Origin of the sequence: Streptomyces sp. H51 (assembly GCF_035656535.1) — a bacterium.
Classification (GTDB): Bacteria; Actinomycetota; Actinomycetes; order Streptomycetales; family Streptomycetaceae; genus Streptomyces.
Map to the genome: position 1 here is coordinate 1 of NZ_JAYMHD010000073.1, position 54923 is coordinate 54923.

General features: G+C 74.0%; 53 protein-coding genes and 3 pseudogenes (1 of these 56 running past the window's edge). 30 read left to right on the forward strand and 26 right to left on the reverse strand.

Annotation, left to right across the window (positions count from 1 at the left end; genetic code table 11):
* The 3 genes and pseudogenes from VKA29_RS26090 to VKA29_RS26100 form a co-directional block, all read left to right on the forward strand.
* A pseudogene (locus tag VKA29_RS26090) lies at positions 1 to 76 on the forward strand (1-acyl-sn-glycerol-3-phosphate acyltransferase); the annotation flags it as partial.
* Positions 77 to 126: 50 nt separating this feature from the next.
* Positions 127 to 1191 (forward strand): NADH:ubiquinone reductase (Na(+)-transporting) subunit F, encoded by a 1065-nt coding sequence (locus tag VKA29_RS26095; protein ID WP_324788427.1) that lies wholly within the window; start codon positions 127 to 129, stop codon positions 1189 to 1191.
* Positions 1192 to 1196: 5 nt separating this feature from the next.
* On the forward strand, positions 1197 to 1667 hold the full coding sequence (locus VKA29_RS26100; RefSeq protein ID WP_324788428.1) for a heme-binding protein: 471 nt from the start codon (positions 1197 to 1199) through the stop codon (positions 1665 to 1667).
* Between the two features lie 203 nt (positions 1668 to 1870).
* Here the strand turns inward: VKA29_RS26100 and VKA29_RS26105 are convergent, their stop codons facing one another.
* On the reverse strand, positions 1871 to 2677 hold the full coding sequence (locus VKA29_RS26105) for an IclR family transcriptional regulator (protein WP_324788429.1): 807 nt from the start codon (positions 2675 to 2677) through the stop codon (positions 1871 to 1873).
* Positions 2678 to 2746: 69 nt separating this feature from the next.
* On the opposite strand from VKA29_RS26105, the gene VKA29_RS26110 reads away from it, so the two are divergent.
* The 10 genes from VKA29_RS26110 (at position 2747) to VKA29_RS26155 (ending at position 12907) form a co-directional block, all read left to right on the forward strand.
* Positions 2747 to 3583, forward strand: a complete 837-nt coding sequence (locus VKA29_RS26110; protein ID WP_324788430.1) for an IclR family transcriptional regulator — start codon at positions 2747 to 2749, stop codon at positions 3581 to 3583.
* Positions 3580 to 5316, forward strand: coding sequence for a PEP-utilizing enzyme (locus tag VKA29_RS26115; RefSeq protein WP_324788431.1), 1737 nt, complete (start codon positions 3580 to 3582; stop codon positions 5314 to 5316). Before VKA29_RS26110 ends, VKA29_RS26115 begins: the two co-directional genes overlap by 4 nt.
* 334 nt (positions 5317 to 5650) lie before the next feature.
* Positions 5651 to 6601 carry a PEP/pyruvate-binding domain-containing protein gene (locus VKA29_RS26120; protein ID WP_324788432.1) on the forward strand — a complete coding sequence of 317 codons (951 nt, stop codon included), beginning with the start codon at positions 5651 to 5653 and terminating at the stop codon, positions 6599 to 6601.
* Between the two features lie 147 nt (positions 6602 to 6748).
* Entirely contained in the window at positions 6749 to 7543 is a 795-nt protein-coding gene (locus tag VKA29_RS26125) for a 2-keto-4-pentenoate hydratase (RefSeq protein WP_324788433.1), read from the forward strand.
* On the forward strand, positions 7540 to 8484 hold the full coding sequence (locus VKA29_RS26130; RefSeq protein ID WP_324788434.1) for an acetaldehyde dehydrogenase (acetylating): 945 nt from the start codon (positions 7540 to 7542) through the stop codon (positions 8482 to 8484). Before VKA29_RS26125 ends, VKA29_RS26130 begins: the two co-directional genes overlap by 4 nt.
* Positions 8481 to 9542 carry a 4-hydroxy-2-oxovalerate aldolase gene (gene dmpG / locus VKA29_RS26135; RefSeq protein ID WP_324788435.1) on the forward strand — a complete coding sequence of 354 codons (1062 nt, stop codon included), beginning with the start codon at positions 8481 to 8483 and terminating at the stop codon, positions 9540 to 9542. Before VKA29_RS26130 ends, dmpG begins: the two co-directional genes overlap by 4 nt.
* A complete protein-coding gene (locus VKA29_RS26140) occupies positions 9542 to 10351 on the forward strand; it encodes a 4-oxalocrotonate decarboxylase (protein WP_324788436.1) in 810 nt (269 codons plus the stop codon). Before dmpG ends, VKA29_RS26140 begins: the two co-directional genes overlap by 1 nt.
* Positions 10351 to 10551 (forward strand): 2-hydroxymuconate tautomerase, encoded by a 201-nt coding sequence (locus tag VKA29_RS26145; RefSeq protein ID WP_324788437.1) that lies wholly within the window; start codon positions 10351 to 10353, stop codon positions 10549 to 10551. The genes VKA29_RS26140 and VKA29_RS26145 overlap by 1 nt, the downstream gene beginning before the upstream one ends.
* The gene (locus VKA29_RS26150; protein ID WP_324788438.1) at positions 10544 to 11986 is read left to right on the forward strand and encodes an aldehyde dehydrogenase; all 1443 of its coding nucleotides are present in this window, start codon (positions 10544 to 10546) and stop codon (positions 11984 to 11986) included. Before VKA29_RS26145 ends, VKA29_RS26150 begins: the two co-directional genes overlap by 8 nt.
* Before the next feature lie 177 nt (positions 11987 to 12163).
* Entirely contained in the window at positions 12164 to 12907 is a 744-nt protein-coding gene (locus VKA29_RS26155; protein WP_324788439.1) for an SOS response-associated peptidase, read from the forward strand.
* A 25-nt stretch (positions 12908 to 12932) separates the two neighbouring features.
* On the opposite strand, the pseudogene VKA29_RS26160 reads toward VKA29_RS26155, so the two are convergent.
* Positions 12933 to 13475 (reverse strand): annotated as a pseudogene (locus VKA29_RS26160) (LuxR C-terminal-related transcriptional regulator); the annotation flags it as partial.
* Here VKA29_RS26160 and VKA29_RS26165 point away from each other — a divergent pair.
* The 3 genes and pseudogenes from VKA29_RS26165 to VKA29_RS26175 form a co-directional block, all read left to right on the forward strand.
* Positions 13464 to 13664 (forward strand): annotated as a pseudogene (locus tag VKA29_RS26165) (hypothetical protein); the annotation flags it as partial. The pseudogenes VKA29_RS26160 and VKA29_RS26165 overlap by 12 nt on opposite strands.
* A 98-nt stretch (positions 13665 to 13762) precedes the next feature.
* Positions 13763 to 14428: a maltokinase N-terminal cap-like domain-containing protein gene (locus VKA29_RS26170; RefSeq protein WP_324788440.1), complete on the forward strand. Its 666-nt coding sequence runs from the start codon at positions 13763 to 13765 to the stop codon at positions 14426 to 14428.
* A 94-nt stretch (positions 14429 to 14522) separates the two neighbouring features.
* Complete coding sequence (locus VKA29_RS26175) at positions 14523 to 15119, forward strand: hypothetical protein (RefSeq protein WP_324788441.1); 597 nt, start codon at positions 14523 to 14525, stop codon at positions 15117 to 15119.
* A 117-nt stretch (positions 15120 to 15236) separates the two neighbouring features.
* Here VKA29_RS26175 and VKA29_RS26180 read toward each other — a convergent pair whose 3' ends face one another.
* The 4 genes from VKA29_RS26180 to VKA29_RS26195 form a co-directional block, all read right to left on the reverse strand.
* Positions 15237 to 17042, reverse strand: coding sequence for an Ig-like domain repeat protein (locus VKA29_RS26180; protein WP_420718569.1), 1806 nt, complete (start codon positions 17040 to 17042; stop codon positions 15237 to 15239).
* A 231-nt stretch (positions 17043 to 17273) separates the two neighbouring features.
* Complete coding sequence (locus tag VKA29_RS26185) at positions 17274 to 18419, reverse strand: RNA polymerase sigma factor (protein ID WP_324788511.1); 1146 nt, start codon at positions 18417 to 18419, stop codon at positions 17274 to 17276.
* Between the two features lie 5 nt (positions 18420 to 18424).
* Positions 18425 to 18832, reverse strand: coding sequence for a YciI family protein (locus VKA29_RS26190; RefSeq protein WP_324788443.1), 408 nt, complete (start codon positions 18830 to 18832; stop codon positions 18425 to 18427).
* A gap of 163 nt (positions 18833 to 18995) precedes the next feature.
* Positions 18996 to 20489 (reverse strand): long-chain fatty acid--CoA ligase, encoded by a 1494-nt coding sequence (locus VKA29_RS26195; protein ID WP_324788444.1) that lies wholly within the window; start codon positions 20487 to 20489, stop codon positions 18996 to 18998.
* A gap of 155 nt (positions 20490 to 20644) precedes the next feature.
* Between VKA29_RS26195 and VKA29_RS26200 the strand changes: the two genes are divergently transcribed.
* Positions 20645 to 21811 (forward strand): helix-turn-helix domain-containing protein, encoded by a 1167-nt coding sequence (locus VKA29_RS26200; RefSeq protein ID WP_324788445.1) that lies wholly within the window; start codon positions 20645 to 20647, stop codon positions 21809 to 21811.
* A 24-nt stretch (positions 21812 to 21835) separates the two neighbouring features.
* Here VKA29_RS26200 and VKA29_RS26205 read toward each other — a convergent pair whose 3' ends face one another.
* Positions 21836 to 22093, reverse strand: coding sequence for a hypothetical protein (locus tag VKA29_RS26205; RefSeq protein WP_324788446.1), 258 nt, complete (start codon positions 22091 to 22093; stop codon positions 21836 to 21838).
* Between the two features lie 160 nt (positions 22094 to 22253).
* Between VKA29_RS26205 and VKA29_RS26210 the strand changes: the two genes are divergently transcribed.
* Both VKA29_RS26210 and VKA29_RS26215 read left to right on the forward strand, forming a co-directional pair.
* Positions 22254 to 22922, forward strand: coding sequence for a helix-turn-helix transcriptional regulator (locus VKA29_RS26210; RefSeq protein WP_324788447.1), 669 nt, complete (start codon positions 22254 to 22256; stop codon positions 22920 to 22922).
* Between the two features lie 41 nt (positions 22923 to 22963).
* Positions 22964 to 23527, forward strand: coding sequence for a DUF3291 domain-containing protein (locus VKA29_RS26215; protein ID WP_324788448.1), 564 nt, complete (start codon positions 22964 to 22966; stop codon positions 23525 to 23527).
* Between the two features lie 340 nt (positions 23528 to 23867).
* Here the strand turns inward: VKA29_RS26215 and VKA29_RS26220 are convergent, their stop codons facing one another.
* Positions 23868 to 25616, reverse strand: a complete 1749-nt coding sequence (locus tag VKA29_RS26220; protein WP_324788449.1) for a serine/threonine-protein kinase — start codon at positions 25614 to 25616, stop codon at positions 23868 to 23870.
* Between the two features lie 78 nt (positions 25617 to 25694).
* On the opposite strand from VKA29_RS26220, the gene VKA29_RS26225 reads away from it, so the two are divergent.
* The 3 genes from VKA29_RS26225 to VKA29_RS26235 all read left to right on the forward strand — a co-directional run bounded on the left by VKA29_RS26225 (position 25695) and on the right by VKA29_RS26235 (position 27754).
* On the forward strand, positions 25695 to 26189 hold the full coding sequence (locus VKA29_RS26225; protein ID WP_324788450.1) for a MarR family winged helix-turn-helix transcriptional regulator: 495 nt from the start codon (positions 25695 to 25697) through the stop codon (positions 26187 to 26189).
* Positions 26186 to 26653, forward strand: coding sequence for a MarR family transcriptional regulator (locus tag VKA29_RS26230; protein WP_324788451.1), 468 nt, complete (start codon positions 26186 to 26188; stop codon positions 26651 to 26653). The genes VKA29_RS26225 and VKA29_RS26230 overlap by 4 nt, the downstream gene beginning before the upstream one ends.
* A 195-nt stretch (positions 26654 to 26848) precedes the next feature.
* Positions 26849 to 27754: an NAD-dependent protein deacetylase gene (locus tag VKA29_RS26235; protein ID WP_324788452.1), complete on the forward strand. Its 906-nt coding sequence runs from the start codon at positions 26849 to 26851 to the stop codon at positions 27752 to 27754.
* Positions 27755 to 27858: 104 nt separating this feature from the next.
* Here the strand turns inward: VKA29_RS26235 and VKA29_RS26240 are convergent, their stop codons facing one another.
* On the reverse strand, positions 27859 to 28509 hold the full coding sequence (locus VKA29_RS26240; RefSeq protein ID WP_324788453.1) for a hypothetical protein: 651 nt from the start codon (positions 28507 to 28509) through the stop codon (positions 27859 to 27861).
* A 216-nt stretch (positions 28510 to 28725) separates the two neighbouring features.
* Positions 28726 to 29190 carry an SRPBCC family protein gene (locus tag VKA29_RS26245; RefSeq protein WP_324788454.1) on the reverse strand — a complete coding sequence of 155 codons (465 nt, stop codon included), beginning with the start codon at positions 29188 to 29190 and terminating at the stop codon, positions 28726 to 28728.
* 55 nt (positions 29191 to 29245) lie between these two features.
* Between VKA29_RS26245 and VKA29_RS26250 the strand changes: the two genes are divergently transcribed.
* Complete coding sequence (locus tag VKA29_RS26250; RefSeq protein ID WP_324788512.1) at positions 29246 to 29881, forward strand: TetR/AcrR family transcriptional regulator; 636 nt, start codon at positions 29246 to 29248, stop codon at positions 29879 to 29881.
* 195 nt (positions 29882 to 30076) lie between these two features.
* Here the strand turns inward: VKA29_RS26250 and VKA29_RS26255 are convergent, their stop codons facing one another.
* The 4 genes from VKA29_RS26255 to VKA29_RS26270 form a co-directional block, all read right to left on the reverse strand.
* Positions 30077 to 30451, reverse strand: a complete 375-nt coding sequence (locus tag VKA29_RS26255; RefSeq protein WP_324788455.1) for a nuclear transport factor 2 family protein — start codon at positions 30449 to 30451, stop codon at positions 30077 to 30079.
* An 81-nt stretch (positions 30452 to 30532) separates the two neighbouring features.
* Positions 30533 to 31258: an SDR family NAD(P)-dependent oxidoreductase gene (locus tag VKA29_RS26260; RefSeq protein WP_324788456.1), complete on the reverse strand. Its 726-nt coding sequence runs from the start codon at positions 31256 to 31258 to the stop codon at positions 30533 to 30535.
* Complete coding sequence (locus VKA29_RS26265) at positions 31255 to 32079, reverse strand: cytochrome c oxidase assembly protein (protein ID WP_324788457.1); 825 nt, start codon at positions 32077 to 32079, stop codon at positions 31255 to 31257. Before VKA29_RS26265 ends, VKA29_RS26260 begins: the two co-directional genes overlap by 4 nt.
* Positions 32079 to 32645 carry a DUF2243 domain-containing protein gene (locus VKA29_RS26270; protein ID WP_324788458.1) on the reverse strand — a complete coding sequence of 189 codons (567 nt, stop codon included), beginning with the start codon at positions 32643 to 32645 and terminating at the stop codon, positions 32079 to 32081. Before VKA29_RS26270 ends, VKA29_RS26265 begins: the two co-directional genes overlap by 1 nt.
* Positions 32646 to 32942: 297 nt before the next feature.
* Here VKA29_RS26270 and VKA29_RS26275 point away from each other — a divergent pair, with 297 nt between their 5' ends.
* Positions 32943 to 34742, forward strand: coding sequence for a thiamine pyrophosphate-requiring protein (locus VKA29_RS26275; protein WP_324788459.1), 1800 nt, complete (start codon positions 32943 to 32945; stop codon positions 34740 to 34742).
* A 141-nt stretch (positions 34743 to 34883) separates the two neighbouring features.
* Here VKA29_RS26275 and VKA29_RS26280 read toward each other — a convergent pair whose 3' ends face one another.
* Positions 34884 to 36659, reverse strand: coding sequence for a glycoside hydrolase family 15 protein (locus tag VKA29_RS26280; protein ID WP_324788460.1), 1776 nt, complete (start codon positions 36657 to 36659; stop codon positions 34884 to 34886).
* A gap of 97 nt (positions 36660 to 36756) precedes the next feature.
* Positions 36757 to 38094 carry a sigma-70 family RNA polymerase sigma factor gene (locus VKA29_RS26285; protein WP_324788461.1) on the reverse strand — a complete coding sequence of 446 codons (1338 nt, stop codon included), beginning with the start codon at positions 38092 to 38094 and terminating at the stop codon, positions 36757 to 36759.
* A 398-nt stretch (positions 38095 to 38492) separates the two neighbouring features.
* Between VKA29_RS26285 and VKA29_RS26290 the strand changes: the two genes are divergently transcribed.
* Complete coding sequence (locus VKA29_RS26290; RefSeq protein ID WP_324788462.1) at positions 38493 to 40292, forward strand: thiamine pyrophosphate-requiring protein; 1800 nt, start codon at positions 38493 to 38495, stop codon at positions 40290 to 40292.
* Positions 40289 to 41443, forward strand: a complete 1155-nt coding sequence (locus VKA29_RS26295) for an enolase C-terminal domain-like protein (RefSeq protein WP_324788463.1) — start codon at positions 40289 to 40291, stop codon at positions 41441 to 41443. The genes VKA29_RS26290 and VKA29_RS26295 overlap by 4 nt, the downstream gene beginning before the upstream one ends.
* 246 nt (positions 41444 to 41689) lie before the next feature.
* On the opposite strand, the gene fdh is transcribed toward VKA29_RS26295, so the two are convergent.
* The 4 genes from fdh to VKA29_RS26315 all read right to left on the reverse strand — a co-directional run bounded on the left by fdh (position 41690) and on the right by VKA29_RS26315 (position 48141).
* On the reverse strand, positions 41690 to 44950 hold the full coding sequence (gene fdh, locus VKA29_RS26300) for a formate dehydrogenase (protein ID WP_324788464.1): 3261 nt from the start codon (positions 44948 to 44950) through the stop codon (positions 41690 to 41692).
* 217 nt (positions 44951 to 45167) lie between these two features.
* Positions 45168 to 46238, reverse strand: coding sequence for an NrfD/PsrC family molybdoenzyme membrane anchor subunit (gene nrfD, locus VKA29_RS26305; protein WP_324788465.1), 1071 nt, complete (start codon positions 46236 to 46238; stop codon positions 45168 to 45170).
* Positions 46235 to 47236, reverse strand: coding sequence for a 4Fe-4S dicluster domain-containing protein (locus VKA29_RS26310; protein WP_324788466.1), 1002 nt, complete (start codon positions 47234 to 47236; stop codon positions 46235 to 46237). The genes nrfD and VKA29_RS26310 overlap by 4 nt, the downstream gene beginning before the upstream one ends.
* A gap of 500 nt (positions 47237 to 47736) precedes the next feature.
* A complete protein-coding gene (locus VKA29_RS26315; RefSeq protein WP_324788467.1) occupies positions 47737 to 48141 on the reverse strand; it encodes a hypothetical protein in 405 nt (134 codons plus the stop codon).
* 340 nt (positions 48142 to 48481) lie between these two features.
* Here VKA29_RS26315 and VKA29_RS26320 point away from each other — a divergent pair, with 340 nt between their 5' ends.
* Positions 48482 to 48706, forward strand: a complete 225-nt coding sequence (locus VKA29_RS26320; RefSeq protein WP_420718570.1) for a helix-turn-helix domain-containing protein — start codon at positions 48482 to 48484, stop codon at positions 48704 to 48706.
* A gap of 6 nt (positions 48707 to 48712) precedes the next feature.
* Here the strand turns inward: VKA29_RS26320 and VKA29_RS26325 are convergent, their stop codons facing one another.
* The 5 genes from VKA29_RS26325 to VKA29_RS26345 form a co-directional block, all read right to left on the reverse strand.
* Positions 48713 to 49225 (reverse strand): TspO/MBR family protein, encoded by a 513-nt coding sequence (locus VKA29_RS26325; RefSeq protein WP_324788468.1) that lies wholly within the window; start codon positions 49223 to 49225, stop codon positions 48713 to 48715.
* A gap of 75 nt (positions 49226 to 49300) precedes the next feature.
* Positions 49301 to 49882, reverse strand: a complete 582-nt coding sequence (locus VKA29_RS26330; RefSeq protein WP_324788469.1) for a helix-turn-helix domain-containing protein — start codon at positions 49880 to 49882, stop codon at positions 49301 to 49303.
* Positions 49883 to 49909: 27 nt separating this feature from the next.
* Positions 49910 to 50626, reverse strand: coding sequence for an ABC transporter ATP-binding protein (locus VKA29_RS26335; protein WP_324788470.1), 717 nt, complete (start codon positions 50624 to 50626; stop codon positions 49910 to 49912).
* Positions 50623 to 51738, reverse strand: coding sequence for an ABC transporter permease (locus VKA29_RS26340; RefSeq protein WP_324788471.1), 1116 nt, complete (start codon positions 51736 to 51738; stop codon positions 50623 to 50625). Before VKA29_RS26340 ends, VKA29_RS26335 begins: the two co-directional genes overlap by 4 nt.
* A gap of 18 nt (positions 51739 to 51756) precedes the next feature.
* Entirely contained in the window at positions 51757 to 52059 is a 303-nt protein-coding gene (locus VKA29_RS26345) for an antibiotic biosynthesis monooxygenase family protein (protein WP_324788472.1), read from the reverse strand.
* Between the two features lie 381 nt (positions 52060 to 52440).
* Between VKA29_RS26345 and VKA29_RS26350 the strand changes: the two genes are divergently transcribed.
* Positions 52441 to 53211, forward strand: coding sequence for an SDR family NAD(P)-dependent oxidoreductase (locus VKA29_RS26350; RefSeq protein WP_324788473.1), 771 nt, complete (start codon positions 52441 to 52443; stop codon positions 53209 to 53211).
* A 61-nt stretch (positions 53212 to 53272) separates the two neighbouring features.
* Here the strand turns inward: VKA29_RS26350 and VKA29_RS26355 are convergent, their stop codons facing one another.
* Entirely contained in the window at positions 53273 to 53782 is a 510-nt protein-coding gene (locus VKA29_RS26355) for a hypothetical protein (RefSeq protein WP_324788474.1), read from the reverse strand.
* A 257-nt stretch (positions 53783 to 54039) separates the two neighbouring features.
* On the opposite strand from VKA29_RS26355, the gene VKA29_RS26360 reads away from it, so the two are divergent.
* Together VKA29_RS26360 and VKA29_RS26365 are read left to right on the forward strand one after the other, a co-directional pair.
* The gene (locus VKA29_RS26360; protein WP_324788475.1) at positions 54040 to 54354 is read left to right on the forward strand and encodes a hypothetical protein; all 315 of its coding nucleotides are present in this window, start codon (positions 54040 to 54042) and stop codon (positions 54352 to 54354) included.
* A gap of 268 nt (positions 54355 to 54622) precedes the next feature.
* Positions 54623 to 54923, forward strand: partial view of a PHP domain-containing protein gene (locus VKA29_RS26365; RefSeq protein ID WP_324788476.1) — the start only. 1400 nt of this gene lie beyond the right edge of the window; 301 of the gene's 1701 nt are visible here — the first part of the coding sequence; the start codon lies at positions 54623 to 54625; its stop codon lies beyond the right edge, outside the window.

Sequence of the window (54923 nt, forward strand, 5' to 3'; positions counted from 1 at the left end):
CATCGGCAAGGACGAGTACGTCACCGGCAAGGGGCTCAAGGGCCGGCTGATGGCCTGGTTCTTCACCGGCGTCGGCACGCCCGCGTTCAGGCGGGCGCACGGCCTCACTCAGCCCGGAGCTGCCGCATGACCCAGATCCACCGCATCACCGTGGAACCGATCGGGCGCGAGGTCGAGTGCCGCGAGGACCAGACCATCCTGGACGCGTGCCTGCGGGCAGGCGTCTGGCTGCCCCACTCCTGCACCCACGGCACGTGCGCCACCTGCAAGTCGGAGGTGCTCGACGGAGAGGTGGACCACGGTGAGGCGTCCGCCTTCGCCCTGATGGACTTCGAACGCGACGAGGGCAAGGCCCTCACCTGCTGCGCCCGGCCGCGCTCCGACGTGGTGATCGAGGCGGACGTCGACGTGGACGAGGACATCGAGGTCCACCCCGTGACCGACTTCACCGGCACGGTCACGGCGCTGGAGGAGATCGCCCTGGACACCCGCCGGCTGATCGTCGAACTCGACCGCGACCTCGCCTTCAACCCCGGACAGTACCTGCGCTTCACGGTGCCCGGTGGCGACGTGGACCGCACCTACTCGATCGCCTGCCCGCCGTCCCGGCCGCGCACCCTGGAGTTCCACATCCGCCGTACCCCGGGCGGCCGCGCCACCGACGGCTGGATCTTCAGCACCCTCGCCGTCGGCGACCGGATCGACCTGTCCGGCCCCTACGGCCGCTTCGTGCTGCGCACCTCGCGCGAGGAACCCGCGGTGATGGTCGCCGGCGGGACCGGCCTGGCCCCGCTGAAGGCGATGATCCTGCACGCCCTGGAGGACGGCGCCCACGACGGCCACCTCACCCTCTACCAGGGCGCCCGCACCCGGGAGTGGCTCTACGACGTGGAGTTCTTCCGCGCGCTGGAGCAGGCCCACCCCGACCGCTTCCGCTACCGGCCCTGTCTGTCGGAGGAGTCGGCCGAGGGCTTCGCCGACGGCCTCGTCACCGATGTCCTGGCCGCCGACCACGCCTCGCTGCGCGGCCACGTCGGCTACGTATGCGGTCCGCCCGGCATGGTCGAGGCCGCCCTGAAGACGCTGATGAGCAAGAGGCTGTTCCCGCGGGACATCTACCGGGAGGACTTCTTCGACGAGGGCGACCGCACGGGCGGCGCCGCCGTCCGCTCCCCCCTGATCAAGAGGTGACCGCCGTGCCGGACACCCCGGTGCCCGACGCCGCCGCGCCCGATGCCCCCGTGCCCGGCGTCAGGCGGACCGCGACGCTGACGTACGCGGCGGCGCTGCGGGTCCTGGCGGCTGCGGCCGAGGAGGCGGAGCGGCTGCGGGTCGCCGTCTGCGTGGCGGTCGCCGACGGCGCCGGCCACCCGCTGGCCTTCGGCCGGATGGACGGCGCGCCGCTGATGTCCGCTCGGATCGCGCAGGACAAGGCGTACACCGTTGCCGCCTTCAACGGCCTGCCCACGCACCGCTGGTACGACATGATCTCCGGCGAGCCGGCCCTGCTGCACGGCATCGTCCACACCGAACGCCTGGTGATCTTCGGCGGCGGTGTCCCGGTCCGCGCGGACGGCGACCTGCTCGGCGCGGTCGGCGTGTCCGGCGGCACCGCGGAACAGGACAGGGCGATAGCGGAAGCGGGCGCGGCAGCACTGACCGCCTGACCGCCTGACCGGCGTCGGGGCGCGGGCCTGTCGGCGGGCGGCGGTGCGCGGGTCCCGCCCGTCGGCCCGAACGCCGTCCGGGCCGGACATCGCGTCCCCCGTCGGGCAGCGCCGCGCCCGTCCCGCCGGGCGGGCGGTGCACGTGCCGGTGACGGGCCGTCCGCGTGCCTGTCGTCGGACGGGCGCGGGCGTGCCCCGGGTCGTCAGGCGGACTGCGAGCGGGTGGTGGGTTCCGGGCCGCCCGAGCCGCTGCGCCTGGCCGCCAACTGGCGGCCCAGGGCCAGCGCGGCGGTGCGTACGGCCGGGCCCATCCGTTCGATGTCCAACTGGGTGCTCCGGCCCGTCGCCGACAGGGCCGCGAGCGCCCGCCCGTCCACGCCCAGGACGGGCGCCGCGACGCAGACCGTGCCCACGCCGGACTCCTCCCGGTCGTAGGCGATCCCGGTCCTGCGGATGTTCTCCAGTTCCCGCAGCAGCGTCCCCGGGGTGACGACGGTGAACGGGCTGCACGGCGTCAGCCCCGCCCTGATCCGCTCGGCCGGGACCTCGGGCGGCGAGAAGGCCATGATCGCCTTGCCCACCCCGGTGGCGTGGGCGGGCATCCGGCCGCCGACCCGGGAGGGCAGGCCGGGGTAGGCCTTGCTGCCCAGGATCTCGATGTAGAAGACCTCCACGCCGTCGCGCACCGCGAGGTGCACCCTCGCGCGGGTGACCTCGCGCAGGTCCTCCATCAGCGGCAGCGCCGCCTCCCGCAGATCGCGCCGCCGGGGCACCAACTGGCCGAGTTCGAACAGGTGCAGCCCCAGCCGCAGCCCGCGCGGCGTCTGCTCCAGCAGACCGAGCCGGCACAGCTCGACGGCCAGCCGGTGCACGGTCGACTTGGCCAGCCCCGTGCGACGGCCCAGCTCCGAGACGGTCACCGCGGCGTCGTCCGGCGAGAACGCGTCCAGCACGGACACAGCACGGGCCAGGACGGAGGGTGCGGGAGTGTCCCGCTCAGTGGGAAACATCAGTTGCATTCTTGGCGAGATCTGGGCCACAGTCCAGGCACGCGAGGCTCTCAATGAGGAGGTCCCCCTGTGGTTGCGATCACCGATCCGGCTCGGTCCGCCCGCATCCCGGTGCAGAGGCGGACCCAGGGGGAACCGCCGGAAACCGCCGACGGCGCGCTGAGGGACGGCGGGCTGAGGTCGGTGGGCGCGGCCCTCGACGTACTGGAGTGCTTCGCCCTCGAGGAGGAGCTGGGCGTCAGCGATGTCGCCCGGCGCCTGGGGGTGGCCAAGAGCACCGCGCACCGGCTGCTGAGCGCGCTGTGCGCGCGGGGACTGACCGAGAAGGATCCCGCCACCCGCCAGTACCGGCTCGGCATGCACCTGGTCGAGCTGGGCCAGATCGCGCACAGCCGGCTGGAACTGCGCAAGGCCGCCTTCCCGATGCTGGAGGAGCTGCGCGAGGTCAGCGGCTGCACGGTGCACCTGTCGATCCCGGACGGCGTCGACGTGCTCCAGATCGAGCGCCTGGAGAGCATCCGCGCGATCCCGCTGATGGCGCACGTCCGCCGCCGCTGGCCGCTGCACGCCACCAGCTCCGGGAAGGTGATCGCGGCGTTCGACCCCGGCCTGGCGGCGGCCCGCGCGGCGGCCGGCTTCCCGCCCTGCACCGAGCGCACGATCCGCAGCGCCGACGAGTTCGGCCGGGCGCTGGAGCAGGTGCGCCGCACCGGATACGCCACCAACCTCAGCGAGGCCAAGGACGGCGCCGCCTCGGTGGCCGCCCCGGTGCGGGACCGGTCGGGCAGGTCCCGGGCCGCGATCTCCCTGGTCGGCTCGACCGCCGAGATCGCCAGGGACCTCGGCCGCCAGGCCCAGCTGGTGACGGTCGCCGCCCGCAAGGTCGCCCAGTGTCTGGGGGTGTGAGCACGCCCACGCCCTGTCCCGAGGAGATCGCCGGTACGGAGTGCTACCCGGGCTTCCGGCCGGAGTACGCCGAGTCGGCGTACGCCGTGGAGCCGTTCCGCCCCTTCGACGAGCCGGACGGCTCCCGCCTGTGGTTCCTCGACTTCCACTGGCCGCGCGGCCTGACCCCGCTCGGTCTGCTGGTCAACCAGGACGGCTACGGCTGGGGCTCCCAGCTGGCCGCGGAGTGCCTGCCGCTGCCCGGAAGCCGCGGGATCACCCAGCGTCTGGTGGGCACCCACACCTACGCCGCCGCGATCCCGGTGGCCTCCGAGTTCGAGCGCCGGGCCAGGGCCGACCGGCTGCGCGCCGCCCTGAACCGCTTCCTGGAGGAGTTCCCGCGGATCTGGGCCGCCCGGGAGGCGGAGGTCGAGCAGTGGTGGCAGCGGCTGTGGTCGACCGACCCGGCCGGGCTGGACGCGGCGGACCTGGCCGCCCACCTCGACGAGACCCGGCGCTTCCACCGCCGCGCCTTCGAGATCCACTTCGAGGTGATGTACCCGCTGCTGGCCAACCACGTCGCCTTCCGCCGCCTGTGCGACTCCCTGGGCGTGGACCCGGCCCTGGTCGGCGTGCTGCTGCAGGGCGAGCGGACCCGGGTGATGGACACCGACCGGGCGCTGTGCGAGCTGGCGCGGGCCGCCCGGCGCGCGGGCGTGTCCGCCGCCGTGCTCACCGCCGCGCCCGGGGATCGGGTGCTGGCCGGCCTCGTCGCGGCCGGCGGCGCGCGGGCCGCCTGGGTCACCGCGTTCGGCGACTTCCTGCACACGCACGGCCACCGCACCGAGGGCACCTCGGACGTGGCCCTGCCCAGCTGGCTGGAGGACCCCACCCCGGCCCTCAGAGCGATCGCGTCCTTCCTGGACCTGCCCGCCGAGCACGACTTCGACGCCGAACTGGCCCGCGCCCGTCAGCAGCGGGACGCCGCCGCCGACGCGATCCGCGGCTCCCTCGGCGGCCGGGACCGGCGGCTGTTCGACGCCGCCCTCGCCTCCTGCAGGGCGGCGAACCTGCCGAAGTGGCAGGACGACCACAACGTCTCCCTCGACCTGCGGATCGCGCTGCCGCTGCGCCGGGCGGCCCTGGAGACCGCCGCGCGGGCCGGGGCGGACCGTGCCGACGACGCCGTGTTCCTGTTCTGGCCGGAGCTGGCCGCCCTCGCCTCGGGACGCTCCCGGTACGCGGCGGTGCGCGGCCTGGTGGGGGAGCGGCGGGACTTCTTCGAGCGGTGGCGGGCCCGCCGGGCGTCGTTGCCGAAGGTGCTGGGCAGCCTGAGCGACGACGCTCCGCAGGACCCGGTGGTGGCCGAGGTGTTCGGCATCGACCGCACCTTCCTCGGCAACGTCCGGGCGTCGGCCACGCGGACGGTCACCCGGCTCGACGGCGTACCGGCGGCCCGCGGCACCGCCCGGGGCAGGGCGCGGGTGCTCACCGACGCGGAGGGGCTGTCCCGGCTGCGGCCGGGGGACGTCCTGGTGTGCGAGTCGACGTCGCCCAACTGGACGCCGGCCTTCGCGGTGATCGCGGCATGCGTGTGCGACTCGGGCGGGATCCTCTCCCACGCCGCGATCGTCGGCCGGGAGTACGGCGTGCCCACCGTCACGGCGCTCGGCTCGGCCACCCACGCCATCCGCGACGGCGACGAGGTGGAGGTCGACGGCACCCACGGCACGGTACGGGTGCTGCGGCCATGAGGGCGTCGGCACCCGGGCGCGGACACGCGGCGGGGACGGAGCTCCGGCCGTGTGCGGCCGTGCCCGCCGGGCCGCCGCGGCGACGAGAGGGAATCCGACGAGCGGTGCGACGAGCAGTCCGACGGACGCTCCGACGAGCAGCCCGACGGACACTCGGGCGGGCAGTCCCACGGACGCTCCGGCGGGCAGTCCGACGGACCCCCGTGCCCCGTGCGCGTGCCGCGACCCGCACGACGGCACGTCGGCCCGCGTCCGCGTCGGCGACGCCGCCCCGGCCGTGCGTGCCTGCCGGCAGGTCACCGTCGGAGCGGGTCCGGGAGAGGAGGGTTCCCCGATGACGGGACATCGGCTCGTGGTGTCGCCGGGCGACCTGTCCGGAGCCGACGGCGCCGCCGTCACCGGGGTCAAGCTGGCACGTCTGGCGCGGCTGGCGGAGGCCGGGCTGCGGGTGCCGGGCGGATTCGCGGTCACCGTTCACGCGTTCCGGCGCCACCTGGCGGACTCCGGTCTGGCCGGCGTCCTGCCCGCTCACCTGGCCGCCCTGCCCGGCCCGCTGGACCACGCCGCACTCGCCGCCGCCTCGGCCGCGCTGCGCCGGCTGGTGCGCGACACCCCGGTCGCGGGGCCGCTGCGCGCCGAGATCGGCCGGGCCCACGCCAGGCACTGCCACGGTCCCGTCGCCGTGCGCAGTTCCGCGGTGGCCGAGGACGGCGCCGACCACAGCTTCGCCGGCATGTTCGACAGCTTCCTCGGCGTGCGGTCGCCCGACGAGGTGGTGACCGCGGTCCAGGGCTGCTGGGCGAGCCTGTTCACCCACCGGTCCCTCGCCTACCGGATGCACGCCGGACTGCCGGTCGACGCGCTCGCCATGGGCGTGGGCGTGATGGAGATGGTGCCCGCCCGGGTCTCCGGAGTGGCCTTCTCGATGCACCCGGTGACCGGGCGCCGGGACCGGACGGTCGTAGAAGCCGCGCCCGGCGTCGGCGGCGCCGTCGACGCCGGGCCGGAGCCCGAACGGCTGGAGGTCGCGCGCCCCGGCGTGCGCGTGCTGCGGCGCGAGTACGGCGGCGCCGGCCGTCCCCTGCTGTCGGACCAGGACCTCCGCCACGTGGTCGAAGCCGTGCAGCGCGCCGAGGACGTCCTCGGCCACCCCGTCGACGTCGAATGGGCCCTCGACCCCCAGGGCCGGGTGTGGCTGCTCCAGGCCCGCCCGGTGACGGGCGCCGCCCCGGACGGCGGCGAGGACGCCGTCTGGGATCCGGCCGCCTACCTCGACGGTCTGTGACATACGCCACTTTTCCGGCTGTTCCGGACCAAGGAACACGACAGGCGCCCGGCGCCGGACCTGCCTAGCGTCACTGCCAGGCGTACCGACGCGGCACACCCCGCCCGCCGGGCCGCATCCGAGTGCCGAACTGGAAGAAGGTCCCACGTGGAAGTGGTGTCCCGGGCCGAGGCGGCCGGGCTCCTGGCCGAGGCGTATGCCTCGCGCAAGCCCGTCGAGCCGCTCAGCGAAACGTACGACGGCATGACCCTGGAGGACTCCTACGAGATCCAGGTGCTCCAGATCCAGGCCCGTCAGGCCGCCGGGGCCCGGATCCGGGGACACAAGGTGGGCCTGACCTCCCTGGCGATGCAGCGTCAGATGGGCGTCGACCAGCCCGACTACGGCCACCTGCTCGACGACATGTTCCATCTGGAGCACCAGCCGATCCCCACCTCCGCCTATCTCCAGCCGCGCGTCGAGCCGGAGATCGCGTTCGTGCTCAAACGCCCGCTGCGCGGCCCCGGCGTCACGGCGGCGGAGGCGGCCGCGGCCGTCGACTTCGTGCTGCCCGCCCTGGAGGTCATCGACAGCCGGATCAGGGACTGGAAGATCGGCATCCTGGACACCATCGCCGACAACGCCTCCTCCGGCGGAGTGGTGCTCGGCAGCCGCCCCACCCCCCTGCACCAGGTCGATCTGCGGCTGTCCGGCTGCCTGCTGCACCGCAACGGCGAACCGGTGGCCACCGGCGCCGGCGGCGCCGTGCTCGGCTCCCCCCTGAACTCGCTGGTGTGGCTGGCCGACACCCTCGGCGCGCGGGGCGTCGTGCTGCAGCCCGGCCAGGTCATCCTGCCCGGCTCGGTGACCGCGGCGGTCGCCGTGTCCCCGGGCGACTCGTTCACCGCTACGTTCGCCGGCCTCGGCTCGGTGACCGCGTGCTTCGCGAAGGAGAACTCATGAGCGGCGACGGAAAGCGGCGCGCCACCGCCGCCATCGTCGGCCCCGGCAACATCGGCACCGACCTGATGTTCAAGCTGCTGCGGCACAGCGACATCCTCCGGCCGCGGTTCATGGTCGGCGTCGACCCCACCTCCGACGGCCTGGCCCGCGCCAGGCGGATGGGCCTGGAGGCCAGCCACGAGGGCGTGGACTGGCTGCTGCGCCAGGACCCGCTGCCCGATGTCGTCTTCGAGGCGACCAGCGCCTCCGCCCACAAGGCCAACGCCCCCCGCTACGCCGAGGCGGGCATCGTCGCCGTGGACCTCACCCCGGCCGCCGTCGGCCCGTTCGTCTGCCCGCCGGTCAACCTCGACCTCAACCTCGACGCGGCCAACGTCAACATGATCACCTGCGGCGGCCAGGCCACCGTACCGATCGTGTCCGCGGTGTCCTCCGTGGTGCCCGTGGAGTACGCCGAGATCGTCGCCTCGATCGCCTCCCGCTCCGCCGGGCCCGGCACCCGCGCCAACATCGACGAGTTCACCGAGACCACCTCCACCGCGATCGAGAAGGTGGGCGGCGCCGGGCGCGGCAAGGCCATCATCATCCTCAACCCCGTCGAGCCGCCGATGGTCATGCGCGACACGGTGTTCTGCGCGATACCCGCCGAGGCCGCCGAGCCCGGTCCGCTGCAGGACAAGGTCTCCGAGTCCATCCACGCCATGGTCGCCGCCGTTCAGGAGTACGTGCCCGGCTACACGCTGCGCGCCGAGCCGCAGTACGACCCGGCGCGGACCCAGTGGCGCGGGATGGCCCGGGTCGCGGTGTTCCTGGAGGTCCGCGGGCGCGGCGACTACCTGCCCGACTACGCCGGAAACCTCGACATCATCACGGCCTCGGCCGCCCGGGTGGGCGAACTGCTGGCCGCCGCCCGCCTCGCCGAGCAAGGAGTGACGGCATGAGCACCCCACCCGAGAACTCGCGCGACCTGCGCATCACCGACTCGACCCTGCGGGACGGCTCGCACGCGATGAGCCACCAGTTCACCGAGGGCCAGGTGCGGGCGATCGTGCACGCGCTGGACACCAGCGGTGTCGAGGTCATCGAGGTCGCGCACGGCGACGGCCTCGGCGGGTCCAGCTTCAACTACGGCTTCTCCCTGGAGGACGAGTTCGACCTGATCGCGGCGGCCGTGGACGAGGCCGAGCGGGCCCGGATCGCGGTGCTGATGCTGCCCGGCCTGGGCACCGTCGAGCACCTCAAGCGGGCGCAGTCGGTGGGCGCGTCGGTGGCCCGGATCGCCACCCACTGCACCGAGGCGGACGTGTCCGTGCAGCACTTCGGCGCGGCCCGGGACCTCGGCATGGAGACCGTCGGCTTCCTGATGCTGTCCCACCGCATCGGCCCGGAGCAGCTCGCCAGGCAGGCCCGGATCATGGTCGACGCCGGCGCCCAGTGCGTCTACGTCGTCGACTCCGCCGGCGCGCTGGTGCTGTCCGACGCGCAGGCCCGCGTGAAGGCGCTGCTCGACGAGATCGGCGACCAGGCGCAGGTCGGCTTCCACGGCCACCAGAACCTCTCCCTCGGCGTCGCCAACTCCGTCCTCGCCTACCAGGCGGGCGCCCGGCAGATCGACGGCGCGCTGTGCGCCCTCGGCGCCGGCGCGGGCAACGCGCCGACCGAGGTGCTGGCCGCCACCTTCGACCGGATGGGCATCCACGCCGGCATCGACGTCCAGGGCGTGATGTCCGCCGCGCAGGACGTGGTCAGGCCGGTCATCCCCCGGCTGCCGTGGATGGACCGCTCCGCGATCGTGCAGGGCCACGCCGGGGTGTACTCCTCGTTCCTGCTGCACGCCGAACGGGCCGCCGAGCGCTACGGCGTCCCCGCGCACGAGATCCTGGAGCGGGTCGGGCAGGCCGGATACGTCGGCGGCCAGGAGGACATGATCATCGACATCGCCCTGCAGCTCGCGGAGGAACGCGATCTCGGCGACCTCGCCGCCCAGGGGGTGCGCTGATGACCACGACCTGGGACGTCGACCGGGCCGCACGGGTGCTGCTCGGCTGCGAGGACGACCGCACCGACCGTCCGCCGATCACCGACGAGTGGCCGGAGCTCGACCTGGCCACCGCCTACCGGATCCAGGACGAGACGCTGCGCCGTCGGCTGGACCGCGGCGAGCGGCTGGTCGGCGTCAAGCTGGGCCTGACCAGTCGCGCCAAGCAGAAGCGGATGGGCGTCGACTCGCCGCTCACCGCGTGGCTGACCGACGCCATGGTGCTGCCCGCGGGTGAGGCCGTGCCGCAGCACCGGCTGATCCACCCGCGGGTGGAGCCGGAGATCGTCTTCGTGATGAGGGACCGCCTCGCCGGACCCGGCGTGACGGCGGCGCAGGCGATGTCCGCGGTGGGTACGGTGTTCGGCGGCGCCGAGGTCATCGACAGCCGTTACCGCGACTTCCGGTTCACCCTGCCGGACGTGGTCGCCGACAACGCCTCCTCCGGCGCCTACGTCACCGGACCGGTCGGCCTCGACCCGCGCTCCCTGGACCTGGCCATGGAGGCGGTCCTGGTGGAGGTCGACGGCCGCATCGTCGACTCCGCCACCGGCGCCGCCGTACAGGGCCACCCCGCCGAGGCGCTCGCCCTGGCCGCGAACGACCTCGGACGCCGGGGACTGGCCATCGAGCCCGGCTGGGTGGTGCTGACCGGCGGGATGACCGACGCGGTGTTCGCGCCGCCCGGCGCGAGCATCGCCTGCCACTTCACCCACCTCGGCTCGGTGTTCCTCAACGGCGGGCCGGCCGCCGGGGAGGGGGAGGGCTGATGCCGCTGGTCGAGGTCACCCTCACCGAGGGCCGTACCCCCGAGCAGGTGCGCGCGCTGATCAGCGAAGTCACCGCCGCCGTGGTGCGGGCGGTGGGCGCGCCGAAGCAGAACGTCCGGGTGGTGGTGCGGGAGATACCCAGGACGCACTTCGCCGCAGGAGACGTGACGATCGCAGAAAGAGAGCCGACCCATGGCTGACAAGGAGTTCTTCGGGCACGTGATCGACGGGGTGGAGGGGGAGTCGCTGGACGGCGCCCGCTTCGACACCGTGGACCCGTGGACCCGTGCGGCCTGGGCCGAGGTGCCCCTGGGCGGCGCGGCGGACGCCGGCCGCGCGGTGGCCGCGGCGCGCCGCGCCTTCGACGAGGGGCCGTGGCCGCGGATGGGGTTCGCCGAGCGGGGCCGGATCCTGCACCGGCTGGCGGACCTGATGGAGGAGCACACCGACGAGCTGGCGATGGCCGACACCCGCGACATGGGCAAGCCGCTGGTCCAGGCCCGGCACGACGTGGCCCGCTCGGCGCAGAACTTCCGCTTCTTCGCCGACCACGCGCGCCTGTCGACCGGCGAGACGCTGCCGATGGACTCCGGCCACCACAGCTACACCCGGTTCGAGGCGGCGGGCGTGGTCGCGGCCATCGCGCCGTGGAACTTCCCGCTGATGCTGGAGACCTGGAAGGTCGCCCCGGCCCTGGCCTGGGGCAACACCGTGGTCCTCAAGCCCGCCGAGGACACCCCGGTCTCCGCCACCCTGCTGGCCCGGCTGGCCCTCCAGGCCGGGATGCCGCCGGGCGTGCTCAACGTGGTCCACGGCTACGGCCCCGACTCGGCCGGGCAGGCCCTCACCGAGGACCCCCGCGTCGACCGGATCACCTTCACCGGCGAGTCCGGCACCGGCCGCGTCATCGCCCGCGCCGCGGCCGCCAACCTCACCCCGGTCAGCCTCGAACTCGGCGGCAAGGGCGCCAACATCGTCTTCGCCGACGCCGACCTGGACAACGCGGTCGACTGGTCGATCCAGGCGATCTTCCGCAACGCGGGCCAGGTCTGCCTGGCCGGCAGCCGGCTCTACGTGCAGCGGGAGATCTACGACGAGTTCCTGTCCCGCTTCACCGCCGCCGCCGAGGCGCTGGTGATCGGCGACCCGAAGGACGAGGCGACCCAGTTCGGCCCGCTCGCCTCACAGGAGCACTTCACGAAGGTCCGCGGCTACGTGGAGTCGGTCGACGAGCAGGGCGGCAAGATGCTCACCGGCGGCCTCGGCGACGGCTGGGTGGTCAAGCCGACCGTGCTGGTCGACCTGCCGCTGGACTCCCGGCACGTCTGCGAGGAGATCTTCGGCCCGGTGGTCGTCGTCCACCCCTTCGACACCGAGGCGGAGGCGGTGCACCTCGCCAACGACACCCCCTACGGCCTCAACGCCATGCTGTTCACCGAGAACCTGCACCGCGCGCACCGGGTCTCCGCCGCCCTCACGGCGGGCACCGTATGGGTGAACTGCTTCTTCGTCCGCGACCTGCGCGCCCCCTTCGGCGGCGTCGGCGACTCCGGCGTCGGCCGCGAGGGCGGCAACTTCAGCCGCGAGTTCTTCACCGAACCCAAGGCGGTCGTCATGCAGATCACCCAGGACTGACCGCCGGACCGGGGGACCGTCCGGGCGGCTGCCTCCACGCTGCGGGGGAGAGCAGCCGCCCGGGCCCGCGCCGGCACGAGCCCGTTCCGAGCCCCCGTGGACGGGCCGGCCGGTCCCCACGGCGCGGGACCCGGCGCGGCGTGGTGACCGGGCCGGTCACGGTGGCAGAGTGGCCGCATGTGCGGTCGATACGTGTCCACTCGCAGCCCGCAGGAACTGGCCCCGCTCTTCGGGGTGACCGACTGGCGCGCCGACGAGACGCTCGCGCCGAACTGGAACGTCGCCCCGACAGACGACGTGTGGGCCGTCCTGGAACGCACACCGAGGGACACGGACCGGACGGCCGCGCCGGAGCGGGAACTGCGGCCGCTGCGCTGGGGCCTGGTGCCGTCCTGGGCCGAGGACGTGAGGATCGGCGCCCGCCTGATCAACGCGCGGATGGAGACCGTGCACCAGAAACCCGCCTTCCGCCGCGCCTTCGCCCGCCGCCGCTGCCTGCTGCCCGCCGACGGCTTCTACGAGTGGGAGCAGGCCGAGGACCCCCGCACCGGCAGGCCGCGCAAGCAGCCCTACTTCATCCACCCCGAGGACGGACAGGTGATGGCGCTCGCCGGCCTGTACGAGTACTGGCGCGACCCGGCCGTCGGGCACGACGACGACTCCGCCGCCTGGCTGATGACCTGCACGATCATCACCACCGAGGCCACCGACGAGGCCGGCCGCGTCCACCCCCGCATGCCGCTCGCCCTCACCCCCGGCCACTACGGCGCCTGGCTCGACCCCGCCCACCAGGACCCCGACGAGCTGCGGGCCCTGCTGGACCGTCCGGCGGGCGGCCACCTGAACGCCCGCCCGGTCTCCACCGCGGTCAACAACGTCCACAACAACGGCCCGCACCTCCTCGACGAACTCGCGGACTGACCCGGCCCGGCGGCCCTCCGGCCGTTCAGGGCAGGCGGCGGGCGCCGTCCAGACAGTGCGGCACCGCGGCCACGCGCCGGTCCGCCTGGTCGGCCGGCGACAGGTCGAGCTCGGCGAAGATGGAGCGGATGTGCTTGCGCGCCGCCCCGTCGGTGACGACGAGCCGCCGCGCGACGGCGCCGTTGCCGAGGCCCTCCGCCATCAGCGCGAGGACCTCCCGCTCGCGCGGGCTGAGCCGTTCCAGCCGGTGGTCCTGACGGGAGCGGGTGAACAGCTGGACGGCCACCTCCGGGTCGATCGCCGTGCCGCCGGACGCCACCCGGTGCCGCGCGTCGAGGAACTCCTCCACCCGGCCGACCCGCTCCTCCAGCAGGTAGCCCAGGCCGCTCACCCCGCCGGTGAGCAGCTCGGTGGCGAAGGTCTGCTCGACGTACGCGGACAGCACCAGCACCGCGAGGCCGGGCATGCGGCGCCGGGCCCCGACGGCGGCGCGGATGCCCTCGTCGGTGTTGCTGGGCGGCATGCGGACGTCGAGCACGGCGATGTCGGGCCGGTGCTCGTCGATGGCCTGCTCCCCTCCGCCCTGCCCCTCGCCCTCCTCGGCCAGGGCTTCCTCGGCCGCCCGTGGCCGGCCGGCCCGGCCTGGCTGCTGCCGGCCACGGCGGCGACGATGGCGGCGACCTCGTTCCTGACCGTGGAGCTGCCCACCCGGCGGGCCCTGCGCGCGGATCCGGCGGAGGTGGTCCGGGCGGTGTGACACCCGGAGCCCCGGGCGGCGGAATTGCGGCGCCCGCCCGCCACGCGGATGCGAAAGTACGGGTGTCCGTGTCCGATCGAGGGAAGAGAACCTCCCGCATGGCCGTCATCCATCACACCGTCCTCAAGCCGACCAAGCTGGAACTGCTCACCTCCTGGCTGCCCTCCCGCCCGTGGTACCGCGGCGGCGCGGGCGGACCGGAGCTGGCGAAGGCCGGCGGTTTCCGGCTGGACGACCCGGAGGGCGAGGTCGGCATCGAGTTCCTGGTGACCACCGACACCTCCGGCCCCGACCCGGTCTCCTACCTGGTCCCGCTCACCTATCGGGGCGCCCCGCTCGACGGGGCGGAGCACGCCCTCGTCGGCACCATGGAGCACGGCGTGCTGGGGCGGCGCTGGGCCTACGACGCCTGCCACGACCCCGTGGCGGTCGCCCGGTCGGCGGCCCTGCTCGCGGGGCGGGCGCAGGCCCAGGACCAGAACGTCAGCGACGCCGTCGACCGGGAGGTCGTGGTCTCCCGCACCGGCGAGGGCCCCGCCTCTGCCGCCACGGACTTCGCCGCCTTCACCACCGCCGACACGGAGGAGTCCACCCGCCTGACCACCCCGCGCGGCGCGACCCTCCACCTGCACCGGGTCCTCCGGCCCGCCCCGGACGGTCCGTCGCCCGCCCCGCACGGAGCGATCGGCCACGTCACCGGCACCTGGCGGACGCCGGACGGCTCCCGTGTCCGGGGGATGTTCGCGGCGCTGTACCCGGCCTGACGGCGAGTCGCCCTGACGGCGAGTCGCCTGACGGACCGGCGATGTCAGGGACCCGTCATAAGGTGACGCCCGACATCATGAAGGGGGTGGTCCCGTGGGCTTCTCGGGACATGTGGTCTTCGCCCGGAGCGAGCGTCCGCTGCCGCAGGCACCGGTGTTCGACGACGTCCGGGCCCGGTTGCGGGACTTCGTGGAGGAGTGCGCGCCGCGACCGGGCGGCTGGCGGACCCTCCGGATCGACCATGGTGTGTGGGAGGACGGCCGGCTGCCTGCCCTGGTCGCCTGGACCGGTGCGCCGGCCTGCGTCGCCGAGGTCTCCGACAGCGACACCGCCCTCGTCACCGGGCTGTCCGCCGACGGGCGGCGCTGGCAGGCATGGCTCAACCTGGACAACGTCGCCGCGCTCCTCGCCGAGGAACCCGAGGACCTGGACGACATGAGCCTGTGGGCAGGGACACCGGAGTTCGACGAGGCCGTGCGGCGCAAGCGGGCGGAGCTGGACGCGGAGGTCGCGGGCGACGCCGCGGGCGCCCTCGCCTGGGCCGCCGCGGCCGGCGTCGGGGCCGGGGCGGGACAGCACCGGACAGAGGAGATCCTGCGCTCGAACGAGACGTTCGTGGAGGACCTTTTCGACGCCCTGCTGGACGGGCTGGGCTTCCCGGAGGTCACCTCGCCTTCTCCCCGGGGGTAGGGCCTGTCCGCCGGATCGTGCCGGAGACGCCGGTTCGTGCGGGACGGGTGACGGCGGGCCCGGCGGCCTTCGCCCGCTCCGCCGGGTGTGTCCGGCGGAGCGGGGGAGGGGACCGGGTTACCGCTTGACGTACACGGTCGCCGACGCCGTCGACCCCTCGTGCAGGTCGTCGCCCGGCCAGCTGACCGTGTAGGTCGCGTCGCCCCGGGTGCGCGGCAGGTCGTCGACGGTGAACGTGCCGTCGGCCGCGACGGTCACCGAGGACAGGGCACCCGTGCCGAGCCGGTCCGTCCGCGTGACCTTGAGCACCGCCCGGTCGGGCAGCGCCTTGCCCTGTGCGGTGAACGTGCCGGTGATCCGGACGCCGGTGCTCAGCGAGCCTTCCGCGGGCGCCGTCAGCGCGATCGAGGTGGGCGCCTTGCCGACGGACACGGTGGTGGTGACGTCCTCGGCGGGGCGGTGGGTCAGATCACCGAGGAAGGAGACGGTGTACGTGGCGTCGCCGACGAGGCCGGGCTCGTCGAGCACGGTGAAGGTGCCGTCGTCCTTGACGGTGGCGGTGCCGAGGGCGTGGCTGCCGTCGGCGTCGGTCCGGGTCGCGGCGACCTTCAGCGGCTCGGCGGGGGCGGGACCGTCGTACGCGAGCTTGCCGCGCACGGCGAGCGGTTCGCCCGCCACGGCCTGGGCCGGGCTGTGGGTGAGGGCGTCGGTGAAGCGGACGTCGTACTGCACGGCCGGGGGCTGGATGACGTGCAGCCAGAACTGGTTGCCGGCCGCGTTGGTGGTCACGGCGAACAGCCGGGAGCCGTCGGCGGACCACTCCAGGCCGCGCGGAGCGACCCGGTCGCCGTCGAGGCTGCCCTCGAAGGCGAACTCCAGCGGGGCCGTGGAGTCGTTCGGGTCGGCGGGCTGCACGAGCAGGTCGGGCGTGGAACCGGTGGCCGCCGCGCCGCGCGCGAGGTACTTGCCGTCGCCGCTGAACGCGACGGCGGAGGCGGTGGCGCCGGACGGAAGGGCCGGATAGCCGACGGGCGCGTCCGACAGGTCGCCGGTGTTCAGCAGCCGGGTGCCGGCCGAGGCGTCGGCGACGGCGACCTCGCCGCCGTCCGGGGACACGGCGATGTCCTTCAGGTTCAGCGCGCCCTTGCCGTCGGCGTCGGCGAAGCGCCGACCGGCGGTGCGCACGAGGGTCTGGCCGCTCGCGTCGTACACCGCCAGGAACGGGTCGGCCGCCTGCGCGTTGAGCGGCTGCCCCATCAGCATGCGGTCGCCCGCCCCGGCCTCCAGTTGCAGCTTGCCGTAGTCCTGCCAGCCGGTGCGGGGCGCGGTGTTGCTGTCGGGGAGGTAGGAGTCCAGGTAGGTGAGCGTCGCGTCGCACTGCGCGGCGGAGGACGTGTACGGAGTGGTGAAGTACAGCTTGCCGCCGGAGAAGGCGAGGCTGCGGCCGCAGGTGTCGGTGGAGACGTACAGTCCGCCGATGAGCTGGTACGTGGTGGTGTCGTACCGCATGATCTTCTCGCGTTCACCGGCGTAGAGCGTGGAGCCGTCGTCGCTCAGCGCCAGTCCGGAGACGTGCTGCTGGGTGCTGATCGTGGTGATCCGCTCGCCCTGGAAGGTGTAGACGGCGATGACGCCGTAGTTGTAGTAGCTGCCCATGTTGCTGTCGGCGACGTACACGCGCTGGTGGGCGGAGTCGACCGCGAGCGCCGAGTACGAGGTGATGGGCAGCTTGGCCACCGCGTCGGAGGCGGCGGCGTGCGCCGCGGGCGCGGCGGCGAGGGTCAGTCCGGCCCCGGCGAGCTGGGCGGCGAGCAGTACGGCCGCAAGACGTCCGGGACGGTGTGCGCTCTTCAATTGGGCCCCCCACAGGCTGGATCGGGTGCTCACGGGGTCCGTGATGCACCTGTAGCGGCCATCGAACATGCGCGCCGATCCGCCATCAAGGGGGCACGCGGCGCCGTCGGGCACGGCCGGTCATGACCGTCGGGGAACCTGACGCCCCCGGACTACCGCCGCACGGCCCGGCACCGCCCCGTCGTGCCACGCCCCGCCGCCCCGCCGCCCCGCCGCGCGGCGGGACCCGGCAGGGCGGGCGGGCCGCGGGAGTGATGCCGGTGGCCGCGGGCCGGGGGCCCGTCCTCCGCGGACGGCCGGTCAGTCGCGGAGTCGCGCGTTGAGCCGTGCGGCCTGCCGGGTGAGGTGGTCGCGCTCGGGGAGGTTGGGCGCCGCCCGGGCGGCTTCCGCGTAGAGCCGCGCCGCGGTCCTCAGGTCACCGTCGCGTTCGTGCAGGTACGCCGCGACGGCGGTGTGCCGGGGCAGGGCGGGGTCGAGGTCCGCGAGGGCGGCCAGACCGGCCCGCGGGCCGTCGGCCTCGCCGACCGCGACGGCCCGGTTGAGGCGGGCCACCGGGTTTTCGGTGAGCCGCACCAGTTCGTCGTACCACTCGACGATCTGCACCCAGTCGGTCTCCTCGGCCGCCCGGGCGTCGGCGTGCAGGGCGGCGACGGCGGCCTGGGCCTGGAACTCGCCCAGCCGGTCGCGGGCGAGGGCGGCCTGGAGCACGTCGACGCCTTCGGCGATCAGACGGGTGTCCCACAGCCCGCGGTCCTGCTCGGCGAGGGGGACGAGCCTGCCGCCGGGGCCGGTCCGCGCCCGGCGCCGTGCGTGGTGCAGCAGCATGAGCGCGAGCAGGCCCGCCACCTCCTCGTGACGGGTCATGGCCGCGAGCCGGCGGGTGAGCCGGATCGCCTCGGCGGCGAGGTCGACGTCGCCGGAGTAGCCCTCGTTGAAGACCAGGTAGAGCACGCGCAGCACGGTCGCCACGTCACCCGGCTGATCCAGGCGGACGCCCGCGACGGTCCGCTTGGCCCTGCTGATGCGCTGGGCCATGGTCGCCTCCGGCACGAGGTAGGCCCGGGCGATCTGCCGTGTGGTCAGACCGCCCACCGCGCGCAGCGTCAGCGCGACCGCCGAGGCCGGCGTCAGGGAGGGGTGCGCGCACAGGAAGTACAGCTGGAGCGTGTCGTCCCGCGCCGCACCCGGTCCGGGCGCCGGCTCGCTCTCGGCGAGCGCCTCGCGCCGCCGCCGGGAGGTGTCGGCGCGGACGGCGTCCAGGAACTTCCGCCAGGCCACGGCGACCAGCCAGCCCTTGTGGTCCCGCGGCGGATCGTCCGGCCACACGCGCACCGCTTCGACCAGCGCCTCCTGCACGGCGTCCTCGGCCGCCGCGAAGTCGGCTCCGCGGCGGACGAGGACGCCGATCACGGCAGGGGCGAGGGTCCGCAGCAGGGCCTCGTCCACCGAGGTCACTCCGTGATGGTCTCGGGCGCGGTCAGGAACGGACGCAGTTCGAGCCACTCGTGGATCGGCTTCCCGCCCGCGCCGGGAGCCGCGGACAGCTCGCCGGCCAGCTCCAGCGCCCGCTCGTAGCTGTCGACGTCGATCACCATCCAGCCGGCGATCAGGTCCTTGGTCTCGGCGAACGGGCCGTCGGTGACCGGCGGGCGCCCCTCGCCGTCGTAGCGGACGAAGGTGCCCTCCGGGGAGAGCGCCTGCCCGTCGACGAACTCCCCGGTGCCTTCCAGGCGGGCCGCGAAGTCCTGCATGTACTGGATGTGCGCCGAGACCTCCTCCGGCGTCCACTGGTCCATCGGCACGTCGTTGACCGCCGCCGGCGCGCCGCGGTAGTGCTTGAGCAACAGGTACTTGGCCATGGTGTTCTCCTCGGTGCGCTACGGCCCATTGTGGCCGTGTTCACCCAGGGGACGCAGCCGCACCCGCGATCTCGACATCCCTCCGCGAAATTTTTTCCCGGATTTCCGGCGCACCTGCTCGCTCCCGGATTCCAGGCGCGCCGGCGCCCCGCGATCAGGGCCGTCAGGAGAGCCGGGCGGTGATCTCCCGCTTGAGGATCTTGCCGCTCGGGCCCATCGGCAGCGCGTCCATCAGCCACACCTGGCGCGGGTACTTGTACGCGGCCACCCGCTCGCGCACGAACTCCTGCAGCCCCGCGGCCGTCTCCTCGGCGCCCGCGCGCAGCACGACCGCCGCCGCCACCTCCTCGCCCAGCCTGTCGTCGGGGACGCCCACGACGGCGGCGAGGGCGACCGCCGGGTGCTCGTGCAGCACCTCCTCGATCTCACGCGGGTAGACGTTGTAGCCGCCGCGGATGATGAGGTCCTTCTTGCGGTCGACGATGTAGAGGTAGCCGTCCTCGTCCTGGCGCGCCAGGTCGCCGGTGCGCAGCCAGCCGTCGGGCACCGCGGCCGCGGTCTCCTCCGGACGGTTCCAGTACTCCTTCATCACGTTCGGCCCGCGGACGGCCAGTTCGCCGACCGTGCCGGGGGCGACGTCCTGGCCGGCGTCGTCGACCAGCCGGACCTCGACGTCCCGGATGGGGGTGCCGATGGATCCCGGCTTGCGGGGGCGGTCGAGATGGTTGAAGGAGACGACCGGGCTGGTCTCGGACATGCCGAAGCCCTCGAGGATGGCGCAGCCGAAGCGGCGCTCGAAGGCGTGCAGCAGCTCCACCGGCAGGGACGCGCCGCCCGAGACGCACATCCGCAGGCTGGAGACGTCGGCCTCGGCGCCGGCCGGGTGCTGGAGCAGGGCCGCGTACATCGTGGGCACGCCCTCGAACACGGTCGCCCCGTCGCGGACGATGGCCTCGATCACGGTCGCCGGGTCGAAGCGCGGGATGAGCGTGAGCGAGGCGCCGCCGAACACGGCGGTGTTCATCGTGCAGGTCTGGCCGAAGATGTGGAACAGCGGCAGACAGCCCACGATGACGTCCTCGGGCGTGAGGTGCTGCACGTCGGTGACGTTGACCTCGGTGTTGTGGCGCAGCCCCGCGTGGGTGAGCGCGGCGCCCTTGGGGCGGCCGGTGGTGCCGGAGGTGTACAGCAGGACGGCGATGTCGTCGCCGGCCACCGCGGCGACCTCGTGCAGCGGCTCCAGCGGTGCCAGTTCCGCGGCGAAGGCGGCGGGTTCCACGGCGATGTGCCGCACCCCGGCGGCGGCCGCGCCCCGCGCCCCCTCGCCCGGAGCCGCGTGCCACTCGAACAGCAGCACGGCGCCCGAGTCCCGCAGGTGGTACTCGGTCTCCCGGGCCTTCAGCAGCGGGTTCATCGGCACCACGATGCCCCCGGCGCGCAGGATGCCGTAGTAGAGCACCACGAACTCCGGCACGTTCGGCAGCATGAGGGCGACCCGGTCTCCCGCCCGCAGGCCCTCGGTCCGCAGCAGCGCCGCGGCCTGCGCGCTCAGCCGGTCCAGTTCGGCGTAGTCGGTGGTCGCCGTCCCCAGGCGCAGCGCCGGCCGCTCGGGCTGCCGACGCGCCGTCTCCACCAGGAATTCCGCCAGATTGGCCATGATGCCTCCTTGCATCCCGCTCGCGGCTGACGGGTCCCGCCGTCACCGCTGCCGGAATGTTCACGCCCGGAGCCCGACGGGTCCATGGCGGTGCGGACAGCTCCCGCCCCGCCGGATTGTTCCCGGAGACAATCACCAGGCCGTACGCTGCGGGTATGGGACTCTCGGACGTGGCCGCGGCGTTGCGTGACCGGCTGCCGGAAATGGGCGGGGACATGGCGCGGCGCATCCGTTCCGAGGTCGAGTCCTACACCGACGAGACCCTGATCCCGTTCGCCTCGCTGCACGAGTCCTGCACGGCCAACGCCGACATGGTGCTCGGCCATCTCGCCTTTCGCACGGACCCCGACGTGCGCTCGGCCTGGGAGACCGGCCGGCTGCGCGCCGAGCAGGGCGTCCCGCTGGCGGACACCCTGCACGCCTTCCGGGTCGGCTTCGAGTACCTCTGGTCGCGGATGATCGACGAGGCCCGGCGGCACCCCGAGGTCACCGACGCGCAGCTGGTCGCGGGCTCGTCGGACATCTGGGCGCTGTCCGGACGCTACGCCGAGGCGGTGGCCGCCTCCTACCGGGAGACCAGCGCGGAACTGGCGCTGCGCCGCGAGGCGCGCCGCTCGGCACTGGTCGAGGCACTGTTCACCGGCGCTCTGGCGGAGCGCACCACGCCGTGGGAGGCCGCCGGGCAGCTCGGCCTGAGCGAACGCGGACCCTACGCGGTGGTGGCCGCGGCCGTTCCGGATCCCGGCCAGGAGCCGCTGCCCGGGATCGAGGGCGCGTTGCGCGAGGCCCGGGTGCCCTCCGCCTGGCGCCTGCTGCCCGACGCCCAGATCGGCGTGGTCTCACTGACGCACCCCGGCGCCGAGACGGTGGGCCTGCGCCTGCTGCGGCGGCACCGCGCCCGCGTGGGGGTCAGCCCCCTCTTCGACTCGCTGCGCGACACACCGCAGGCGCTGCGTTTCGCCCGGCTCGCCCTGAACCGGGTGCCGGGCGACGGTCCGGGCGTGGCCCGCTTCGACGACCGCCCCCTCGCGATGCTGGTCACCGCGGCCCCGGCGGAGGCGAAGCGTCTGGTGGAGGTCGTCCTGGGCCCGGTGCTGGCCCTGCCCGCCGCGGAGCGCGCGCGGCTGCTGGAGACCCTGGGGCAGTGGTTCGCCGCGGGCGGCGCCGCGGCCGAGGCGGCGAAGGGGCTCTACGTCCATCCCAACACCGTGCGCTACCGGCTCCGCCGCATCGAGGAACTGACCGGACGGTCGCTGTCCGACCCGGCCGCCCTCGCCGACCTGGGCACCGCCCTGCACGCCCTGCGCCTGCTGCCGGAGTGACCGACCCGCCGCCGGTCCCGCCCCCTACGACGGAACGTCGTCCCCCTCGCTGTGGTCGCGGACCCGGTTCCTGTGGGCGTTCGAGCCTTCCCGTCCGGGCGAGATCCTGAGCACTGCCCCGCCGTCGATCTGCTCCAGGCCGGTGATCACGTAGGGGGACCCGGTGTGCACCGCGATGCGGATGCTGCCGTTGCCGAACTCCGTCACCCGCAGGGTCCGCCCGCCGGACAGCGGGATGTCCCGCTTGTCGATCTCCACCGGTCGCTCGTCTGCCGCAGCCATGCCCCGACTCCTCGTCCGCCACGCCGGATCACTGCCCACACGGTACTGATCACGCGCCTCGAAGAAGAGGTGTACGGGCCGATTCCCGCGCCGTTCCGTCACCGCGTGGGCCTGGCCTGACCCTTCTATCTCCAACCTGGGTTGTTCCTAGAATGGCCGGGTGGAGGACATCGAAGCGATCGCGGCGCTGCAGGATCCGGTACGGCGCCGTCTGTACGAGTACGTGGTGGCGCAGGGGCGCGAGGTCGGCCGTAACGAGGCCGCGGAGGCCGCCGGGGTGGCGCGCACACTGGCCGCGCACCACCTGGACCGGCTGGCGGAGGCGGGCCTGCTGGAGAGCGGCAGCCGCCGCCTGACGGGCCGTTCGGGGCCCGGGGCGGGGCGTCCCGCGAAGGTGTACACGCGGGCGCGGGGCGAGCGGACGGTGTCGCTGCCCGCCCGCGACTACCGCACCGCCGCGGAACTCCTCGCCGAGGCCGCCGAGGAGGCCGGACTGGACGCCGGACTGTGCGCGGCCGCGCGCCGCCGGGGCGAGGCCCTGCGCGGCGCGGCGCCCTGCGGCGGGCTCGACGAGGCCGCGGAGATGCTGGCCGCCCGGGGCTACGAACCGTACCTGGCGGGCGCCGAGGAGGCGGCCGGGGCGGCCTGGCGCGTGGTCCGGATGCGCAACTGCCCCTTCCACGCCGTCGCCGAACGCTTCCCGCCGCTCGTGTGCGGCATGAATCTCGCACTGCTGGAGGGGCTGCTCGGCACGGACGGTCCCGTGCGCGCCCGGATGGACGCCCGGCCGGGGGAGTGCTGCGTGGTGGTCGAGGATTCTAAAAACTAAGTTGATTGACATAGAAATGGGCGTCGTGCTGGGATGAGGTCATGACCGCATCCGTGCCCGCCGCCCACCTCGCCCAGCTCAACGTCGCCACGCTCCGCCACCCCCTCGACGACCCGCGCACGGCGCCGTTCGTCGAGCTGCTCGACCCGGTCAACGCCGCCGCCGAGGGCGCGCCCGGCTTCGTGTGGCGGCTCGTGGAGGAAGGGGCGGCCGACGCCACCGGCCTGCGCCCGGCGGGGGAGAACGTCATCGTCAACCTGACGGTGTGGGAGTCCCCGGAGGTCCTGTGGGACTTCAGCTACCGCAGCGGGCACCTGGAGGTGATGCGGCGGCGCCGCGAGTGGTTCGAGCGGCACGCCGAGGCGCACCTGGCGCTGTGGTGGGTTCCGGCCGGTCACCTCCCGACCGTCGGTGAGGCCCTGGAACGGCTGGACCACCTGCGGGCACACGGGCCGTCCCCGCGCGCGTTCACCTTCGCCTCCTCGTACACCGCCGCCGAGGCCGCCCAGCACCTCGAACCGGTGCCGTCGGCGCGGCCCGAGCGGACGGCCGGCAGTGCGCCGCCGGCCCGGGCCGCGCGGCCCGGGGACGCGGCTGCCGTGTGACGGAGCGGGCCGTCGGGACGTGGGCCGGGCCTTCACCGGGCCCGTCCGCCCCGCCGATCCTCGGCGTCGTCCAGCCCGGCTGCGTGAACGACGCCGAGGACCGTCCCCGGCGGCCTGCGCCGGGATGCCTGCCACGGTCGCGGCGGGCTCGGCGGCCTTCCGTGTGCGGCGCGGCTTGGCCTCGGCGTTCCCTTCGGCCGCCACGTCTTCGTCGTCGGCGGCGAAGCCCCCGGCCACCGGTGTCGACACGGGTGAGGGGCGCAGGGGCTCGGCAACGGGCCGAGTCCGGGTCCCCCGGTGCCCGGCGAAGCCGGCCTGCCCGACGTGCGGTCGGCGGCGGTCAGCCCTCCGCGGGTACCACCCGCCTCACCTTGCCGTCGGTGTCGGCCTCGAGGTAGCCGGAGCCGTAGGTGCCCGACAGGTAGACGGCCATGCCGGCCGGGTCGCCGAACGTGGTGTCGGGCTGCCTCACGAGCAGGTAGCGCGACTGCGGATCCTCGACGTTCAGCTTCTTCTCCGCCTGCGCGAAGAGCGCCGGGACCCGGTCCCAGTCGAAGTCGTCGAGACTGACGGGCTGGGTTCCGCCGGTCAGGGTGCCGGAGATGATGTCCTTCGTCACGCCCTGGCCGGGACGGTAGGTGTAGGAGTCGTAGCGCGTCCTGCTGCCGTTGACCATCATCCGGGCGCTGGCGAAGTCGGGGTAGACGGTGAAGTCGCCGAACATGGTCCGGCCGGTGGCCTTCTTGAGCGCCTTGACGGCGCTCCGGATTCCGTCGGGGGTGAGCAGGCCGTCGCCCTGGTTGTCCGGTGCCCCGTCGGCGGCGGGTGCGGCGGTGGTGGTGGGCGAGGCGGTCGTGTCCGACGCGGTCCCGCCCGACGCTGAGGCCGTGGCGGACGCGCCGGCCGAGGCGCCGGCCTTGGCGTCGCCGGAGTCCCCGCCCAGCGGGACCAGCCACCAGACCAGTGCCACGGTGCCCGCGAGGGAGGCGCCCAGCGTGCTCAGCAGGACGGCCCGGCCGGAGCCGCGCCGTCCGTCCGTCCGCATGGGCGCCGTCGCTTTCTGCGGCGGGACCGTGGCCGCGGGCCCGAACGGGGCGGGCGGCGGACCGAAGCCCGCGGAGGCCGACGCGTGCGCGGGCGCGGTGGGCCGCCCGGCGCCGAGCGGGCCGGACGGCGGGTGCGGGGGGTAGGAGGTGGGCTGGCCGAGCGGCGGTGCTCCTGCGGGGACACCCGGCCGGGGGGCTCCCGTTTCCGCCGCCGCCAGCATCCGGTCCAGGGTGGCGGCGTCCGGCCGTGCCGACGGATCCCGCACGAGCACGCTCGTGAGCACGTCCTGCAGGGCGCCCGCCCGCACCGGCGGCGGCACGTCCTCGTGCAGGACCGCGGCGAGCGTGGCGATGGTGGTGCCGCGGCGCAGCGGGTGGTGTCCCTCCACGGCCGTGTACAGCATCATGGCCAGCGACCACAGGTCGGACGCGGCCCCGCCCTCCTGCCCGGTGATGCGTTCCGGCGCCATGAAGTCCGGGGTGCCGATGATGGACCCGGTCGCGGTGAGCGAGGTGTTCTCACGGATCGCCGCGATGCCGAAGTCGGTGAGCACGGGACGGCCGTCGGGGCGCAGCAGGACGTTGGCGGGCTTGACGTCCCGGTGCTGGATACCGGCGTCGTGCGCGGCGGTCAGCGCGGCCAGCACGCCCCGGCCGATCCGGGCCGCCTCCTCGGGCGGCATCGGTCCCCGGGCCAGCCGGTCGGCCAGTGAGCCGCCGGTGACGAGTTCCATCACGATCCACGGATAGGTGCCGTCGCCGCCGTCGACGATGTGGTGGATCGTCACGACGTTCGGATGGTCGATCCTGGCCAGTGCCCGTGCCTCGCGCAGGACCCGCTCGCGCAGCATGCGCGCGGCCTCGGGGTCGTACTCGGCGAGGTCCTGGTCGGGCGGACGGACCTCCTTGATCGCCACCTGCCGGTGCAGCACCAGGTCCCTGGCCCGCCAGACCATCCCCATCCCGCCGCCACCGAGGCGGGCCTCCAGTTCGAAGCGCCCGTCGACGACCCGCCGCTCGGTGCCTCTGTCTGCCTCACTCATGCGCGGGAGCTTAGTTGTCGTGACCGACACAGCCAGAACATAGTAGCCATGGCTATAGTCGCCATGTAATCTAATGGCATGAGCAAGGGTTCGCCGGGTTCCACACCCGGTTTCCTGGTGTGGCGGCTCGCCAACAAGTGGCGCGTCGCGGTCGATCGCGCGGTGGCTCCGCTGGGCCTCACCCACGCGCAGTACTCGGTGGTCGCCTCGCTGTACGGCATGCAGCGCACGGGTGAGCGGCCCAGCCAGCGCCGACTCGCCGACCACACCGGCCTGGAGGCGCTGTACGTCTCGAAGCTGGCGCGGGCCCTGGAGACGGCGGGTCTGATCGAGCGCACCCGCGATCCCCGCGACCCGCGCGCCGTGCAGCTCGCCCTCACCGAGCAGGGCCGGGCCGTCACGCGGCAGGCCATCGAGGCGGTCCAGGGACTGCACCAGCGACTGCTGGAGCCGCTCGGCGGCCCCGACGCCGCGCGCACCCGCACGTTCACCGATGAACTGACGACCCTGCTCGACGTGCCTCTCGCACCCTCCGCACCGAACGACGAGCGAACCCAGGGGGCAACACCATGACCGCCACCGCCACCGCCACCGCCACCGCACCCGCACCCGTCGCCGAGGCCCGCACCCTCGGCCTGGCCCACTACGCCGCCCGCGGCGTCCTGGAGTGCGTCCTGACCCGGCACGGCATCACCTTCCAGCAGCAGGTCACCCTGCGCGCCGCCGTCACCGCCGACGCCCCGCGGACGCGGGACGACCTCGTCACCCAGGTTCGGGCCTCCCTCAAGGCCGACCCCGCCGACATCCGCGTCACCGTGGACGAACTGCTGTCCAGGGGCCTGCTGGTCGAGGACGGCGCCCACCTCCGCCCCACGGACGCGGGACGCGAACTGCTCTCCGCCGTCGGCGCGGAGACCGCCCCCGTCACCGCCCGCATCTGGGGCGGCATACCCGCCGACGACCTGGCCGCCGCCGGCCGCGTCCTCGCCCTGGTCACCGAGCGAGCCGACGCGGAACTCGCGGCGCTGACCGCCTGACCCCACCGGTGAGGACCGCCGCACGCCAGGGTGGGATCGCGCCGGGCGTGCGGCGCGCCGCCACGTCTGTTCCGGAGGACCGCGGCGCCGTCCGCGCCGTCTCCTGTGGCGCGCCGGTGCGGTGGGGGCGGTCCGGCGCACGGGGGACAGGGCTGCCGGCGCGGCATCGGTCGCGGTGTTCCGTACCCTGACGGCATGCGCATGCGCCCCACATTGAGCTGGACCCCTGCCGAGGACCTGCCGCCGGGCACCACGGACCTGGGGCCGGTCGCCGACGCGCTCGGCGCCGGCGGTGTTCTGGTACTCAGCGGGGCGGGCATCTCCACGGAATCGGGCATCCCCGACTACCGGGGCGAGGGCGGGAGCCTGAGCCGGCACACCCCGATGACCTACCAGGAGTTCACCGGCAGCGCCCGCGCCCGACGCCGGTACTGGGCGCGCAGCCATCTCGGCCGGCGCACCTTCGGCCGTGCCCGTCCCAACGCGGGGCACCGGGCGACGGCCGCGTTCGGCCGGCACGGGCTGCTCTCGGGCGTGATCACCCAGAACGTCGACGGACTCCACCAGGCTGCGGGCAGCGAGGACGTCGTGGAACTGCACGGAAGCCTGGACCGCGTCGTCTGCCTCTCCTGCGGCGCCCGCAGTCCCCGCGCCGAACTCGCCCGGCGGCTGGAGGAGGTCAATCCGGGGTTCGATCCGGTGGCGGCCGGGATCAACCCGGACGGCGACGCCGACCTCACCGACGAACAGGTCGGAGACTTCCGGGTGGTGCCCTGCACGGTGTGCGGCGGCGTCCTCAAGCCGGACGTGGTGTTCTTCGGTGAGGCCGTTCCGCCGGGGCGGGTCGAGCACTGCCGCGCGCTGGTCCGCGAAGCGGCCTCCCTGCTGGTACTGGGCTCCTCGCTGACGGTGATGTCGGGACTGCGGTTCGTCCGTCAGGCGGCCGAGGCGGGCAAACCGGTGCTGATCGTCAACCGGGACGTGACCCGGGGCGACCGGCACGCCGTCACCCGCGTCGCACTCCCGCTGGGGGCGGCCCTCACCGCCGTGGCGGGCCGGCTGGGCATCCCCGTCGACGGCGAGACGGCGCCCCGGGCCTGAGCCGCATCGGGACGCCGTCCGCCGTCACCGTCCGCCGTCACCGTCCGCCATGGACGGCGAGTTCACGTCGAAGGCGGTGGCCACGCGCTCGACCCCGTCCCTCGTCAGGCCTTCGGCCCGGCGTCCGGCGACCAGGTCCGTGTACGGGCGCCTGTCTCGGCGTATTCGACGCGGTCGACCGCGTGCGCGACCGACAGGTCCGAGCGGGCCACGACGCCGTGCTTGCTCCACAGCACCGCCTGAGCCTCCCGCAGCCCGGGAGTCGAGGGGCGGCGTGGTGCGGTGGGCGGGGATGTGGCTGAGGTGGGGTCAGGTGCGGGGCTGGGCGTGCACCAGGGCCTGGAACGGGATGGCGCGGCGCGCCATCCGGTCCTGGTGGATGGCCAGGTGGGAGGTGAACTCGCTGGTGAGGCCGACGAACCGGTGGCGCGGTGAGGTGTGCGGGGTGGCCGACCGTCCGTCCCGGTGGACGCGCACCGCCCGATGCCGGCCGGCGGATCCTGGGCGAGCCGCCGCAGTCGGCGCCCGGAACCGGTCACCGGCAGCGTCCGTCCGGCCAATGCCGGCGCGGGCAGGGGCAGTTCGCTGTCCTTGGAGTCGGGGAAGCGCTCGGACAGGTCCAGTTCCCAGCCGACGCACACCGCGATGGTGCCGACGGCGGCCTCACCGGCGTCGATGCCGCTGATCCGGCTGCCGCCCGCGCCCATGTCGGCGAGCAGGTCGTCGAGGTCCGGGAGGGGCTTCGTGATCGGCATGGTGCGGCGCTCCTTCGGAGGCGTGGGCGGAGACCTGGGTGCAGGCCCTGGTGGAGGCGGCCACGCTGGGGACCTGCCTTGTGACACGCTTCGTTCCCGGGGGTGCGACAGGTGCGCGGTCGCACGCCGGGCCAGGGTCGAACGGCCCCGCCTCCGCGGTACGCGGCAACCGTGCTGATGGCCGGCGGGAGCCGATGCCGGTGCGGGAGCCGGGGGTCAGGAGCCGGCGGCGGACGCGTGGCGGGCCAGTTCGGTGGCCAGGCGCCGCATGACCGTGCGGTTGGCGCGTCGCATCGTGGCCCGGACGACGGGCGCCAGCAGACGGTCGCCGAGCGGGGCGAGAACCCAGGCGTACGTGAACGAGACCCTGCTGCCGCCGGTCTCGAGCGGCTCGATGGTGTACGTGCCGTTGGCCAGCCGCCGGCCGGCCGCGCTGACGTTCCGTTCGACGATGCGCCGTGGTGCGTCGGCCGCGACGACCTCGATGGCGATGTCGGTCCTCAGACCTCCCAGGGCGGCGGTGACCGTGGCGCACGATCCGACGCCGCGCCCGGGGCCGCTGTAGCGCCAGTTGGACAGATAGTGGTTCGTGAACCGCTCGTGGTGAGCCATGACATCGAGGAAGTCGTAGACCTGCTCGGGCGTCTGCGGAACGTCGATCGACACGGTGACAGACTTCATGTACCACACGGTACACAGTCCATGTACCACTTGGTACGCTCGCGACGTGGCGAACATGGACGGCCCGCGGCCCGAGGACGAAACCCCCGACGCCGGTGCCGACGCCGACGCAGGCGTCGGCGCTGCCGCCACGGACGGCGATCGGCGGGCCCGGATCGTGGACGCGGCCGTCGCCCACGTCGCGGCGCACGGCATGGCCGACCTGAGCCTGCGCCGTCTCGGCGCCGCGATCGGCGTCAGCCATCGCATGCTGATCCACTACTTCGGCACCAAGGAACAGCTCCTCGTCGAGATCGTCCGGGCGTCGGAGCGGCATCAGCGCGAGCTGCTGTCCCGGCTCCGCTCGCAGCCCGGCCTCCCGCCCGCCGACGCCGCGCGACTTCTCTGGCGGCAGTTGACGGACCCTCGACTGGCCAATCAGGAACGGCTCTTCTTCGAGCTCCTCGGGCGTGCGCTGCGGGGCCGCCCCGAGGCCGCCCCGGTCCTGGACGGGCTTGTCGCGGACTGGCTGGAGCCGCTAGTCGCCGCCGAGGTCGCCGCCGGCGCGGACCCCGTCGCGGCCCGCAACCGCGCGCGGCTGGGCCTCGCCACCGTCCGCGGACTGCTGCTCGACCTGCTCGCCACCGGCGACCGTGCAGGCGTCGACGCGGCGATGGAGGAATTCCTCCGGCTGTACTACGGCGCGGAGTGACGGGCCGGCCGCAGCGCCGCGCGTCGCGCTGACCCCTGCCGTCTCGCTCGGCGGGCCGCGGTCCTGCCCCGCCTGCCAGCCGCGGCCCGCCCGGCAGACCGCTGCTCCGCCGCTGCTTGCCACCCGGCTCGGCGCCCGGCCAGGGCTGGACAGCTTTACGTAATGCACCTTGCCGGGGAAGGCTCGGCCCTGTCGTCACGGGGACGGGTGGATGTCTCCCGCGAAGACGATGATCTGGTCGATGAGGCTGCGCCGCAGGTGAACGACATCGGTTCCCGCCAGCCGCGGGCCCCCGTCCGGTGTGGTGAAGACCCATTGGTACCGAGCCCACTCGTCGGGCATGTCGACCCCGGAGCAGCGGACCATCGTGCCCACTCCGGCCGGGTGGCGCCGGATGTCCAGCACGAACCGCTCGACTGCCTCGATTCCCTCCCTTCGCCCCAGTGGCCCCCAGAAGACCACGTCAGAGGTCAGTGCCTGGGAGAGCAGAGACGTGACATAGGCGTCCTGGGAAGCGTTGAAGGCCGAGATGAAGGTGTCGATCGCCGACTGAGCGGTTTCTGCCTGCATGCGCCAGTCATACCAGCCCCGCCGCGGAACCAGGCCCTCCGCGTCTCCCCCGCGGGAGGACCCTCGGCCTCCGCGCGGCGGTCACAGCGTGGTGCCCGTCTCCTCGGCCAGGGTCCGCAGCAGGAGGTCCTGGAACGCCTCGTCGTGGACGGCGCGGTGCGGCTGCTGCCGCTGCCGGTGGTACCAGTACCCGCCGCTGGTCAGCGCGGCGGGGTCGTCGCTCGACACGAGCCACTCCTGCGTCCGGTGGCCCAGCTCCAGATCGTCCGGTGCGCTCGGCCCGCCCATCTTCGTCGGCACCCACCCGGGATCCACGGCGTTGCTCAGCACCCCGGGACGCAGCCGGGCCACCGCGGCCGCGAGCGTCGTGACGAACAGCTTGCTGTCGGCGTACGAGCCCGCGCTCCGGCCGAGCCAGTCGACGCCGACGAGCGAGGTCCGCCCGCCGAAACGGGAGCCGCTGCTCAGATACACCAGCCGGCGCGGCCCGCGCAGCAGGGCCGTGAGCAGGTACGGCGCGACGATGTTCACCGGCATGACCGCGGGTCCGCTCCACACACCGGCATTGTGGATCACCGCGTCCAGCGGCCCGGCGTCATTCAGTTCGGCCGCGACGCGCCGTACGGCGGCGCGCTCCGTGAAGTCGCCCACGACGATGCGCGCCCCGCGGCCGACGAGTCCCCCGAGGCTCGCCGCTCGCTCCTGGTCGCGGGCGTGCACCACGACGTCATGGCCCGCGGACAGCAGCGTGTCCGCCGCGGCACGTCCCAGACCGTCCGCGGAGCCGGTCACCAGGATCCCGCTCATGAGCGCACCGCCTTCCGCACGTCAGAGGCCGGCAGGGCCGCCGTGGGGCGGCGTTCGGGCCGCCAGGTGGCCACCAGCGCGGCCGCCAGCAGCAGTTCGGCGATGTCCCCGCCGTAGTACATGATCTCGGCGCCTTGCCGCACCTGGTCGACGGGGGCGTGGATGTCGACGAAGAACCCGCCGTACACGGCCTGGGAGATCAAGGCGTGCGCGGCGATCGCCACGCCCAGGCAGACCAGGCGGGCACGGACGCCGGGCCGGGCGGGTGCGGGATCGGGACCGGCGATGGCGTGGGCGAACAGGCAACCGGAGGCGAGGAAGTGGGCGTTCATCAACCGGTGCCCGGCGGGGTGGGCCATGGCGGTGTCGTACAGCGGCGTGAAGTACAGCAGACCGAGGGTGCCGGTGCTCAGCGCCAGTGCCACCGCCGGGTGGGCCGCCAGCCGCGCGGGACGGCTGTGCAGCACCGCCGTCACCCGGCGCGCCCGGCGCGGCGGCAGCGTGCGCAGCAGGAGGGTGACCGGGGCGGCCAGCACGAGGGCCGGCGGCGCGTACATGCCGATGAGCATGTGCTGGGCCATGTGCGCGCGGAAGTCGGAGTGCGCGGCGGGTGCCATCGGAGGCAGCAGCGCGACGGCGAGCAGCGCCAGCCCGGTCAGGAAGGACGCCGACCGCCGGGTGCTCCAGCCCCGGGCGGGGTTGCGGCGCCGGGCCCGGCGGACGGCGAGCAGGTAGCCGCCGGCCGCGGCGAGCAGGACCAGCGCGGTCGGCACCGCCCCCGGCAGGCCGGTGCCGCTCCCGCCGTGGTGGTGCGTGTCCATCAGGCCCGGCCTCCGGTCCGCCCGGCGCCGCGGGGGGCTTCGGGGTCGAAGGGCCGGCCACTGCGCCGGAGCAGGTGGCCGCCGACCAGGAGCAGGCCGCCGAGAACGAGGAAGGCCGCGTCCCACCACGCCTGGCGGGAGCCGGGGTGGACGTGGTGGATGCCCAGGGCCTGGTGGTCCAGCAGTCCCTCGGCCAGGTTGAACAGGCCCCAGCCGGCCAGGATCCAGCCCCACAGGACCCGTGAGGCCCACACCGCCCGCCGGTCGTGGGTGACCCGGGAGTAGAGCACGGCCAGGCCCACCAGGACGGCGATCCAGCAGACCGCGTGGAAGATGCCGTCCCACACGGTGTTCATCTCCAGACCGGAGACCGATTCCGGGTCGTAGTACTTCACTCCGATGTGGTCGTGGTCGGTGCTGGAGAGCATGTGGTGCCATCGCAGGATCTGGTGCAGCAGGATGCCGTCGACGAACCCGCCGAGGCCCACTCCGAGGACGATGCCGGGCAGTCGCAGGCTGCCCGGCACCGCCGTGTGCGCCCCGGTTGTGCCCGTGGTGGTGGCCATCACCGGTTCTCCGTCCTGTCGGCCGTGCGCGTCCTGCCTTCCGGACACGGTTTCCCGCCCGCTCCGCCTTCGTCACCGACGCGCGCGGTACTTCCGTCGTTCCGCCCAGGCGCCGCCCGCCGCACCGCGGCAGCCGGCGCGTGACCGGCATCCCGCGGTTCCTCCGGCAGGCCGGCAGGCCGGCAGGCCGACAGGCGTCGGCGCAGGTGTGGCCGGAGCGCGGGAAGGGGTTTACCGGCCGGTGCCGGAGGCACCCCGGGGGCCGCACTGTTCCCACCGTTCGCTCAGGAGAAGTCCATGACCGAAGTGGCCGACTACGTACTGCAACGCCTGACCGAGTGGGGTGTCGAGCGCGTGTACGGATATCCGGGCGACGGCATCAACCCACTGCTGGGTGCCTTCGACCGGGCCAAGGGGGAGCCGGAGTTCATCCAGGTCAGGCACGAGGAGATGGCCGCGTTCATGGCGTGCGCGCACGCCAAGTTCACCGGCGAGGTGGGCTGCTGCACCGCCACCTCGGGCCCCGGCGCGATCCACCTGCTCAACGGCCTGTACGACGCCAAGCTCGATCACCAGCCGGTGGTCGCCGTGCTGGGGCAGCAGAAGCGGCTCAGTCTGGGCGCGCACTACCAGCAGGAGGTGGATCTGGAGCGGCTGTTCGCGGACGTGTCCGAGTTCTGCCAGATGATCGTGCACCCGGCGCAGGCACGGCACGTCATCGACCGGGCGTTCAAGACCGCGCTCACCACCCGCGGCGTCGCGACGATCATCATCCCGGAGGACGTGCAGGAGGAGGACGCCCAGCCCTCGCCGCCGAAGAAGCACGGCTCGGTGTTCTCCAGCGTGGGCTGGAGCCGCCCGCGGGTGCTGCCGGACCCCGAGGAGGTGCGCAGGGCCGCGGACATCCTCAACGCGGGCGACAGGGTGGCCATGCTCGTCGGGCAGGGCGCCGCGGGCGCCGAGGCAGAAGTCATCGAGGTGGCCGAACTGCTCGGCGCCGGCGTCGCCAAGGCCCTGCTCGGCCGCGAGGTACTGCCCGACGACCTGCCGTTCGTCACCGGTCCCATCGGCCTGCTCGGCAGCAAGCCGAGCGACGACATGATGCGGGGCTGCGACACCCTGCTGATGGTCGGCAGCAGCTTCCCGTACTCGGAGTGGCTGCCCGACGAAGGCCAGGCGCGCGGCGTCGAGATCGACATCGACGGGCGCATGATCGGCATCCGCTACCCGATGGAGGCGCATCTCGTCGCGGACGCCAAGGAGGCCCTGAAGGCTCTCATCCCCCTGCTGCGGCGCAAGGCGGACCGCTCGTGGCGGGAGAAGATCGAAAAGGGCGTCCGTGAGTGGGACGACCTGTGCGAGCGGTGGGCCGCCCAGCACTTCGGCCACACCATCAATCCCCAGGCCGTCGCCTCCGAGCTGTCGTCCAGGCTGCCGGACGGCGCGATCCTGACCGCGGACTCGGGCTCGGGCACCAACTGGTGGGCCCGCAACGTCAAGATGCGCCAGGGCATGCGTGCCTCGCTCTCCGGCACCCTCGCCACCATGGGCCCGGGCACGCCGTACGCCATCGCCGCGCGGTTCGCCTACCCGGACCGCCCCGTCATCGCGTTCGTGGGCGACGGCGCGTTCCAGATGAACGGCATGAACGAGATGATCACCGTCAAGCGGTACCTCGACCGCCTCGCCGGGCCTCCGCCACTGGTCTTCTGCGTGTTCAACAACCATGACCTCAACCAGGTCACCTGGGAGCAGCGGGCCATGGCCGGGGACCCGAAGTACCCCGGATCGCAGACCATCCCCGACATCCCGTACGCGGCCTACGCCCAGCTGATCGGACTCAAGGGCATCGTGTGCGACGACCCCAAGAAGATCGGTGCCGCCTGGGACGAGGCCCTGGCGTCCGCGGTGCCTGTCGTGCTCGAGTTCAAGGTCGATCCGGAGATCGCGCCGATCCCGCCGCACATCATGACCGAGCAGGGCAAGAAGACCGCCAAGGCGGTGCTGCACGACCCGGAGAAGGCCGGGATCACCGCCAAGGGCGTACGGCAGAAGATCACCCAGTACGCCGAGCACCTGCCGGGCCGGGGGCGCTGACGAACGGGAGCCGCGTCACGTCCCGCCAGGCGCAGGCGCAGGAGCGGCGCCTGGCGGCACGTGACGCGGGCACGCGTGTGACGCGGGCACGCGGCACGTGACGCGGGCGCTCAAGAGCCGGAAACGTGGTCGCCGCGTTCGTCACGGCTCGGTCGACGCCCCGCCGAGGCGCACCGCGCACTCCAGCAGCAGGGCGTGCACGAAGGCCTGGGGCAGGTTGCCCCGCAGCTGGCGCTGACGTACGTCGTACTCCTCCGCGAACAGCCCCGGCGGCCCGCAGGCCGCCCGGGTGCGTTCGAACCAGCGGACGGCGCCGACCGGGTCGCCGAGCCGGTGGGCGGCCAGCGCCATGTGGAACCCGCACAGCAGGAAGGCGCCCTCGGCCTCGCCGAGCGGTTCCCCGGGATGGCCGAAGCGGTACAGGTATCCGTCCTCGGCCAGCCGGTCCTCGATCCGGTCGCGGGTGCGCGCGGCGCTCGGGTCGCCGGCGTCCGCGCATCCCCGCGCCAGCGGCACGAGCAGCGCCGCCTCGGGCCCGTCGTCGTCCGCGGCCCGCCGCCAGTACCCGTCCGGGTGCAGGCAGCGTCGGCGGGTCTCGGCCAGGACGGTGTCGGCGATCCCGGCGCAGCGCCGGCCCGCCCCGCCGGGCAGGACGTCGGCGATCCGGCGCAGTCCGCACACCACGCTGAGCCGCGAATGCGTCCAGAACCGGTTCTCCAGCTCCCACAGTCCGGCGTCGGGTTCCGGCCAGCGGCGTTCCACGGCGTCGACGGCGATCCGCGCCGCGGCCTCCGCGTCCGCGGTGAGCCGGTCGTGGCGCGCGGCGGCCGCGAACAGCTGCAACGCCTCGCCGAAGGTGTCGAGCTGGAACTGCGTGGTAGCCCGGTTGCCGATCCGGTCGCTGCCGCCCGGGTAGCCGGGCAGCGACAGCGCGCGTTCCTCGGGCATCGGCTCCCCGGAGACGGTGTAGGCGGGCCGCACCCGGTCGCCGTCGGCGAGGAGGCGGTCGGCGGTGAACCGTACGGCGCGGTCGAGGAGTTCGTGCGGCCCGTGCGCGGCGACCGCGAGGCCCGCGTAGCACTGGTCCCGCAGCCAGGCGTAGCGGTAGTCGTAGTTGCGCCCGGTGTTGGCCCGCTCCGGCAGGGAGGTGGTGGCGGCCGCGACCATGCCGCCGGCGGAACTGGTCAGCCCGTGCAGGACGGCGTACGCGTGCGCCGCGTCGCGCGGGGCGGCGAGGGCGGAGCAGTCCGGTACGGCGCGCCGCCACTCCCGCTCGGTGGTCCGCCACAGTTCCGCCGGGTCGAGGCGGTGCCGGCCGGGGCCGGTGGACAGCTCCAGCACGAGGTCGTGCTCCTGCCCCCGGCGCAGCCGGAACTCGCCGCGCAGTCCGGTGTCCGGATGCCACGACGCGCCAGGGGCACCGAGGAGCCGCAGCCGCAGCCCCCCGCCGGAGGCGGTCCACGCGTCCCCCTCCAGCCGGGGGTCCCGCATCCGGTGGGCGCCGAAGCCCGGACGCGGTTCCAGTTCCAGCCGCAGCAGTGCCTCGCCCCGTACGACCCGCATCCGGCGCAGCAGGACGAGACGGTCGGCCGAGGCCGGCATCGCCAGGGCGTCGCGGCACTCGATCACGGAGTCGGCGCTCACCCACCGGCTCACGTGGATGAGGGTGCCTTCCTCGTAGGCGCCGCCCCACACGTGCCAGCGGTCCGCGGGCCCCACCGTGAAGTGCCCGGCGCCGCCGATCAGTGCCGAGAACACCGCGTCACCGTGCCAGCGTGGCGCGCACAGCCACACGATCCTGCCCTGTGGATCCACCACCGCCCCGCGCTCGCCGTCGGCGATGACGGCGTACTCCCGCAGGACATGCGGCAGGCAGGCCCGGTGGGGCGCCGCCGGCCTGTGCGATCTGTCTTTCATGACACCTCACCCGGAGGGCTCTGCGGCGGGCGGTGCGACGGCGTCGTGCCGGTCGTCCGGCTGCCGACCGCCCCGGCGCCGTCGGTTCCGCGACCGGTCACCTTCTGCGGCTCCGGAGCTGTCTCCGCGGGCACCCGGCGGCGGGCGGGGGCCGCGCGGCCTGCCGGGGCGTGCGGCCTCGCCGGGGCGTGCGGCCTCGCCGGGCCGTGCGGAGTGCGGGGCCGCGGCGGCCAGCCGTGCCCCCGCCGTTCGCCGCACGGCCCCGACCCGGGTCCGGCGGTCGCCGCGGGAGCCCGCCTCCCCGCCCCTTCCCGGGCGGGCGCGCGGCGACACCGCGCGGAAGCCGGCGGATCGCCGCGCCGGGCGGTCCCGGCGGCCCGGCGCGACGCGTGTCCGACGGACACCGGTACGGCGCCCGGAGGCGGCCCGCCCGCCGCCCGGACGGTCCGGGCCCGGCTCCGTGCGGGCCGCGGGTCCGGCTGCCGCGCGTGCCGGCCCGGCGGGCCCGGCGGGACACGCGGGACGCGCCGACTCCGCCCCGCGGCCCGGGCGGCGGGGCGGGGACGCCCCCCCGGGCGGGCCGGCCGCTGCCCGGCCGCGGCGCCCGCTCGCCGTCCACGGTCGGCGGCTCGGCCGCCGACAGGGCCTCCCGCAGCCGTTCGAGACAGCGCCGCAGGATGCGCGAGACCTGCATCTGCGAGACACCGATGACGTCCGCGATCTGCTGCTGGGTCTGTTCCCGGTAGAAGCGCAGGTAGAGCACTCGGCGGTCCCGCTCCGGCAACCGCTTCACCAGGGCCGTCACCGCCAGGGTGTCGAGGACCCGGCCGAGGGCCGCGTCCTCCGCGCCGATCAGGCAGGCGAGCGGGGAGTCCTGGTCGTGCGCCGCCGGTTCGTCCAGGGAACGCGGACGGCACTCGTGCACCGCACGCAGCGCGGACAGCACGCGATGGGGCTCGAGCCCGGTGTGCTCGGCTATCTGCTCAGGGGTGGGCGGGCGGCCGCCGAGGCGCTGCTCGAGCTCCTCGACCGCCTGGAAGACCTGGCGGCTCGCCTCGTGCAGCGGGCGGGGCAGCCGTACGGCCGCGGTACGGTCGCGCAGGTGCCGCCGCAGCTCACCGGTCACCTTCGGCAGCGCGTACGACAGGAAGGCGTGCCCGAGCGCCGGGTCGTATCCGTCGACGGCCTTGACCAGCCCGAGCGAGGCGACCTGGACCAGGTCGTCGAGGTCCTCCCCGCGGTGCCGGTAGCGGCGCGCCACCCGGCGGGCCAGCGGGAGCAGCAGGACCAGGACCTGGTCCCGCAGGGCGGCGCGCCGGGGCCCCGGAGGCTGTTCCGCCAGCTCGCGCATCAGCACGTCGAACCGCTCGGAGGACGGTTCCGCCGCGGCGGTGGCGTCGCGGGGCCGGAGCGGGCCGGCGGCTGAGGAAGACATGGGACTCCGCGGAGGTCGGGCCGGCTGGCGGGCGACGGCGGTTGCCGTCGCGCACCGCCGCCCGGGAGGCGGCGGCGACCGGCGGTCTCAGGTGACGCTGCTGTTGTCGTGCCGGGGCGTGGCCGGCCGGGACCCTCGGGGAGCCGGGCTGTCCACCCGGTCCCTGCAAGTCACCCGTTACGCATGCCATGAAACACACCGTGATCCGGGGCCGCGAGGAGTCGGCCGCCAACGGGGTGACGGGGGGCGCCCGACCCGGGCCGGGACGGCGGTCCCGGCGCCGACACGGCGGGGCACGTCCCGGTCCAGCGGAGTGGCGGACCGCGCCGCACCGTTTACGCGTCCGGGCCGCGGGTCACCCACTGGTCACATCACAGCTGCGTCCGAGGCAGTACGTCATGACGCTGGTCGCCGACTTCGTGCTGCAGCGCCTGCGGGAGTGGGGCGTGCACAGGGTGTACGGCTATCCCGGCGACGGGATCAACGCGCTGCTCGGCGCCTTCGACCGGGCGCAGGGGGAGCCCGAGTTCATCCAGGCCCGGCACGAGGAGATGGCGGCCTTCATGGCCTGCGCCCACGCCAAGTTCACCGGCGAAGTCGGCTGCTGCGTCGCCACGTCGGGGCCCGGAGCGGTGCATCTGCTCAACGGCCTGTACGACGCCAAGCTGGACCATCAGCCCGTCGTCGCCGTGGTCGGCCAGCAGAAGCGGCTGTCGCTCGGCGCGCACTACCAGCAGGAGATCGCCCTTCAGCAACTGTTCGCGGACGTGTCCGAGTTCTGCCAGACCGTCTCGCACCCGGCGCAGGTCCGGCACGTCGTCGACCGGGCGTTCAAGACCGCGCTCACCACCCGCGGCGTCGCCACCGTCATCGTCCCCAGCGACGTGCAGGAGGAGGACGCCCAGCCCTCGCCGCCGAAGAAGCACGGGTCGGTGTTCTCCAGCGTCGGCTGGAGCCGCCCGATCCTGCTGCCCGACGAGGCGGAGCTGCGCAGGGCGGCCGGCGTCCTGAACGCCGGCCGCAAGGTCGCCATGATCATCGGCCAGGGGGCCGCCCACGCGCAGGAGGAGGTCGTCGAGGCGGCCGAACTGCTCGGCGCCGGCGTGGCGAAGGCGCTGCTGGGCCGGGAGGTGCTGCCCGACGACCTCCCGTTCGTCACCGGACCCATCGGGCTGCTCGGCAGCAAGGCCAGCGACGACATGATCCGCGGCTGCGACACCCTCTTCATGATCGGCAGCAGTTTCCCGTACTCGGAGTGGCTGCCCGACGAGGGCCAGGCCCACGGTGTGGAGATCGACATCGACGGGCGGATGATCGGGATCCGCTACCCGATGGACGCCCACCTCGTCGGGGACGCCAAGGAGACCCTCAGGGCCCTGCTGCCGCTGCTGCGCCGCAAGGAGGACCGCGGCTGGCGGAAGAAGATCGAGAAGGACGTCGCCGAGTGGAACACGATCTGCCGGAAACGGGCCGACCAGCACTTCGGCAAGACGATCAACCCGGAGGCGGTGGCCGCGGAACTCTCGCCCCGGCTGCCGGACGACGTCATCCTGACCGCCGACTCCGGTTCCGGCACCAACTGGTGGGCGCGCCACCTGAAACTGCGCCGGGGGATGCAGGCGTCGCTGTCGGGGACGCTGGCCACCATGGGGCCGGGCACCCCGTACGCCATCGCCGCCCGTTTCGCCTACCCCGACCGGCCGGTCATCGCCTTCATCGGGGACGGCGCCTTCCAGATGAACGGCATGAACGAGATGATCACCGTCAAGCGGTACCTGGACCGGCTGTCCGGCCCGGCGCCGTTCGTCTTCTGCGTCTTCAACAACCAGGACCTCAACCAGGTCACCTGGGAACAGCGCGCCATGGCCGGCGACCCCAAGTTCCCCGGCTCCCAGGCCATCCCGGACATCCCGTACGCCCGGTACGCCGAACTCATCGGCCTCAAGGGCGTGTACTGCGACAAGCCGAGGAAGATCGGCAAGGCGTGGGACGAGGCGCTGTCCAGTGACCGGCCGGTGGTGCTGGAGTTCAAGGTCGATCCGGAGATCGCGCCGATCCCGCCGCACATCATGACCACCCAGGCCAAGAAGGCCGCCAAGGCGGCCGTGCGGGACCCGGAGGGTGTGGGCATCGCGGCGAAGGGCGTACGCCAGAAGATCACCGAGGCGGTGGCGCACGTGCCGGGGCGGTCTTCGTGACCGGTGCGGCGTCCGCCGGAGCGGCGGGACTGGAGGAGTGCCGTATCGACGCGGTCGACGTGCACGCCTTCGAGGTGCCCACCGACGGCCCCGACGGCAGGGAACAGGACGGCACGCTGGAGTGGGAAGCCACGACCATGGTCCTGGTCCGGGTGCACGCCGCAGGCACCACCGGAATCGGCTACACCTACGGCGACGTGTCGGTCGCCTCCTTCGTGGTCTCGCAGCTCGCCCCGCTGATCGAGGCAGAGCACGTCACCGCGCCGCCGCTGCTGTGGCACCGCATGGGGACGGCGATCCGCAACGCGGGCCGGCCCGGTGTCGGGGCCATGGCCCGCTCGGCGGTCGACGTGGCGCTGTGGGACCTCAAGGCGAGACTGCTGGGCCTGCCGCTGATCCGGCTCCTGCCCGCCTACCACGACCGGGTGCCGGTCTACGGCAGCGGCGGATTCACCAACTACCCGCTCGACCGGCTCACCGAGCAGCTCGCCGGATGGGTCGGCCAGGGCATTCCCCGGGTGAAGCTCAAGACTTCGCGCGATCCGGGGCGTGACCCGAAGCGGCTGACGGCCGTCCGCAGGGCGATCGGCGACGAGCCGGAGATCCTCACGGACGCCAACGGCGCGCTCGAACGCAAGGAGGCGCTGTACTGGGCGCGCAGGTTCCACGACGAATGGGACGTGCGATGGCTGGAGGAGCCCGTCAGCTCGGCCGACCTGGAAGGGCTGCGCATGCTGCGCGACCGGGGCCCGGAGCGCCTGGAGATCGCGGCGGGCGAGTACGCCTTCACGACGCGGGACTTCGTCGGTCTCCTGGAGCCCCCCGCGGTGGACTGCCTGCAGGCCGACGTGACCCGCTGCGGAGGCGTCACGGCGGTGCTGGAGGTGGCCGGCCTGGCGGCGGCCCGCCACCTCGACCTGTCCGCCCACTGCGCCCCGGCGCTCTCCGCCCACGTCTTCTGCGCGGTACGCCGGCTGCGGCACCTGGAGTACTTCCACGACCACGTCCGCGTCGAGCGACTGCTGTTCGACGGCACCCTGGCGCCCGAGGGCGGCGCCCTGCGGCCCGACCCCGGACGGCCCGGCCTCGGACTGGAGGTCAAGTGGGCCGACGCGGAGCCCTACCGCGTGTACGGAGCGCGCCCCGCCTGACCCGGCCACGACGGGGAACCGGCCGACACCCGCCCGCGACAGGGCGGCCGGCCGGTCGCGCGGCCGTTCGAGCCGCCGCGCTGCCCGCCCACCGCGCTGCCCGCCCCGCGGCTGGACGCCGGTCTCCCTGACACCGGTCACCGGTCGCCGGTCGCCGGTCTGCCGGACACTGGTCGCCGGTCGCCGGTCGCCGGCTCGGCGTCCGCACTTCGGCGACCGGGGTTGTCGGCCCGTCGGCGGCCGGGGTCAGGGCTCCGTGCCGGTGCGGTCGTCGATGCCGGCCCGTACCCGGTAGCCCTTGACCAGTTCCACGGCGGCCGGGCCCCTGGGCCGGCGTCCCGGCCGGATGTCGACGGCGAACGCCTTGGTCTCCTGGATGTGGGTGTTGGGGTCGAGGGAGACGTGCATCAGCTCGTTGGCCGCGTCCCCGGTGCTGTAGCCGTTCGGCCCCCAGTGGTAGGGCAGTCCCACCTGGTGCAGCGTGCGTCCGTGCACGGTCAGGGGCGGCACACGGTCGGTGACCAGCACCCGCGCCTCGATCACCCCGCGGGCACTGACGATCGTCGCCCAGCCGGTGTGCGCCAGACCGCGCTCGGCGGCGAGTCCGGGGGAGACCTCGCAGAAGAACTCCGGCTGCAGCTCCGCCAGGTACGGCTGCCAGCGCGACATGCCGCCCGCGGTGTGGTGCTCGGTCAGCCGGTAGGTGGTCGCCACGAACGGGAACACCTCCGAGCCGGGCGCGTCGCCGCTGGGCTGGTAGCGGTTGTCCGGGTGGGGCGGCAGCAACTGCCGCACCGGGTTGCGCTGCCGGCCGTACAGCAGGTTGGGGAAGGGCGAGTCCTGCGGCTCGTAATGGGTGGGCAGGGGACCGTCGGTGAGGCCGGACGGCACGTACAGCCACGCCTTGCCGTCGGCCTGCATGACGAACGGGTCGGTGCCGGACAGGGCCTCGGGCCCGGTGGCGCCGGCCGGCGGCCGGTACCCGGGGGACGTGTCCTTCCTGAAGTCCGGGATGTCGTGGCCGGTCCACTCGCCCCGCTCCGCGTCCCACCACACCAGCGCCTTGCGTTCGCTCCACGGCCTGCCGTCCGGGTCGGCGGAGGCACGGTTGTAGAGGATGCGGCGGTTGGCGGGCCAGGCCCAGCCCCACTCGCCCGCGACCCAGTTCTGCTGCCCGCCGGGCTTGCGGCGCGCGGCCTGGTTGACGCCGTCGGCGTGGACGCCGCAGTAGATCCAGCAGCCGCAGGCCGTGGAGCCGTCGTCGCGCAACTGCTCGTACGAGGCCAGCGGGTCGCCCTCGGCGTCGTGGCCGTTGATCTCCGCGAGGACGGCCTCGGCGTCCGGCTCGGCGTGCTCGCCCGTCGTCGGGTAGTCCCAGGTGAGGTCCAGCACGGGCCGGTCCATGGGGTCGGTGGACGCGGCGAGCTTCTGCCGGACCAGCCGTCCGAGGTGGTAGGTGAACCACAGGTCGCTGCGCGCCTCGCCGGGCGGTTCCACGGCCCGGTGGTGCCACTGCAGCAGCCGCTGGGTGTTGGTGAAGCTGCCGTCCTTCTCGGTGTGCGCGGCGGCCGGCAGGAAGAACACCTCGGTGGCGATGTCCTCGGTGCGCAGCTCACCCGTCTCGATCTCGGGACCGTCCTTCCACCAGGTGGCCGACTCGATGAGGGAGAAGTCCCGTACGACGAGCCAGTCCAGGTTGGCCATGCCCAGGCGCTGCAGCTTGCCGTTGGCGGAGCCGACCGCCGGGTTCTCGCCCATGAGGAAGTAGCCCTTGCAGGTGCCGTCCAGCTGGGCCATCACCGTCTCGTAGGTGGAGTGGGAGCCGGTCAGCCGCGGCAGGTAGTCGAAACAGAAGTCGTTCTCCGCGGTCGCGGCCTCTCCCCAGTAGGCCTTGAGCAGGCTGACGAGGTACGACCGCATGTTGCCCCAGTAGCCCTTGCGGGCCGCCTCGGCCCGTACGAACGTGTCCAGGTCCTGCTGCTGGTGGGCGTGCGGCATCGGGATGTAGCCGGGCAGCAGGTTGAACAGGGTGGGGATGTCCGTCGAGCCCTGGATGGAGGCGTGCCCCCGCAGGGCGAGGATGCCGCCGCCCGGCCTGCCGATGTTGCCGAGCAGGCTCTGCAGGACGGACGCCGCGCGGATGTACTGGACGCCCACGGTGTGCTGCGTCCACCCGACCGCGTAGGCGAAGGCGGTGGTGCGGTCCCGGCCGGAGTTCTCCGTGACCAGCTCGCACACCTGCCGGAACAGATCCCGCGGCACACCGCAGATCTCCTCGACCGCCTCGGGCGTGTAGCGGGCGTAGTGCCGCTTGAGCACCTGGAAGACGCAGCGCGGGTGGGTGAGCGTCTCGTCCCGTTCGGGTTCGCCCTCGCCGATGTCCGCGCCGCCCGACCCGTGGGCCTCGCCGCGCGCCGCCTCCGCCACCGAATTGCCGCCGCGGGTGCGCTCGTCGTACCCCTGGTCCCGTTCGCCGGACGCCGCCTGGACCTGCGTGCCCGCGTACTGCCAGCTGCTGTTGTCGTAGCTGCGGGTGTCGGGGTCGAGGCCGGAGAAGACGCCGTCGAGGTCCTCCGGGTCGCGGAAGTCCTCGCGCAGGACGACGGGCCCGTTGGTGTACGCCACCACGTAGTCGCGGAAGTACTTGTCGCTGCGCAGGACGTGGTTGATGATCCCGCCGAGGAAGGCGATGTCGCTGCCCGCCCGCAGCGGCACGTGCACGTCGGCCAGCGCGCTGGTGCGGGTGAAACGCGGGTCCACGTGGATCACCTTCGCTCCGCGGGCCTTGGCCTCCATCACCCACTGGAACCCGACCGGATGGCACTCGGCCATGTTCGAGCCCTGGATGACGATGCAGTCGGAGTGCTGCAGGTCCTGCTGGAAGGTGGTCGCGCCGCCGCGTCCGAACGAGGTCCCCAGACCGGGAACCGTGGAGGAGTGTCAAACCCGCGCCTGGTTCTCGATCTGCACCGCTCCCAGGGCGGTGAACAACTTCTTGATCAGGTAGTTCTCCTCGTTGTCGAGCGTGGCCCCGCCCAGGCTCGCGATGCCGAGCGTGCGCCGGGTGCGGGCCGCGTCGACCTCCCACTGCCAGCCGGCCCGGCGCGTCTCGACGACCCGGTCGGCGATCATCTCCATCGCCGTGTCCAGGTCCAGGCGCTGCCAGCGGGTGCCGTGCGGGCGTCGGTACAGCACGTGGTGCTCGCGGGCGTCTCCGGTGGTCAGCTGGAGGCTGGCCGAACCCTTGGGGCACAGGCGGCCGCGGGAGATGGGGGAGTCCGGGTCGCCCTCGATCTGGGTGACGCGGCCGTCCTCGACGTAGACGTTCTGGCCGCAGCCCACCGCGCAGTAGGGGCAGATCGACTTCACCACGCGGTCGGCGGTGGCGACGCGAGCGGTCGGGCGGGCGCTCGCCGCGCTCTTGGCGGCGGCCCCGCGGCCCAGCGGGTCCGTCCCCTTGAGCTGGCGGTAGACAGGCCAGGAGTCGATCCATGTGCGGACGCCCATGACGTCTCACCTTTCGGTGGTGCCCTTCGACGAGGAACGGTGGAGTACCCGGGCGGCCGGACCCGAAACCGGGGCCCTCGCGCACGGCTGGTGGCCCGTCCGGATCCCCGGGCACTCCCGGCGGCGGTGTGTCCGCTCGCGGGCGCCCACACCTCCGGCCGGCCGTTCACCCCGCACGGCTCCGGCCTGATCCACGTCCCCGGCCACCACGAAGGGCTCAGCCGTCGCCGCCGGACCGTGCCCGCGCCTCCAGCCGCGCCCGCTGCGGTACGACGGTGTACCTGGGGTCCTCGGCGGAGGCCACGCCGGCGTGGAACACGCCGAACCGCAGGAGCGCCGAACCGGTCAGCAGGGCCGCACCCGCGCCCGCGGCGAGCACCCGCGCCCGGCCGCCGGTGCGGTCGCGGCGGCCCGCGTACGACGCCAGCACGGCGCCGCCCGTCGTCAGCGCCTCCGCACACCGCAGCAGCCGGCGCGGCGCGCCCTGCTCGAAGGGCTCGGCCACCGGCCCCATGCGCCGCTTCATCAACCGGAACGAGCCCAGCTCCAGCGCGGCGCCCAGTACGGCCAGGCGGCGCGCCGGCCCGGTCTCCCGCACGGGCGCGCAGGCCAGGGCCAGCCCGGCCCCCGCGGTGGCGGCCGAGCCGGCGAAGACGAACGGCATCTCGCGGTGACCCTCGTGCCACGACGGCACCGCCGTGTCGGAGATCAGCACGGCGGTGTAGGTGGCGACCGCCGGGCCGAGCACGGCGGCGCCCCCGGTGGCGGCGGTTCCGGCGGCCCTGACCACCCGGTGGCGGCCCGCGACATCGACGGCAGCGGCGGCCATGGTGAGCGGTGCGTAGGCCGCCAGCAGCCAGGACCCCAGGTTCATCGGCGAGGTGGGCTTGAAGATCCGGAGCATGTTGACGAAGCGGGCGGGACGGCCCAGGTCGTGCACCAGCGCCGCCAGCGACAGGGACATGGCGCCCGCCGCTCCGAGCTTCGCCGCCCGGGCCGTTCGGGGGCGGCCCGTCAGCTGCCCCCCGGCGGCCAGCAGCGACGACGCCCCGGCGAGTCCGCCGAGAAAGAGATAGCCCGCGATGTCGAGGGCCTTCCACGTCGGCTTGTTCAGGATCGGCTTGCCGTAGTACGAGGAGAACTCGGCGTCCGGCACCATGGCCCGCTCGCCGCGCCCGCGCCCGCGCCCGCGCCGCCGCCGACGGCGCCCGGCCTGCGGCCCCGTGACGGCGTCACGTCCGGGAACAGCGCCCTGGACCCCCTCGCGGGTGACGTCGGATCCGGTCATCGCGGCCTCCTGACGAAGCTGACGGCGGCCAGGGCGGCCAGCGACGCGGCGGCGGCCGCCGCGTGCCGCCACATGGCGGGCAGGGAGCGGGTGGTGACGACCGGGTCCGGCGGCAGGCCGTAGACCTCCGGCTCGTCGAGGAGCAGGAAGAACGCGCCGTCGCCACCGACGCCGTCGGCCGGGTCCTCGCCGTACAGGCGCGCGTCCGCAACCCCGGCCGCGTGCAGTTGCGCGACCCGGGATGCCGCTCGCTCCCGCAGTTCGTCCAGCGGGCCGAACTGGATGGAGTCGGTGGGGCAGGCCTTCGCGCAGGCCGGTTCCATACCGACGCCGAGGCGGTCGTAGCACAGGGTGCACTTCCAGACGCGTCCGTCCTCGGGGCGCTGGTCGATGACGCCGTACGGGCACGCGGGGACGCAGTAGCCGCAGCCGTTGCACACGTCCTCCTGCACGACGACCGTGCCGAACTCGGTGCGGAACAGCGAACCGGTCGGGCACACGTCGAGGCAGGCCGCGTGGGTGCAGTGCTTGCACACGTCGGAGGACATCAGCCAGCGAAGCTCGGTGCGCCCGTCCGGAGCCACGGGAGAGGAGGCGGAGGTGCCCAGCTCCCCGGCGGCCGCGAAGACGTCGACGGCCTCGTGGCCGGCGCCGGGTTCCGGCCCGCCCAGCGGTTTGCGCTGCTCGATGAAGGCCACGTGCCGCCAGGTACTGGCGCCGAGGCCCTGGGTGTTGTCGTAGGACATGCCGGTCAGTTCCAGGCCGTCCTCGGGGATCGCGTTCCACTCCTTGCACGCCACCTCGCACGCCTTGCAGCCGATGCACACGGAGGTGTCGGTGAAGAAGCCCACGCGGGGCGGGGCGTCGGCGTACCCGGCCGCGTGTGCCACCGCGGGCTGCGGGCCGGAGAGCAGGTCGTCGCCGCGGGCCGGTCCCGCGCCGGTCCCGCCCGCCGGCGTGCCGGTCCCGTCCGCCGGTACGGCCGTGTCGTCCGTCATGCCCGGACCTCCTCGCTCAGACTGGTCGGCCTCTTCCGCCCGGCCGGGGCCGGCCCGGACGACCTCGATGCGGCGCCGCCGCTCGTCGGAGGCGGGCAGCTCCACCCGCTTCGCGACGTACCACCGGCTCGGCGCGTCGCGGACACGGTGCCCGCGCAACCAGCGCCACGCCTCCGTGCCGTGTGCCCGGGGTCGCGGCGCGTCACGCACGGGAATCCGGTCCACCCCGGTCGGCGGCAGCAGGGTGCGCGCCTGCCGGTACCCGGCGCCGGCGTGCTGCCGCCCATGTGCTCCCGCCGTCTCGTACGGCCTGCCCGTGGTCCGCTGCGACCGGCGGGGCCAGGTGGGCCGGGTCCGGGAGGGCGCGCTCGCCGCCCGGGGGCCGGTGCTGCCGGAGTGCATGGTGGACGGGACGCCGCGCCGGACCGGCCGGAGTTCCACTGTGCGGCGACGCACGCCAGCTCTCGGACGCCTCGCCGCGGGCTCCGTCCGGCAGCGGATCACCGCGACGGCGGGCGCCCGGTCCGGTTCCGCCTGAGCCGCTCGTTGTGCCAGGCGACGGCGCGTCGGATCTCCGGCTCGTGCAGCCCTGTCCGGCAGCCGAGCTGCTCGGTCGTGAGGACCGGCGGGCCGGAGGTCAGAGCGCGGGTGATCTTCGCAGCCCAGAGTTCCTCCTGGACGAAGGGCCGGTCCCGGTAGGTCCGGCTCAGGGCGTCGAAGTGCGCGTCGCAGCAGGCCGTCAGGCGGCGCAAGCCGTCGAACCAGTCGTCGGCCGGGTGCACGGCGGAGGAGTCGGGGACGTACCCGGTCACCGCCTCACTGCCGGGGAACGTGGCGGCGCACAGGTCGCACAGCTCCAGGCGGATCGTCCGAGCGGCCCCGGCGGCCTTCCTGCGCTTCCACATCGGTGCTCCCTGGGGGTGGGTGGGCCGGACGGTCCGCTGACGCGGCTCGTTCCGCGTCCCTTCCGCGCCGTCTCCGAGTCTTCTCCGAGTCTTCTCCGAACGTCTTGAGGTCACGGGTTCCCCGCCGGCACCCGGTCTTGAACACCCGGGCGGGTGAGCGCCGTGTCCCGCGGGGCCGGGTCGTCGTCTCTTCTGTGCGCCGCCGGGTGCGCCGACCCGAGCACGCCTGCCGCCGCCCGCCCGGGCGGGCGGGCGGCTCGTCGAGGAGGGAAGAGCGACGGGCGGTTTCTCGTACGGACAGCCGGCGGCGGACATCAAGGCGGACTCCTTCCAGCGCTCCCTGCGCGACCTGGCCGACCCCTCGCCGGCCCAGCACGGCATCCGCTCCGTGGCCGCCCGGTGGGGGTTTCCCCGTCCCGCCGAGTTCACCCGCACCTTCCGGGCGGCCACCGGGCTGTCGCCCAGCGAGTACCGGGAGACCGCGCGGGCCGTCCGGGTGGGGGCCCCGGCCGGTGTCCCACCGGGCGGACATGGCGGTTCCGCGACGGGACAGGCGGCCGGGTGACCGCCCTCAGCCCCGGGCCCGGTTGCGGTAGGCGAGGTCGGCATTCAGCGCCGTGGCGAAGACGCACCAGGCCGCGTACGGCAGGAGGGCCCGTGCGGCCGGCCGGTCCGCGGCGGCCGTACGGCGGATCAGGTGAACGTTGCCGACGTCGAGCAGGAGGGTTCCCGCCAGCCCGGCGCGGGTGCTGCGGCAGCCGAAGAACAGCCAGTTCCAGCCCGCGTTCAGCGCCAGGTTGCCCGCCAGACTGCGGGTGAGACGACGGCGCTGCTCCGGCCGCGCCCGCAGCAGCGCCCGGCCCGACGCGGCGGCGATCGAGACGTAGAGGGGCGTCCACACCAGGCCGAACGCCCGGCTCGGCGGCTGCCAGCGCGGTTTGTCCAGTCGGCGGTACCACGGACTGTCGGCGTCCACCGCCAGCCCGCCCAGCACGGCCGTCGCGGCCACCGCGCTCGCCGTGGCCGCGTACGTCTTCGCTCGATTCGCCGGCGGGTGCGCGGTGAACGCGGCCTTCAGGTGCATGGGTACCTCCAGGGTCGGGTGGGTGCCCTGCACGTGTACCCGTTCCGGTGGAGGACCGTCAGGTCGGACGGGTGATCAGCGCAGTCCGTGCAGGCCGAGCCGGAGCAGAGCAAGGGTGTGCTCGCCGACGTCGCCAGGGTCGGCGCCGTCCTCGACCGCGTTCATGGCGGCCTGGAGCAGTCCGCCGACGAGCTGCGTGGTCAGCCGGGGGTTGACGGGGCCGACCTCGGCGATGGCGCTCAGGAGGGGCGCGTAATGGAGCTGGTGGAGTTCCTCGACGCGGTCGCGGCATTCGCGGGGGAGGTCGGCGCGCATGAGCGCCGCGGCGGGGCGGTGCATGCCCTGCGCGGCGAGGCGGAGTTCGGTGCGGATGAAGGCGTCGAGCCGGGCGGCCGGCTCGGCCTCGCCCTCCAGCGACTCGGCGATGGAGGTGTTGGCGGCGGTGAAGGACTCCTCGACGAGGGCGGCCAGCAGCGCGGCGCTGGAGGGGAAGTACTGGTAGAAGCTGGAGCGCGCCAGCCCGGCACGGGCGCCGACCGCCGCCGGGGTGACGGCGGCGGCGCCCTGTTCGACCAGTATGTCGGTGGCGGCCCGGATCAGTGCGGCCCGTTGCTGGGCGCGGTGCTCGGCGACGGTTGCGGCACTGATCTTGGGCATGGTGCGGGTTGCCTTCCGAAGCGTTGGTCAGGTCAGCCGGCCGTCCCGCAGGTGCAGGACCTGGTCGGCGGTGTCCAGTATCTCGGTGTCGTGCGTGACCATGACCGTGGCGGTGTTGCGGACCCGGGTCTGTTCGGCGAGCAGGTCGACGACGTCGCGGGCACGGGCGCGGTCCAGGGCGGAGGTCGGCTCGTCCACGAGCAGCACCTCGGGGGCCAGGATCAGCGCCCGGGCCAGACCGATGCGCTGGCGTTCACCGCCGGACAGCTGGTGCGGGCGCCGGTCCGCGCGCTGGGTCATGCCGACCGCTTCCAGCAGTTCGTCGGCGCGGCGGCGGGTGGCGGCGTCCAGCTTCCCGGCGATGTGCGCGGGCAGCAGGAGCTGCTCACGGGCGGTGAGGGAGGCCAGCAGGTTGGCGTGCTGGAAGACGTAGCCGATGTGCTGCCGCCGGTGGGCGGTGCGCTGGTGTTCCTTGAACGTGGTCAGGTCGGTGCCGGCCACGTGGACGGTGCCCTCGGACGGCGTCTGGAGGCCGCCGGCCACCGCGAGCAGGCTGGACTTGCCCGAGCCGGAGGGCCCGGTGACGGCGAGGAACTGCCCGGGGGAGACGGTCAGGCTGACCTGGTCGAGGGCGGTGACCTGCTGCTGGCCGCTGCCCAGGCGCAGGGTGACGTCGGTCAGGCGCAGGGACGCGGGGGCCGGGTCGGTGCCGGCGGCCGCGGAGGCGGGGGAGGGGCTGGTCATCGGTCGGCTCCGAGGGCGGTGAGGGCCTGCACTTTGGTGATGCGGCGGACCGCGACCGCGGCGCCGGCCAGGCCGAGGACGATCAGGAGGACCGCCGCCATGGTGACCTGATCGGGCTTGAGCGCGAAGGGCGCCGAGCCGTTCATGGCTCCCCCGAGGGCCAGCCCGACGGCGGTTCCGGCGGCGGTCGCGGCGGTGAGGACGGCGGCGGCCTGGATCAGGGCGTCGCGCAGGATGTAGCCGGTGCTCGCGCCGATCGCCTTGAGCAGGGCGATCTCCTGGCGGCGCTGGATGGTCCACACGGTGAAGAAGGAACCGACGACCAGTGCCGAGATCGCGTAGAGGAAGCCGCGGATCAGGGACATGGTGCTGGACTCGGCCGTGTAGCCGGGGGAGGCGGCGAAGGCGCCGGCCTTGTCGGTGGTGTGGGTGCCCAGCTTCCGGTCGATCGCGGCGACGTCGGCGCCTGAGGACAACTGGAGGGCCACGGCGGTCGCCTGGCCGGTGGCGGCGGCCGGAAGCGGTCCGGGGAGCCCGTAGTGGAGCTTCTGCCACAGCGGCAGCGGCGCGTAGACGACGCCGACGTGGCCGAAGGAGGCGTGACCGATCGCGCCGACGACGGTGAACTCGGTGTCCGCGCCGCCGACGGTGAGCCGGTCGCCGATCTTGACGCCGTCGTCGGCGATCTCCTGGCTGATGAGGATGCCGTCCGGCCGGGAGGACAGGGGCGCGCCGGAGCTGGGCTCGGGGGCGAGGAAGCCGTTCGGCCGTACTCCGAAGACGGCCAGGTCGAGCTGCTTGTGGCCGCGGGCGAGCTGCGCGTGCGCGAGCTGCTGGCCGAGCGGCTCGGCCTTGCGCACCCCTGGCCGGCCGGCCCAGGCCTGCCAGGTCTCGCGGGTGACGGTGGAGCGGGAGAACAGCTCTCCGGAGGCGGACTTGGAGAAGGCGAGGTGCGTCACCGGCAGGGCGCGCAGGGAGGAGATGCCGGCGTCGGCCAGGCCGCTGGCGAGTCCGGACAGGATGACGCCGAGTACCGCGATCAGGGCGACGACGGCACCGACGAGCGCGAAACGACCGCGGGCGAACCGCAGGTCACGCATGGCGAGGAACATGTGCGGATCCGTTCCCGCTCAGGCGCCGACGGCGGTGACGGTCTCGAACGTCTCCACCTCGCTGGACATCCCCTGCGTGGACGGCCCGTGCGCCGCGCGGAACGCATCCGACCGCATCCAGGCCGTGAACGCGTCCTTGGTGGTGAAGTCCATCACCGCGACGTAGGTTCCGCCCTCCTGTCCCGGACGCAGCAGGCGCGCGGAGAGCAGCCCGTCGACCCCGGACAGCGTCTCGCGCATGCTCGCCGCGAATCGCTCCTCGAACGCCGCCGCGGCCGGCCCGGGGACCGGGATCCGGTTCATCACCGTGTACATGTGCATCTCCACTTCTCACAACGGGGACAGGCCGTCCGACGGAGGTTTGCCGACGCCTGTGTCAGCATCCTAACGCTTTTTCCCGACGCAACTGTCAGCAACCTTGGTGCGGAGGTCGGGCGACGTTTTCGGCATGATCTGACCGCTTCGGCCGCGAAATCAGTGACGAACGGGTCGTGGAACTACGCTTTTCCTTTGTCCAGCCTTGTGCGGGCAGCGCAGACTCAGGCACAGTGACGTCGGCATGCGGTCCGGCGAGGCTGCGTCCGACGAAGCTGCGTGCGACGAGGCTGCCGTGCGATGAGGCTGAGTCGGGCGAGGCCGCGTCGGGCGAGGCACGACAAGCAGACCCGCACGCGGGAAAGACAGGGGTGAACAGTGACGGCCATGGCCCGCTACCAGGATCGCGTGGCGATCGTCACGGGCGCCGGCGCCCCCGACGGCATCGGCATGGCCGTCGCCCGGGCACTGGCGGCGGAGGGCTGCCGGGTGGTGCTGGGCGCCACGTCCGAGCGGATCCACCAGCGTGCCGCGGAGATCGGTGAGGCCGCCGTCGGCGTCGTGGCCGACCTGACCGTCGAGGAGGGCGCGAACGCCCTGGTGCGGGCGGCGCTGGAACGCTGGGGCCGGCTGGACGTGCTGGTGAACAACGCCGGCATGACGTCGGTGACGTCCGGCTGGGACGCGGAGGAGGAGGTCGCCGCCCTGTCGCTGGCCGAGTGGAACGCGGCGCTGGCCCGCAACCTCACGACGGCCTTCCTGATGTCCAGGGCCGTCGTTCCCCCGATGCGCGCGGCCGGGTACGGCCGCATCGTCTCCATCGGCTCCACCACCGGCACGGTCAACGCGATGCCCGGGCAGGCCACGTACACCGCGGCGAAGGCGGGACTGGTGGGACTCTCCCGGGCGCTCGCCCTGGAGGTCGTCGGGGACGGCGTCACCGTGAACGTGGTGGCGCCCGGCTACGTCGCGACCGGCTCACAGCTGGAGTTCGAGGCGGAGGCCGCCGCGGCGGGCCCCATCGGGCGCAGCGGCACACCCGAGGAGATCGCCGCCTGCGTGCTGTTCCTGGCGCACGAGTCGGCTTCGTTCGTCACCGGCTCGGTCCTCGTGGCCGACGGCGGTCACGGCCTCCCCGAGACCTGGCCCCGGAGCTGACCCCCGCCCGGCGCCGGCCGGGGCGGAGCCGACGCGCGCGCCGGCTCCGCCTGACCGCGGATCAGCTCCGCTGTGCGGCCGCGACCGCCTTGCGCAGCCCGTCGAGGAAGTCCCGCCCGTCGGCGTCGTCGCCGAGCGCGACGTAGTAGGCGCCGTACTCCGGTTGCCCGGACCAGTGGGCGTTGACGCTGATTCCGCTGTCCTCCGGGACGAGGACCTGGCCCGGGTAGCGGTCGGCCACGGCGCTGCGCCCGGACAGGCTCATGCCGTCCAGCCGGGCGGACAAGACGGTGGTACCGGTGGACTCCCGGGCCACCGCGACCACCAGATGGCGGTCGGTGAACAGGGCCACGGTGCGGTGCTCGGGGTCCGGATCAGCCATGCCCTTCAGCCGCGAGAACAGTCCCACCTTGTACAGGCGCGTGCTGACGGTGTCACAGCAGGCCACCGCGTTCGCCAGGACGTCGCCGAGGGAGCGGTCCTCCGCGTGCGCGGCGATCGCGGCACGCGTGTCCGGCTCGATGTCCTGCGGCCCGCAGGCTCTGCTGCCGCGCTTGTACAACCGCTCCATCTGGCCCCTCATCCCCTGAGACGGATACGTCGGATACGACGGATCGACCGGTGTGCGTGGGGGGCACGCACAGGCTACACACCCGACGGCCCCGAACTGCCCGCACGGAGCCCGGGTCCGGGACGGCCGATCGGATACACACGTCACCCTGTGCGTGGTTGTCTTCTCTCCGGCGATCACCGCCCGGGTGCTCGGGCCGACGCCCCCGCCGACCCCGCGCTCCCCGCTGCCCTCAACCACCCACCGAGAGGTGCCTCATGTCAAGCCGCCTTGCCCTGCTCGCCATGCCCGGTGAGAAACTGACGGCACTGCCCGTCGACGCGCTGGCCCGCCTGCTGCTGAACGACCTGCTTCTGGACAAGCCGCCGTTGAACCTGGACAACTGGGTGCGGTCGATACGCAGACAGCACCGCAAGGACCCGGCCGCGATGGGCGCGGTCAGTGAGGCCGTGGCCTGGCTGCGCCACCACATGTACCTCGTGGCCGACCTGCGCTACGGCGCGGACGACGGCTGGGTCATCGTCAGCCGGCAAGGCGGGGCGTGGCTGCGGGGCACCGACGGGGACGCGTGAGCGGCCCATCACGTGCTCCTGGCGGGCCGTGAGCGGCCCATCACGTGCGTTCTGGCGGGCCGTGAGCCGCCCACCGTGCTCCCGGCGGGCCGCAGGCGGCGGTACCGGCCCGCCAGGGCCGCCGGTCAGGCGCCGGTGGCCGAAAAGCTCTCGCTGCACATCAGGGGTTCCTCGCCCCAGCACCGTTCGGCCTCCAGGCGTTCAGGCGGGCTTCTCACACTGGGCGCGTCCCAGCACGTACGCGCCTGCCGTCCCGCGGGAGTCGAACATGAGCCACGGCCACCACCACGGCCATCACCACCACCATCACCACGGGGACGAGGACCTCTCGTCCCTGCCGCCCGCCCTCGACACGTCGATCCCCGACGAGGAGCTGACGCCCGGCCAGCACTCACGGCGGTCCATGCTGCGCCGCGCCGGGCTGCTCGGCGCCGGACTCGCGGCGGGCGGCGTGCTCGGCGGCGCGGGAGAGGCGGCCGCGTCGACCGCGGCGATGCCCACCACGCACACCTCACGCTCCGGCCGGTACCTGTGGCTGGCCGGTGACCACCACATCCACACCCAGCACA

Bases quoted from the DNA above. Each gene is read 5' to 3' on its own strand.
- VKA29_RS26230 (WP_324788451.1), top strand. From the start codon at position 26,186: ATGACCGCCACCGCCACCGCCACCGCCACCGCACCCGCACCCGTCGCC.
- VKA29_RS26105 (WP_324788429.1), bottom strand. From the start codon at position 2,677: ATGTTTCCCACTGAGCGGGACACTCCCGCACCCTCCGTCCTGGCCCGT.
- VKA29_RS26350 (WP_324788473.1), top strand. From the start codon at position 52,441: ATGGCCCGCTACCAGGATCGCGTGGCGATCGTCACGGGCGCCGGCGCC.
- VKA29_RS26280 (WP_324788460.1), bottom strand. From the start codon at position 36,659: ATGAAAGACAGATCGCACAGGCCGGCGGCGCCCCACCGGGCCTGCCTG.
- VKA29_RS26220 (WP_324788449.1), bottom strand. From the start codon at position 25,616: ATGAGTGAGGCAGACAGAGGCACCGAGCGGCGGGTCGTCGACGGGCGC.
- VKA29_RS26315 (WP_324788467.1), bottom strand. From the start codon at position 48,141: ATGTGGAAGCGCAGGAAGGCCGCCGGGGCCGCTCGGACGATCCGCCTG.
- VKA29_RS26270 (WP_324788458.1), bottom strand. From the start codon at position 32,645: ATGGCCACCACCACGGGCACAACCGGGGCGCACACGGCGGTGCCGGGC.
- VKA29_RS26345 (WP_324788472.1), bottom strand. From the start codon at position 52,059: ATGCACATGTACACGGTGATGAACCGGATCCCGGTCCCCGGGCCGGCC.
- VKA29_RS26235 (WP_324788452.1), top strand. From the start codon at position 26,849: ATGCGCATGCGCCCCACATTGAGCTGGACCCCTGCCGAGGACCTGCCG.
- VKA29_RS26170 (WP_324788440.1), top strand. From the start codon at position 13,763: ATGGCCGTCATCCATCACACCGTCCTCAAGCCGACCAAGCTGGAACTG.
- VKA29_RS26150 (WP_324788438.1), top strand. From the start codon at position 10,544: ATGGCTGACAAGGAGTTCTTCGGGCACGTGATCGACGGGGTGGAGGGG.
- VKA29_RS26130 (WP_324788434.1), top strand. From the start codon at position 7,540: ATGAGCGGCGACGGAAAGCGGCGCGCCACCGCCGCCATCGTCGGCCCC.
- VKA29_RS26095 (WP_324788427.1), top strand. From the start codon at position 127: ATGACCCAGATCCACCGCATCACCGTGGAACCGATCGGGCGCGAGGTC.
- VKA29_RS26310 (WP_324788466.1), bottom strand. From the start codon at position 47,236: ATGACGGACGACACGGCCGTACCGGCGGACGGGACCGGCACGCCGGCG.
- VKA29_RS26200 (WP_324788445.1), top strand. From the start codon at position 20,645: ATGGGACTCTCGGACGTGGCCGCGGCGTTGCGTGACCGGCTGCCGGAA.
- VKA29_RS26255 (WP_324788455.1), bottom strand. From the start codon at position 30,451: ATGCAGGCAGAAACCGCTCAGTCGGCGATCGACACCTTCATCTCGGCC.
- VKA29_RS26340 (WP_324788471.1), bottom strand. From the start codon at position 51,738: ATGTTCCTCGCCATGCGTGACCTGCGGTTCGCCCGCGGTCGTTTCGCG.
- VKA29_RS26180 (WP_420718569.1), bottom strand. From the start codon at position 17,042: ATGTTCGATGGCCGCTACAGGTGCATCACGGACCCCGTGAGCACCCGA.
- VKA29_RS26120 (WP_324788432.1), top strand. From the start codon at position 5,651: ATGACGGGACATCGGCTCGTGGTGTCGCCGGGCGACCTGTCCGGAGCC.
- VKA29_RS26190 (WP_324788443.1), bottom strand. From the start codon at position 18,832: ATGGCCAAGTACCTGTTGCTCAAGCACTACCGCGGCGCGCCGGCGGCG.
- VKA29_RS26325 (WP_324788468.1), bottom strand. From the start codon at position 49,225: ATGCACCTGAAGGCCGCGTTCACCGCGCACCCGCCGGCGAATCGAGCG.
- VKA29_RS26215 (WP_324788448.1), top strand. From the start codon at position 22,964: ATGACCGCATCCGTGCCCGCCGCCCACCTCGCCCAGCTCAACGTCGCC.
- VKA29_RS26335 (WP_324788470.1), bottom strand. From the start codon at position 50,626: ATGACCAGCCCCTCCCCCGCCTCCGCGGCCGCCGGCACCGACCCGGCC.
- VKA29_RS26360 (WP_324788475.1), top strand. From the start codon at position 54,040: ATGTCAAGCCGCCTTGCCCTGCTCGCCATGCCCGGTGAGAAACTGACG.
- VKA29_RS26155 (WP_324788439.1), top strand. From the start codon at position 12,164: ATGTGCGGTCGATACGTGTCCACTCGCAGCCCGCAGGAACTGGCCCCG.
- VKA29_RS26260 (WP_324788456.1), bottom strand. From the start codon at position 31,258: ATGAGCGGGATCCTGGTGACCGGCTCCGCGGACGGTCTGGGACGTGCC.
- dmpG (WP_324788435.1), top strand. From the start codon at position 8,481: ATGAGCACCCCACCCGAGAACTCGCGCGACCTGCGCATCACCGACTCG.
- VKA29_RS26225 (WP_324788450.1), top strand. From the start codon at position 25,695: ATGAGCAAGGGTTCGCCGGGTTCCACACCCGGTTTCCTGGTGTGGCGG.
- VKA29_RS26140 (WP_324788436.1), top strand. From the start codon at position 9,542: ATGACCACGACCTGGGACGTCGACCGGGCCGCACGGGTGCTGCTCGGC.
- VKA29_RS26355 (WP_324788474.1), bottom strand. From the start codon at position 53,782: ATGGAGCGGTTGTACAAGCGCGGCAGCAGAGCCTGCGGGCCGCAGGAC.
- VKA29_RS26265 (WP_324788457.1), bottom strand. From the start codon at position 32,079: ATGGACACGCACCACCACGGCGGGAGCGGCACCGGCCTGCCGGGGGCG.
- VKA29_RS26330 (WP_324788469.1), bottom strand. From the start codon at position 49,882: ATGCCCAAGATCAGTGCCGCAACCGTCGCCGAGCACCGCGCCCAGCAA.
- VKA29_RS26290 (WP_324788462.1), top strand. From the start codon at position 38,493: ATGACGCTGGTCGCCGACTTCGTGCTGCAGCGCCTGCGGGAGTGGGGC.
- VKA29_RS26285 (WP_324788461.1), bottom strand. From the start codon at position 38,094: ATGTCTTCCTCAGCCGCCGGCCCGCTCCGGCCCCGCGACGCCACCGCC.
- VKA29_RS26145 (WP_324788437.1), top strand. From the start codon at position 10,351: ATGCCGCTGGTCGAGGTCACCCTCACCGAGGGCCGTACCCCCGAGCAG.
- VKA29_RS26205 (WP_324788446.1), bottom strand. From the start codon at position 22,093: ATGGCTGCGGCAGACGAGCGACCGGTGGAGATCGACAAGCGGGACATC.
- VKA29_RS26275 (WP_324788459.1), top strand. From the start codon at position 32,943: ATGACCGAAGTGGCCGACTACGTACTGCAACGCCTGACCGAGTGGGGT.
- VKA29_RS26245 (WP_324788454.1), bottom strand. From the start codon at position 29,190: ATGAAGTCTGTCACCGTGTCGATCGACGTTCCGCAGACGCCCGAGCAG.
- VKA29_RS26250 (WP_324788512.1), top strand. From the start codon at position 29,246: ATGGACGGCCCGCGGCCCGAGGACGAAACCCCCGACGCCGGTGCCGAC.
- VKA29_RS26195 (WP_324788444.1), bottom strand. From the start codon at position 20,489: ATGGCCAATCTGGCGGAATTCCTGGTGGAGACGGCGCGTCGGCAGCCC.
- nrfD (WP_324788465.1), bottom strand. From the start codon at position 46,238: ATGACCGGATCCGACGTCACCCGCGAGGGGGTCCAGGGCGCTGTTCCC.
- VKA29_RS26240 (WP_324788453.1), bottom strand. From the start codon at position 28,509: ATGCCGATCACGAAGCCCCTCCCGGACCTCGACGACCTGCTCGCCGAC.